The organism is Sphingomonas sp. Leaf25, assembly GCF_001421635.1.
GTDB lineage: Bacteria > Pseudomonadota > Alphaproteobacteria > Sphingomonadales > Sphingomonadaceae > Sphingomonas.
The window spans coordinates 201-54,397 of the sequence record NZ_LMKU01000028.1; the positions used below are offsets into that span (position 1 = coordinate 201).

Here is a 54,197-nt window from a genome sequence, read left to right on the forward strand (position 1 = left end):
AAAACTGGGCTGGGGGTGGGTTGGCCCGAGAGGAAACAGTAAGCGCTCCACAACCGGCCTACCCACCCCCAACCCCTCCCTTCCAGGGAGGGGAGCAGATTGGGAAGCCATTTCGTTGAATGTCGATCCGCCCTTGGGGGCGGGTCGATGCCCGCCGCGTCGCCGGACGGTGCTACCCGCCCCGCTGGCCCCGCGCGCCCTGTTCGGCTGCAAGCAGCGTCGCCACGGCGCGCGCCACAACCGCCTCCGCCGCCCAGCCGATCACCGCGCCGACCACGACGTCGATCGGGAAATGCTTGCCCCGCGGAATCTGGATCGCGGCGATCGCCCCCGCCCCGGCATAGGCGGGACCGGCAGCCTGCGGATATTCGCGCGCCACCGCCCGCGCGACCGCGACCGCGCCGGCGGTATGGCCCGAGGGAAAGGAATTATGCGGCCCCTCGTCGCGCTCGCCTGGCGTCGGTCGATGCGCCTCGCGGCTGGCGAACAGATACGGCCGCGCCCGGTCGATATTGTGCTTCATCACCGCCTTCACCGCCGTCGCCAGCCCATGCCCCGCCAGCATCCGCGCACCGGTCCGCGTCAGCCGGCCATTGCCCGACAACAACCCGGCGGTGATGACTGACAGGTTGATTGCGACGGTCGGCGGCTGGTCGGCCACCTCGCTCAGCCAGCCGGCGACCTTTACCACCGGATGGTCGGACAGTTCGCGCGCCACCGCCTGCCCCGCCTCGGTATCGGCATCGACCAGCGCTTTCGCTTGGTCCTTCGCCTGCTGCTTCCTGCCCACGACCATGTTCCTCTCGCCCCCTCGAACCCCTCACAACGGCCATGGGTCCGTGGCAAAGTGTTGCCGTTTGGCCGGACCCCGCCTACGTGCCCGCCCCATGAACGATCCCACCACCATCCGCCGCCTCTATGGCCGTCGTCAGGGGCACAAGCTGCGCACCGGCCAGGCCGCGCTGGTCGAGGAACTGCTGCCCCGCGTCTCGGTCCCCGAAACCGGCGCGCTGGATGCCGCCACGCTGTTCGGCGACGACCGCCCGCTCGAAATCGAGATCGGCTTCGGCGCGGGCGAACATCTGGCCGGACAGGCGGCGATGCGGCCGACCCACGGCTTCATCGGCTGCGAACCGTTCCTGAACGGCGTGGTCGGCGCGCTCAACCACATCCGCGACGACGATCTCGCCAACGTCCGGCTGCACATGGGCGACGCGCTGGAGGTGATCGAACGCTTCGCCGACGCCTCGCTGGAACGGGCCTATCTGCTCCACCCCGATCCATGGCCCAAGGCGCGCCATGCCAAGCGGCGGATGATGAACCACGGGCCGATGGACCTGATCGCGCGCAAGCTGCGCCCCGGCGGCGAATTCCGCCTCGGCACCGACGATCCGACCTATTGCCGCTGGGCAATGATGGTGATGGACCAGCGCCCGGACTTCGCATGGCAGGCCGCGACCGCCGCCGACTTCCTCACCCGCCCCGCCGACTGGCCGGAAACCCGCTACGAACGCAAGGCCCGCCGGCAGGGGCATGAAGTCTGGTATTTCAGGTATATTCGACAGTAAGCCGCCATTTCTCCCGCATATCCCGCCCTTTACCTCTGTAGCGCCATCACGTAGCATCATCGTTAGCAATCACGGATCACGCGAGCGTGATTGCTAGGTGATTGCCAGCGGAGGCGCGGAGTATGGCGACAGGCAAGGTCAACAAGCGGAGTGTGGACGCTCTCAAGCCGGGGACCGGGGTCTCGTTCCTATGGGACGACGACCTAAAGGGGTTCGGCGTGAAGGTGACGCCAGCCGGCGCGCTGTCCTATGTCCTGCAATACCGGATGGGCGGGCGCGAGGCGAAGACGCAGCGCTATTCGATCGGCGCACACGGTTCGCCATGGACGCCCGCCACAGCGCGCACAGAGGCCGAACGCCTGCTGATGCTCGTGGCGCAGGGGATCGACCCTAGCGAGGCCGACAGGAAGCGTCGCGACGATGCGGTCAACCTTGCCTTCTCTGCCTATGCCGATCGCTTCCATGCCGCCTGCAAGGGCGACGGCTGGCGAGCGCTGGTCGCGCGCTGCTTGCGCCTCCACGTCAAGCCAGTGCTTGCCAGCAAGGCCCTGCCAGCAATCACCAAAGCCGATGTGGTCGCGGTGTTCGACGCCATGCCAGCCGACCAGCAGGCGAACCGGCGCAACGTGTTCGCTGTCCTACGCAGGCTGTTCCGTTGGGCGATCGGTCGCGGCGATATTGAGCGAACCCCGATGGAAGGCATGGAGACGCCTCCAGCCGTTCGCGCGCGGGATCGGTGGTTGTCCGACGACGAGCTGGTGCGCGTCTGGAACGCTGCCCCGGCCTGCCACCGCTGCTTTGGCCCCATCGTCCGCCTGTTGATCGCGACCGGCCAGCGACGCGAGGAAGTCAGTGGGCTGGACTGGTCCGAACTGAACCGCGCCGATCGCCTGTGGCGCATTCCTGGCACCCGCACGAAGAACGGAGAGCCGACGACCGTTCCGCTCAACGACTTGGCGGTTGCTGAACTGGACGCGGTGGCACGGGGCGACAAGTGGCCGAAGCGCGGGCGCACGTTCACCACGTCCAGCGGCGAAGGCTTCACCGCCTATTCCAAGGGCAAGGACAAGCTGGACGCAACGGTAGCGGCGGCTGGTGATCCCCTGCCCGCTTGGCGGCTTCACGATCTGCGGCGCACGCTTGCCACCGGCCTGCAACGGCTGGGGGTGCGGTTCGAGGTGACAGAGGCGGTCCTAAACCACGTTGGCGGATCGCGGGCGGGTGTGGCCGGCGTCTATCAACGTCACGACTGGAAACAGGAGAAGCGCGACGCCCTCGACGCCTGGGGGCGGCACGTTGCGGCCTGCCTGACGGGTGTCGATGATGAGACGAACGTGGTCGCCTTACGCGTCAGAACGCCCGCTTAGGAACACGCCGTTCGCGAGATATTCTCGCAAAGGCCTACTATTGGTCGTCTTACGCCCCGGCCATGTTCACCCCACACCACGCTCAATCATGGGCTGGTGTGGAGGAACATCATGGAAAACCTTCTCACCACAAACCAAGCTGCGCCGCGCGTCGGCGTGTCTCCCGGAACGCTGGCGAATTGGCGCGTTCAGGGCGTCGGCCCGAAGTTCATCCGCGCAGGCGCGCGCATCGCTTACGATCCCGCCGATATTGAGGCTTGGAAGGCAACTCGCCGTGTTGGCTCGACTTCCGAGAGGGTCGCGTGACGCATGGCGGTTGCAACGTCGCGGGTAACGCAGCCCGCTAAGCGAAAGGGCCGCGCGGTGGCAGCCGCACGACCCTTCCTGAACATTCCTAGCAACAGCACTAACACAGATAGCATCACCGCCCTTCGTCGGCAACGGCTCGCGTTGTTTGGCCTGTCGAGTATCCGTGCCGATTTGGTCGCATCTCTGGCATGGGGGTGCGGTCGATGATGACGCCACGACAGGCCGCGCTCGCGCTGCTGAATGACCATGCCGCAACACTGACGCCGAAGGCCGGGCAGTTCCTCGGTCAACTCGCCGTGAGCGGCAATCCCATGACCGATAGGCAAGCCGGATGGCTTGCCAAGCTGCTGGAGCGTGCAGGCTTGCCTGCACTCTCGCAGGGAGACGAAGCATGACCTACCCAAATGAAGCCGGATCGAAGGGGCTGGCAGAAACCGGCGCGGATGCCGCCGCGGACATCGACTGCGGCCGGCTACAGCGCATGGTGTTGCGATCGATCCGCCACGCTAAGAAGGCTGGCCGGACAGCGGAGGAATGCGCCATTGCGCTGCGCCTGCCCCGCGTTTCCGCTCAACCAAGAACCTCGGAATTGAAGGCCAAGGGCCTCATCCTCGATAACGGCCAGCGTTGCACGAACCGGAGTAGCGGCAAGCGCGCGGTGGTCTGGGTCGCTTGCGAGTTTGCGAAGCCGGTTCCCCAGCCTGACGCCTTGGCGAACGTGGGAGGCTGGGCATGACGGACCTTCAGAAAGTGTCCGCGTCCGACTTCCTTGGACTGTTCGCCGGCCAAGCTGACACCATGCCCGCGGCTCTGAAAACCGCCCAAGGGTGGAGAGAACACGCGGAGGACTTGGCAGCCTTCATGGACGGGCACGAAGGCTGCTTGCCGAACAACGATGCTTTCATGCTCATGCTGCGCATCGGGGGCATGTTGCTCGAAATGTCAGAAGCCCTCGCACATGCGGAGGCGCAGCCATGAACGCCACAACCGAACTGCGTATGACCAGCGAAAAAATGCCGGTGGGCAAGGGCTTCGCGGTCGTGTTCACCATGGCCGGCGGGCAACTGGACGTGGAGTGGCTCCCCCGGATGCCGGGGCCGCGTCGTGGGCGGCAATGCCTCCCCTCCTACCGGCTGGCGCGCAACGAGTTCTTGCGCCGCGTCGCCCTGAAAACCGGCCTCAACGTCATGGTGGTGGAAGCATGACCGCCAACATCATCAATCTGGCCGATCGCCAGACGCCAGCCGTTCGTCGGCGTGCGTGCGATGCTGCCACCGCGCAGCGTGCGGAGCAATCACGGCGGCTCAGCCTCGGCGAAGTCATGAACGATCCGCCTGCCTGCGGGTATCGCGGAACCGTCCATGTCATGCCAGCCGAACACGGCGGGTTCACCGTCAGCCACGAAAGCGAAAACGGCAATAGCTGGGGCGAGATGCTTGGCCCGTTCGATCAGGCTGCGAACGCCGTTGGTATCGCTCACCGCCTGAACGCTGTGCAGTACGCTGGCCAATGCGCCGTCGTCGTCTGCGCTGGCGCGCTTGCTGAAATTGAATGGGAACGGCCATGACCCGCTACAACAGCGGTACGTCGCTGCCGCCTGAACTGCGGACGGCTATCGACCGCATCCGCGCCGAATTTTCCCTGTCCACGATCGCCGATCGAATGGGCGTGAAGCTCCACCGGGCTGGGAACGAGCTAAAGGGGTGCTGCCCGTTTCACACGGAAAAGACGCCCTCGTTCTATATCTTCAACAACCGGTTCATCTGCTTTGGCTGCGGCGCGCAAGGCGACGTTCTCGACTTCGTGCGGCTGGCAAGCGGCGGGACCGTCGTTGACGCAATCCGCGCGCTAGACGCGGGCGCGCTGGGGCCGATCGCGCCACCGGCACCGATGAAGCCTAAGCGTGACCTGTCGCGGCTGGTGGCCCGTATTTGGAGCGATGCGGCACCGATCGCGGGCACCCCAGCCGAACGCTACTTGCGCGGGCGCGGCATCGACATGGACTTGCCCGACTGCCTGCGGTTCGCGCGGCTGGCACCGCCCACGATCGAGGGTAACGGGTTGCTGGCGGCGAATGGACCCGGCCCCCTGCCGGTGATGCTGGCGCTCGTAACTGGGCCGGACGGCGGGCACCCGGCGTTGCAGCGGACCTATCTCACGGAGGATGGGCGCAAGGCGGCGGTGGTCGCCACCGAACAGGACCGCAAGCCCAAGGTCAAATACAGCCTGGGGAACGTCCGTGGCGGTGCGATCCGGCTGGGGCCGGCATCGGGCAGTATCGTTGTGACAGAGGGCTTGGAGGATGGCGCCACGATCGCGCAGGCGCTCGGGCGTTCGGTATGGGTCGCGGCTGGAACGTCGATGTTGCCGCACATGCTGTTCCCCGATGACGTGCGTGCGGTCGTGATCGGCGCGGATGGCGACGCACCTGGGCGGGTGGCGGCTGAGAAGGCCGCAACCGCCTATGTCGAACGCGGGTTGTCCGTTCGGATCACGCCGCCGCCGCCGCCGCACAAGGACTGGAACGAGTGGTTGCAGACGCAGCGTAGCGGGGTGGCAGCATGAGCGCCGCCGCTGACATGCAGGCGCGTTTTGATGATACGCCGCCTTTCGAGGCTCCGCCGTTCGCTGGTCGGGATATGGGGCGGGCCACCGATGTCGAATGGCCCCAGCCGGATATGTCGATGGTATCGGCCGGGCGCTACACCGCCCCCACGATGCCGGCAGCTATGTTCGGCGATCTGTGGCCGCTGGTCGCCGATCTGGCGGAAGGTGCGGGCGCTCCGGTCGATTATGTCGCCATCGGCGTTCTTGCGACTGCCGCATCCTTGATCGGTGCAAAGCGGCGCATCCAGCCGTTTGAATCCTCGCCGCAATGGCAGGAACCGTGCGTACTGTGGGTCGCCCCGGTCGGTGATCCATCGTCCAACAAGTCGCCCGCGCTCGACGCCGCGACCGAGCCGTTGCGCGGTATTGAGCAGGACAAGGCGGAAGCGCACAAGAACCAGTTGATCTACTGGCAGACCCAAACAGAGCGCGCCAAGGCCGAACGTGCGCAATGGCAGGCGCAGGTGAAGGAGGCGACGAAGGTAGGGGAGGCAACGCCTGCCATGCCTCTAGCCGCCGTTGAGCCGGAAAAGCCGCAGCGCCCACGCCTGATAGTACAGGACGGCACCCCGGAGGCGGTGGTTGAGATACTATCGGGCAACCCGAACGGCGTCCTGCATCTGCGCGACGAGCTGGCCGGATGGCTGACAAGTTTCGATCGCTATTCGCCGGGCGGGCGGGAGTTCTGGTTAGAGGCGTATGGCGGCCGTCGCCACCGATCCGACCGCAAGAGCAACCCCAATGGGCCGGTTTCAGTGTCCTTTACTGGTGTATCGGTGCTTGGAGGCATCCAGCCGGAAAAGCTGTCGGATTGCCTGTTAGGGACTGTCGATGACGGCTTGGTCGCCCGCTTCCTGTGGGCATGGCCCGAACCCCGACGGTATCAACGTCCGCAGAACATCGCGGACATGGGGTTGCTCGAAACCGTCTATCGTCGCCTTTCCGACCTGAGAGCGGAAATGGATGAAAGCGGCGCGATTGTGCCGGACGTGCTGTTGCTGGATGATGCAGCCGGACAGATTTTCGAGGAATGGATACGAAGCAACGACGAAGCCGGCACGGAGGCGGCGGGGCTGTTCAAGGGTTTCCTCGGCAAGCTGCGCGGTATGGTGCTGCGCCTCGCGCTGGTCGCCGAGTTGCTGGCATGGGCAAAGTGCGGGGGACGGGAGCCGGAAGCCGTTTCGGCTCGGACGTTGGTAGCGGTGATCCAGTTCATCGACCTGTACGCCAAGCCTTCCGCCCTCCGCGTGTTCGGCGATGCGGCGTTACCGGTCGATCGGCGCAACGCGGCGCAGTTGGCGAAGCTGATCGTCAAGAACGGCTGGGAGCGGGTCAACGCACGTGACCTGTTGAAAGGCGGGAAGATCGCGAAGGCAAAGACGGCGGCGGACGTCGAAGCCGCTACCGATCTGCTGATTGATGCCGACTGGCTGCGCCCCGCTCCGGCAAAGATCGGTCCCGCGAACGGCCGGCCCCGGAAGGACTTTCTTGTCAATCCTTCGGTCCACGGGGGTAGCAATGCCTAGTTGGCAAGAGGTCGCGGCATCGCTGCTAGAACCAGACGTAGCAGCTTCGTTGCTGGGGCCGGGGTGGGATGGCGCCCAACCCGGTCCAGCGCCGGCCCAGCCGCCGCGCCGGTACAGTGATCTACCGTCTGACATAGCGGCAGGGCTGGTACGGCTACAGCGCACGCCTACGGGCCGTTTTCGGGGCGATGCGGCAGCATGGGCGCGGGTTGTCGATGATGCGCACGCGCTGGCGATTGGCGGATGGGCGGGAAAAGCGCTGGCGCTCGGCTGGACCCCGCATGACGTGTTCGGGATCGGGAAGCGCGATAGCCTCGACTTTGCCGGGCTGGCGGTATGGTTAGGCGGTCGGGAGGTCGTGGTGATGAACGCGGACCGGGCCTTGGCGCGATCGGTGGACGGCATGGCGTGCTTCGAGCGTGGCGGCTGGGGGCATGGTCGGGACGCCAGCGCCGAAACGGTAATGTTGTGGCAGTTCGGGCGATGATGGGGGGTTTCGTCGGTTTTGTCCCTTTTGTCCGAGCGTCCGCGTGTCTCTCTGCCCCTGCCTTCGCGCGGCGTAGGCTAGAAAAGAACCTATCTATCTATCTACCTGCATGGAGGCGGGTAGCGGGTGGGAGGAAGCCCGCCGGACAAAAGGGACAAAAGGGACAAAAGGTATGGGAGGCACGGTGATGGCGTTTGATCCAGACTTCGGAAAGGTGGGTTTCGCCCGCGATCTGTTCCGGCTTCGCTTCCGCCGGCTGCGGATCGATCAACCGACGTTCGCCGAACGGTTCGGGCTGTCCTTCGGGTCGGTGAAGGATCAGGAGCAGGCGCGGCACAAACCGAGCAAGGCAATGCGGGTGCTGGTGGCTGCGATCGATCTGGACCCGGAGTTCATGGCGAAGGCCGCAAAGGTGGCGGCAGAGCGGTGGCCAGACTGACGATCCTGCCCGGTCTATTTCTAAAGTAGATGCCAAGTAGACAGCCCGAACCGGACGCATCGCGCACATGCGCGCGTATATGCGGCGGGTCGTCAGCGTCGCCGGACTGGGAATGTCGCCGCTACCGCGCGAGCGCGTGAAGTCTATGCGGCGGGGCGTCCGCAGTTTCGGGACAAATTCGCGCCCGCGTGTGTGCAGGCGCGTATATATATGCGGCGGAGACTCCGTATCGTCAGCCGGTGCCGGCAACGGTTGTACCCGTTAGCGGGGTACGCACACCGCGGTCGTCGAAGGTTGACCATAAATTACCCCAGGTCGGTTTGGCGGAGGCGCGACCTGCCTTCGCACCGAGTCTCGCGCCCTTTGGCAACCCGGTCCGCTCGTATAATCCATGCGGGTCATCCCAGTGCTGGATGATATAACCAGCGTATGCGGTCCCGGCCCTAGCCGTTCGGGTGGTATCAGATCGTCGAAGGCATCAAACGGGTTCGCTGGGTGTTTGCCCGACGGCGCAGCTTGCAAAGGAGCCGAGCGACCGCCACGCAGGATCACACGCTCCGCCGTCGTAGGGTTGGTCGCCGTTTGCCCACCCGTCGCAGTCGGCGCCTGTAGTGCTAATATCAACGCCAACGCTATCATCCCAACCTCTCCCGTCCTGGTGCTCTCACCGACGGTACTAGCTGCGGACAATATCCGATAGACTCGCCTCGGATCGAGCGAGACTATACGAGGTCACATGGGGTGCAGGATTTGCGGCGATGACCGGACGGTGCGCAGTGCCGGAATCTCCTCATGGTATGATGGTGCATCACGCGCCACGCTAGAGCAATGTCCTGCCCTATGCCCCAGCGCCCATTCCGCCAAAACGACATAACGAAAGCCATCAAGGGCATGCAGGCGGCTGGCATCCGCGTCCACAGCGTCATCATCGAAGCGGACGGGCGGATCATCGTATCGACCGACAAAGCGGACGTGTCGGTCGTTAGGAAGCCAAGTTCTTGGGACCGGGTTTTGGACCAGCCGCTGTAGGCTCCGTGCAGCTACCACGGAGCCGCAGCCGAAAACGCGGCGACCTACTCAGTTCTTCATTGCAGTCGTGACGTTGTTAAAGGTCGTCTTGAGCTGACCACCCAAGCCCTTCATCGCCGTGATGGCGGCAACGGCGATCAGCGCAGCGATCAAGCCGTACTCGATTGCGGTCGCGCCCTTGCTGTTCTGGGCCAAGTTACGAATTTTCTGCATATCGTCCCCGCAGTTTACCGCGCTTGCGCGTTCCGGCACGCCGCCAGAATAGTTATGCGTATCGCGCGTTACCGGATTACCGTTGACGATATACTAAGAGGCTAACCGCCGGCGGCTGATACAGGGAGGCTGCAAGCCCACCGCCGGCGGACGGACAAAGCCCGCGCAGGCGATATAGACCGAAGCTATGCGTGTTGAAATAACCGCCGGCCGAGCAGAAAGGGGCAAGGGCTGGCGGACATCGTTGGCCGAACTGAAAGCCCTTTCTCGCGCTTGGTCGATTAGCGCGGCGGATGTACGCTATATCGACATGGCGCCACCGGTCGTGCAGCCATTGGAGAACGCGACAATGTGGGACCGAGCGAAGCAGGCGATAGGCATCATCACCGCCATCCCCATGATGCTGCTGATTCCAGTCCTTCTCCTGCTGATGTGGGCCTCATCCGACAAGGATACGTCACGAGCCTACGACCGGTAACGACTCGCCCTCAGTGCGGGATCAGGCCCCAGAGGCCGGATAGCAGCGAGGCGGCCAGGAGCAGCCCAAGGACGCCCGCCTCCACATAGAACAGCCAGCGTCGCCACGGCTTCACTGCCGGGTTCCGTCCCGCAGCGCGTCCAGCCGCGTTGCCATACCCATGAACCGGACGACCCCGCGCTCGTCACCAGCCATGGCCAGCGCGGCGATTCGCTCCGCGATCCAGTCGGGTGCGCGGTCGCCGTGGATGCGGAGCGCGAGTAGAGCCTCGGCCCATCGTTCCTCTTCCGCCGTCATATCATCTGCCGCTGAACACTACTGCCGACCAAGTCGTAGTGGCAGCCGGCAAGATTTAGAACCGAATCATTGCTGGATCTCTGCGGGCAGCCATACTGTCGAACGCCCATACGGGCTGTGGAGGGTTGCCATGCTCAAGTCAGTATTGCTCGCGTTCTCGCTCGCTTCGCTTGCCGCTGTTCCTGCCAACGCCGCCCCGTGCCAGGACGCCAAAGGCAAGTTCATCAAATGCCCAGCCGCGCCTACCAAGCCGGTGAAGTGCAAAGACGCAAAGGGCAAATTCGCGAAATGCGGCACGCCGGGCGCAACGCCGGTCAAGTGATCGCAGGCGGTGCCGTCGCTGAGGCGGCACCGCTACTATGGGCCTAGCGCCTATACGGTTCGCAAGCGATTCCGTCACCGTCACCATCCATATGCGCGCCATAGCCCGGCTGACCGCGACGGAGCGGCGCTGCACCAGCACGGCGCGCTTCTGCACAGTTCCGATAGCTCCAACTGTTAGCCGGTACGCGTGGCGCAGGCCGTTGAACCGCTCGACCGGTTGTCCGGTTCACGGGCTTAGCGGCCGATGATGGAACGGCCCCACATTCCGAACCGACCAACATGAACTGATCCCAATCGGGTCGATAAATCGCATGGCCCTTGCTGAGTTGCAGGCACGACAGATCGACGCCGTTCACGCGGACGCGGGCAAGGGTCCGAGCGTATAAATCTTGGCCGATGCGCTCGATCGTTGCGCTTCCTTGAACGGCCTTCTCCAACGCCGCTTTCGCCGCGATGGGATCGCCGGGCGCGCATTCACGGCCCTCGCGGCAGTGACCCGGCATCTCTGGCGCATCGATGCCTAGCAGCCGTATTCGTTCCTCGCCGCAGCGGAGGGTATCGCCATCAACGGCCATAAGAGCGCAAGCTAGAACGATAAACGACATACCCATCGCCATCGCTACTGGGGGTGAAGAAGTTCTTACCGAGGAATAGGGCGCTCGGTTCGGAGCCCCTTGCGGATGAACGGCGTTCCGCGAAACCGGGTGGACAAAAGCGCGACGAGGGATTGGGGCTCGATGGCCATATTGACTTACCACATCAACCAATACGAACAGAATGTTTGTGATGGCATAGCGCCAAACCATCAGCTATTCCCCCGATCTAACATTGGAAATTGCCGCGATGGTACTAGACGAACCACGTCCGCTCACCGAGCGTGGACCGATCATGCCCGAGCGTTTCAACCAAGACGTCTTTGATCGATATGAGCCAGTCGTACTGCGCGGACAGGTTAGAGAATGGCCTGCCGTAGCTGCTGCCAATGCCGGTCGCGACGCGATGGCACACTACATCGCAGGCTTCGATACCGGTCAGCAGGTGGACCTGATGGTGGGCCAAGCCGCGATCGAAGGCCGCTTTTTCTACAGCGACGACCTGAGGGGCTTTAACTTTCGTCGCCTGCCGGCCGCAATCACCGTGCTGCTGGGCGAACTTCTCCGGCTTGCTGCTGAGACGCGCCCTCCTGCCTTATACGCGGGTGCCGCCGCTGCTGCTGAATGCCTTCCCGGTTGGACGGATGCCAATCCTATAGGCCTTCCGCTGGGTGGCACGACGCCGCGCGTCTGGATCGGCAACGCGACGCATATCTCGACCCACTTCGACACCTCACCCAATCTTGCGTGTGTGGTGGCGGGAGAACGCCGTTTCCTGTTGTTCCCGCCGGACCAGATCGCCAATCTCTATGTCGGTCCGATTGACGCGACGATGGCGGGTCAGCCCACGAGCATGGTCGATCCGTATGCGCCCGACCTTGATCGCTTTCCGCGCTTTGCTGAGGCGATGCGCCACGCGCGTGTTGCAGTACTGCGACCCGGTGATGCGATATTCATGCCTGCATTGTGGTGGCACAATATCCGGTCGTTCAGCCCGCTCAACGTCCTGGTCAATTACTGGTGGGATACGGAAACCAAGGCTTCACCGATGGGCGCGTTGGCGTACGCTCTGCTCGCAATCCGCGATCTGCCGCCGGGCGAGCGTGCGGCATGGCGCGGCTGGTTCGACCATTACATTTTCGCGGACGATGCCGCTCACGTTGCGGATCATCTGCCAGATACATTCCGAGGTGTGTTGGGCTCGCCCACGCCGGCGCGAGATGGCCGGTTGCGCGGCTTCCTCAAGAATGCGCTGTCCGGGTAACGCTGGGCCGCGTTGGAAAGACCGGCCCCCGTATCGTCATCTGCGACGCATCGTACGGGCGTTGCAGCGCCACGACATCGTCATAGCTGCCCAGCAACCATGTATCGACGTCCTCCGGCCGCAGGATCGTAATCATCGCCTTGGGGTGGATCGGCGCGACCAACTCGTTCGGATCGCACGTCACCATCGTGAACCCGCTGCCCTCGACGGTCTGTTGCCAGAATCCGGCAACGGCGAACGTCGGCTGGTCGGTCACGCTGAACCACATTTCGCCTTTCAGCGCGGGCTTACCATCTCCCAGTTCGTGCTTGTCCGGCGTCCATTCGCAAAACTCGGTCAGCGGGATCAGGCAGCGGTTCGCCGGGTCCGCCGCCAGCTTGCGCCACTGGGGCAGCTTCAGGTTGCGGACGTTCGTCATCGGCCATCCTGCCTGACCGCCCAGCACGTCCCAGCTCATGATGTCCCAGCCGCGTTCGCCGCTCTGTTCGCGGATGATATAGGCGCGCCCCTTCGGTCGCAGCTCTTGCGGATTGAACCGGTTGTCCCGTGGGCGTTCCGGAAACAACTTCTTGGCTGATCCGAACAGATCGGCTGGTTCGCCAGAGAATCGAGCGCGGTTGCACATTGGGTTTGAACTCAGCAGTCGAAGAGGCGCAGATTGGCAATCACTACCAATTTGGATCGAGTTCGATCCGGTATTGTCGCATTCGGAACGCTTGCGTAACTTACGTATTTTTCGATGGTCGGTAGCCGACCTGTAGATTTGATATGGGGTGCCCGGGGGTCATCGGAAGGGAATACGTCGACCTCTATCTGCCGTCGCATGTACCTGGAATTACGTGCCACTCTACGCCCAAGATTGCGGCCCGAAAGTCCTCAGCGCTGAGGAGTCCAGGCATACCGATTGCGCTGGGGCATTCGGCCGCAATCAATGAACCGGCGTTAGACCGCAAAGCGCGCAGACACGCCAACCGGAAAGTCGGCAGCGGCTTTATCCGTGACCGTTTGCACAAATCGGACACACGAAATTTGGTTTCGCTTCCGTTCTTGACGGAAACACTAGCTCGTAGATGATCCGCGCTTCGGTCCGGGGGGACCGACTCGAAGGGGGTTCCAATTATGAAGGCAATTCTGTTCGCACTTTCTTGTGCGTCCATTTCGCTCGTCTCTGCCGCATCAGCTCAAACCGCGCCTACTGCCGGACCGGCAACGACCGCATCTGCAACGCTGCGCCCGGCTGGTAGTGAAAACGTCCTGCGCAGTGGAACGCGTGTATCCCTCAAGATGTCAGAAATGCTGACGACCAAGGGCAAGAAGCTGAAGGTCGGGCAGCGTTTCAACATGGAGGTTGCAGAAGCGGTTGAAGTGAACGGCGTGGTTGTTATCCCGGTTGGTAGCCCGGCGATCGGCGAAGTGACCGATGTCCGTAACAAGGGCATGTGGGGCAAGTCGGGTTACATTCAGGCCCGCCCGCTATCGGTTCGTGCTAACGGCCGGCTGATCCGGTTGACGGGCTCGGTCGACGATAAGGGTGTGGCGGCCGGCGGCGGCGCTGCTGCCGTTTCCGCTGTTGTGTTCCTACCCGCAGGGTTCTTCATGACCGGGACAAGCGCCGTAATCCCAGTAGGAGCGCCGGTTAGCGGGTTTATCGATGAGGACGTGCCGTTCGTACCGGGCGAAGCTCCCGCACCGATGTCGGTGACGCCAACCGCATCTAAGTAACGATTTAGAGAGGGGGCAAGCCCCCTCTCGCTTTCGCATGCTATTAACGCCAGTTCGAATATGGTTACGACGCTACCTTGGCTCGCCGAACACGAGAATGTCGAGCGGGTTCACCCGGCTACGATCCTCCATCGGCTCCATTCCCGCATCGATGACGATGTTGCCGAGCGGATCAATGCTGATCCGTATCCGAGTGAAGCCAGCCTTGCGCACGCCCTTCGCAGCGCGGGTCACCTCACCTTCGGTGAAGCGTGCCGGAGTACCCATGACCGTATGTTACGTGGCCAAGCCTCGACATGGAAAGGGCGACACTACCAAGTAACGCCGCCCTAGATTATCAGTTGATCCGCGGCGGCGGTGGCGGCGGCGGTGGCGGTGGCGGGGTAGGCCCGAACGCGGTTCCTCCTTCACTACCGCCTTCTTCCGGATCGCCGACAACGTCACAGTTGTCCTCAGGCAAAGGTGCGTCGGGGTTGGATACTTCCTCCATACACTCTTGCCCTGCCCGTGCTGGCTGAGTTCCGATTATGGACACCCCGGCTAAAGTGATTGCCGCTACGGCAGCACCAATGGAAAGCTTACGCATATGCTCTTCCCCGTCTTATCTCGATGATTCGAGACGCCAACAGACTGGTACGACTAGCAATTTATATATACAGTACTTTTGTAACTTTTAGTTTCTATGCTTTTAAATATGTTTATATTAATATTGCGCACGGATTCCAATATTTTACCGGTATATTGACAAAAATAACTCCATTACTTTAGCTTATATGCAATATGAAGATAGCTTGATTGATCCACAAAGGACAATTCTGCGAAGTAACTCCGACCCGTCACGACGATCATCCAGCCGGTTGCGCCTATGCCGCGCGAGAACATGCCTAGGAGGTCGCCGAGGGCATGGGACGCGCCCAAGCCCCCGACGATCAGCGACAGCGCCTTAAGGGTGGCGGCGGCGCGGGTCATGCCCGGCCCGCCATGGTCGTATAGACCGAACCCCCGAGCGACAGCACCGGGCCGTCAGCCGCTAGGGCGTCCTGATAGTCGCGGTAGGCCATCTGCAAGCCGGAGAGGATGACAGCGCATTCCAGCCGGCAGTTAGCGCAGCGTTCGGTACAGGCGGGGTTGCACAGGACCGTTCCGACTGGCGGGTCTGCTCGGGCGCGATCGAACGCCGCCCATGCGATCCCCAGCAGTTCGTGCGCCCATTCGAGGGGAACGGTGTGGTTGATGTGGCGCGCTGCCCCGTCGAGGCTGTCAGGCGGTACGCGGCTGGGATCGAACGGCGGGGTCATGCCTTGCCCCCGATCCGAGCGGCGTCCGCCTTGACATGCGCCATCCATTCAACGGTAGCGGCGAGGAATGCGTCGCGGCTGGTGGATAGCGCGATTACGCCGCGCGCCGCGCGGATCATAACGCGGCGTTCCTTTGCGTCGCTCTTGCCCATGAGAGGCGACGCCATGAACCGCGCGAAGGCCGCAAGCATGGTCCGACAGGCCGCGTCGTGCGTGGTCTGTAGGGCGTGTCGCTCGGGCATATCGATTGCGCGGGCCATCATGGCGCGTAGTTCGGCTGCGGCGGCATCGTGGTATGCCGCCCTTGCTCCCATCCATAGCGAGTAGCGCTCAATCTTCGCCTTCGACTTGGCGGATCGTCGGGCATCCTCGGCCAGCCGTTGCCGTTCGGCTGGGGGCATCTGGTCGGTTGCGGTGAGAGCGGCAAGGAAGGCGGCGCGCTGTTTCGTGTTCGCCATGTCAGCGCGCCTCCCCGGCCATGCGGTCGATAAACGATGCGGTACGCAGGATGCCGACGACGCGGCCAACCAGCTTCTCGGCAAGCTTGGTCGGATCGGTGTAGGGTCCGTCACTGGCGACGAACGCCCCCGACTTGCCGGATCGCAGCCCTCCCACATACCAACCGCGCGGCGTTTCCCGCGTTTGCACGATGCGAACATGCCGCTTCTCAAAGTCGTGGACCGTCGCGGGGGCAGACACGTACTCGACAAGGAACAGCCCGCCATCGACCGGCATCCAGCCGCGCCCGCGTTCGGCAACGACGACTTCGCCGGATCGGATCAACGGGGCGTTGTGTTCGTCGGCGGCGGCGTGGACGATCGCCCAGCCGGGCACGCTGTCGAACGTCTGCAACGCGATCGGCTGGGGCTGTTGGGCCTCCTGCCGCTCCTGCGGCGACAGCGCGTTGTTACCGGCCAACAGGGCCATAAGGCTCGGCTTCGGATTGGTAGCCATGTCAGAAGCCCTCCGCATGAAGCCGGCGCGCATCGGCTGCAATGGCGGCGCCCCAGCCGGGCGCGAGCGGAATGTCGTCGGACGTGGCCAGCTCAACCTTGATCGCCAGCGCCTTGCCGTTCGGCGCGGGCGTGTCCTCGATCAGCCGCGCGGTTGCGGACAACCACGCCTCCAACACCGCAACCTCGTCGGGATGATCGAACGGCAGGGCGTCTAGACAGGCGCGGGCGTCCGTCTGCGCCTTATGCGCTACCTTCCACGCCTCGCGCCGCTGTTCGCGCTCTACGGCCCGTTCTGCGGCTTCCCGTCGATACTGCGCGCGGCTGGCGATCTGTGCCGGTGTTGCCTTGGGCGGCTGGCGTCCGACCTGAACCGACAGGTGTAGCCCGAACCATTGCAGGTCGAAGAACCGCACGTCGCTTTCGCTGCCATGGTCCTCGCTCACGGCGTCCAGCCGCTCGACGCTGACAGCGCCCCAATTGTACCACGGGTTCAGCGCCGATAGGGCGCGCTTGATGATGGCAGGCATGATTCAGCCCTCCACGTTCGGGCGGACAGTCAGCGCGCCCAACAGGGCGTTACCGCCGCGCTGGCGCAGCATCTGACCGCGAAGGAAGTTGAGGCGGGAGTGTGCCGCGCGGTCGATGGTCGCCAGCCGCGAGACGATCAGCCGATCGCCCGCGATGATGACGACGCCGCCGTTATCCGACCAGTCCGCCAGCCATGCAGGCGCGTCGAACGAGGGGAGCGCCGAAGCGCCCCCGGTGGTGTTCGCGAGGGCCATGGTTCAAGCCCCCTGCCAGACGATGAACCGGCCCTGCGGCTGGCCGTATTCGCGGACCAGCGTTGCGAGCGCGGCAGGGTCCGCCGCCTTGGCGGTGAAGAACGCGCGGCTGGTGGCTTCGCACTCCGCGTCGCCCTCCGCATCCACGATCGCCCCCAGCCGATTGGCCGGATCGATCCAGACCCGCCCGCCGATCGCGACGAACGCCCGTGCGGTTTCGATTAGGCTCGCCATGGTCAAGCCTCCCCGCCAACGGCGGCTAGCGCGGGGGCCAGCCGACGTGTGAGTAGCGCGGCGACGCGCCTGTCACAGTCGTTGCGCGGCTGGTGATCGCGGGCAAGCAGAACGGCAACGTTGGAAACGGCATCGTCCAGCAGTTCCGCTAGTTTCAGGATTTGCGCGCCGTCCGTCGTGTCGCCGCACGCATAGTCCTGTATCGCGTCGGTTGCTTCGGTCGCGGCCAGCATCAGCGACAGCACGTCGGCAAGGTCGGACGGCGGCTGCGCCAGCATCAGGCGGGCGGTATCGACCGAACTTCGCAACGCGCGATCCATCGCCTGTTGCGCGGCGATCACGTCGGGGCCTTGCTTGGGCAAGCCAGCCGCTTTCAGCGCCGCGCCGCGCACGTCCGCCGCGTGGGTTTCGTCCAGCAGGTCGCTGCGCATTTGTGCCAGCATGGCGATGCGTGAGGGGTTCGACATGTTCACGCCTCCCCAGCCGCAAGGCGGCGAATGTCGGCGATCAGCGTCTTGGCGTCGTCGCCATCCACCGTGTCGCCGTAGCGAGTCAGGATCAGCTCGGCCTTTTCAGCCAGTGCCGACAGCGTAGCGACGGGGTGCCCCATCAATGCCGTGACAGCCGCGCTACAGGCATCGCAGGCCGCTTCGTAACGGTCGCCGGTATCTCCGACGTGCGCGGCATAGGCGGCGTCGTCGCGGGCCTTCCATGCTGCCTTGTCTGCCTCATAGGCTTCCCACCGCGCCTCCCAATCCGGGCCAGCCGCTACAGCGATGGCTTCGCCAATCGGCAGCGACATGTCGTAGGGGGCGATCGTCGGGCGCGTCGGCTCCGGTTCGCACAACGCGCTGCCCGGCCCCCATGCATCGTCCAGCGGGGCGAACACTGCCAGCCGCTCGACTTCCTCGACTTGGGCCGCGCGGTAGGCGGCATAGAGCCGGTCCCATTCGGGGTCCGACACCGCCGGGGCAGCGCCAGCCGCTGGCACCGGAGCGGGACAGGCAGCGAGCGGAAGCGCCACCATGCCCATCAGCAATGCGCGGCGGCTGGTCGGCATCTGGGCCGGGGGCGCCGGTTCGATAGCGCTGAACGCCATCGAACCGGGCAAGATGGATTTGCGCTCAGCTTCGGTCGGGTGGCCGTTGCGGATCGTTGCACGATCAGAATAGCTATAATTATGACTGTTATTCGCCATTGCGGCGTGAGCAATCGTGGCGCGAAGGGGCGCGCCAATGCTATTGGCATTCATAGTCGTGGTCCCTGTCAACGAGGGGTTGCGATCAGACCGGGCGGGGGAGGTTCCAGCTTCCCCGTTCGGTCGCTACCTCCGGTGGGGGGGGGTAACGAAAAGCGTTATGGTGCCGTCTATATTTGAGTGTCAACGCTAAACGTTATGGTTGGCACAAAATAGTTATGCTGGTACGGGTTCGTACATGCTTACCCCCGCCACATGCCGCGCTGCCCGCGCATTGCTCGACATTGACCAAGGCTCGCTTGCGAAGGCGGCAAATGTTGGCCTTTCGACGGTTCGGAACTTCGAGGCCGGGCGATCGGTGCCGTTGCAGAACAACCTAGCGGCAATCATTACGGCATTGGAGGCGCAGGGCGTGGTGTTGCTTGGGGATAGGTCGCGCGAAGATGGCGGGCCGGGCGTGCGCCTTCGCGTTGGATAGGAGCGGGGCTGGCACTCGTCGCCCAGCCGTCATATCCTGCCGGCCATGGACGATCCGACCCATATTGAACATCCGTTCCTAGTCCTCGCGTGGATCGGCGCGGGAGCGCTCCTGTTTGCCGGGGTTGAGTGGGTCAGCCTCTACAAGCGAATGTCGCGCCGTATGGCACGGGGCGGTGGTGATGGCCTCGACCTTGAAACGCTGCGACTGGCTGCGCTGTTTACGGGCGTCGGGCTGATTGCTGTAGTTGTCGGGTTCGCACTAGAGTTTGGCCTGTAGGTCTGGGCTGAGGGGATAGCGCCTACTATTCGTCGTAGGCTCCTGACCCGATACCGGGGGCATGCCATTGCCTGCCGGTCAAATTGAGCGCTACCGCCAAGTTGCGGACTATTGCGCAAAGGTCGTCGCGAGCGGCGGCCTTGTTCCCAGCTACAGTCAGATTGGGGCGGCGCTTGGTATCGGCGATCGTGGCACGGTCCGCCGCTATGTAGTTGAGGCCGAAAGCAAGGGCCTCCTAAGCCGGTCGGGCGAAGTTTACGGCGGTATGGGCAGCTTGCATCGTCGTATCCGGCTGGGAACACCCGACGAGGCAGAGCGCAAGACAATCCGACGCGGCGGGCCGGACGATCAGGTCGCGCGCGAAAAGCCTACTATTCGGTTTCAGCCACGCGCCTACGACTAACGGCATGCTTTTGCCGCCGGATGGCGCTTCACACAATGTGCCGGTGGTCATCCATGCAACATCCCTGCGATTGGGGGGCGGTCCTTGCCTTCCTCGGCGTTCCGAAACCCGGAACCACACGAAACGAGCCATCTGAAACCGACAAGCGCGCCGCGGCCCGTGCATGGGCCAGCCGCCCAATGACGGCCGATCGCATCGTCAACGACTGCGGGATAGCGACGTCTGCGGCGCACCTCGGCGCGCATCAGATTGGCATCGGTGAGTTGGGATCAGCCGCCCGGTTCTTCGGCATGGCGCTAGCCCACATTGAAGCGCTGGTTGCCGCTGGTTGCGATGCTGTCGAAGGCGCGGAGGCGGTGCCGATCTTGTCCCATCAACTGACAGAGACGTGCCAAGCGCATGGCATTCTCGATGCAGCGGTAGCGCACGCCAAGCAGCAACTACACCGTTGGGAGAACGCATGATGGCGCAAATTGACTGGTCGATCCTTAGCCGGATGCCGGACGCCGGCGCGACATTCCAACAGGCGTTTGCGAGCGGACAGGAGCGAGGGCGCATCGCCGCGCGCGATAACGTCCTTTCGACATATGCGGCGAACCCGTCGGCGGACGCGCTGGCCGGACTCGCTGCGGTCGATCCGCAGGCGTTTGTTCAGCTTTCGCGGCATGAGCGGGATCGCAGCGACTTTGCCCGTGAAGGGCGAGGGCGAGCAGCCTACGCCGGGTATCTGCGACAGCATGACGCCCGCTGGCAACAGCGTGGCAGCGGGCGGTTCGGCGGCGGTGTGGTTGGCGGAAACCCATCGACGGTTCTAGGCGGTGGTGTGCAGCGACCTAGTCTCGAAATGAGCATGGGCCGTCTTGCCGACGCTCTCGCAATGCCGCCAACGCAGGACGCTCTCTCGCCTGCTCAGCCGCAACCTCCTGCCAGTGCGGTAGATGAGGGTGGCGAGATTGTCGTTACTGGCCGGAAGCGGGTTGGTACGATCCCCCCGGAAGAACGTTACTCGCTGGCTGACGTGGCGTTTGAAAGCCCGGAAATGGCGGACCGGCTTTCCAGCCAAATTGCCAACATTGATAAGGCGCATTACGCTGAACTCGATCAGTATTTTGGGGCTATCGGCGCAGTCGCCACCCGCGCGCGTGAATTGCCGGCACAGGAGCGGCCAGCCTTCATTGATGCGCAGCGCGATTACCTGCGGCTGTACGGTATCACCGACGCAGAGATTGATGGGTTTGACGATGGCGACGCTTCGCTTGACGGCCTTATTCGCCTGTCGATAGGGGTAAAGGACAGCCTCGCCAACAGCCGGGCCGATCGCAACACCGACTCCATGATTGAAGATCGAAACGGGCGACGGGCGCTGGTTTCGCGTGGGCAAGACATGACGGACGCGCGGGGGCGGTACGGCATCGGCGTAGCTTCGTCGGATCGGCGTCGCGGACAGGATATGTCGTCTGGCGATCGGCGTCGGGGTCAGGACATTTCCGCCACAACGGCGCGGCGCGGGCAGGACATGACGGACAAGCGTGTTCGCGAAACTGGCGGGCGTCGTGGTCGGACTGGTTCCGGTGGCGCTGCCGCCGCCCCGAAGGTTGGCGAGATTAGGCAAGGCTACCGCTTCAAGGGCGGCAACCCGTCCGTGCAGACTAGTTGGGAGAAGGTGCGTTGAGCGGGCCGTGGGACGACTTCGCGCCGACCAAGGCCGCGCCGCGTCGACAGCGAAGGGCGCGCAAGCCGGACGCCGCCAGCCGGTCGGGAAGTGGCGCGCCTACCGGTTCGGCATACGATGGCGATACGCTCCGGCTCAACACTGACGTGAACGCCCGGATGCTGGGCTATGATGCGTTCGAGCGCAGGCAGACGGCGCGGGATGCGCTGGGCGGCGTCGTATCGATCGGCGAACAGGCGCGGGATGCGTTGTTGCCGTATCTTGATGGCGGCTCGTTTCAACCGTCAGGCGGGCAGTCTTACGGCCGGCCTGTCGGCGTGCTGGAAAGCAGCGGCGGCGCTGACGTCGGCGCTTTGCTGCTGCGGCAAGGTGTCGGTTTGGCCGCGCCGGATTATCTGCGTGACGATCCCGCCCGGCTGGGGTCGTACATGGAGGCCGAGCGGCTGGCCCGGCTCAATCGGCTTGGTGTCCACGGCGATAGCTATGTGTCGCCGGAAGCATATCGGCGCGGCGCTACCGAAACACCGCCGGCCGCCCGGCCGAAAGGTGATGGCCCTTGGGCTGCTCCTGAATGGAGCGACACGGCCGGCGCGGCGGCGGTGTTCGCGGACGATCCCACGCCGTTCCAAGGGCTGCGGAGGGACATTGAGGCGGGCTATCTCGCCGTAACGGAGAACCCGAACAGCACGGTTGACGATATTGTCGGATACGGTGCCGCCAACGGGTTCAAGGTTGATCGGAAGGACGCGGAGCGCTTCGTCGCCAACCGCGCCAAGGGCATTAAGTCGTCGGGGCAGGTGGAATACAAGCGCGCGCCCCGCGTGCTGACCGATCCGGGCGACGGCACGTTCGGCGCAACCATGCGCGGCGTCGGCGATCCGCTCAACGTGCTGGACGAGCTGGGCGCGGTCGTGGACTCGCTCGGTGGCACGGAAGGCCGTGAGAACCTGTCGAACAGCGATCGTCGGTGGGCGGACATTTGGGCCAACAACCTCGACCAGAACCGCTCTATCCTCGCCAACGACGACGCCGAACACCCCTACGCACGGTTTGGCGGACAGCTTGCGAGCGGTCTGGCGATCCCCACGGTATCGCTTGAGGGCGTCGGGCTGAACGCGGCGCGCTCTGTCTTGCGGGCTGGCGGCACGCGCATGGCAGCGGTTGAAGCTGCGGAAGCTGCGGTTCGTCGTCGGCTGGCCGCTGCTGGTGGCGCTGAGGGGGCCGTGATCGGTGCCGGCGGTGCTGAGGGCGGATGGGCTGAGCGCGCCAAGGGTGCGGCGATCGGCGCTCCTATCGGCGCAGCGCTAGGCTTCGGTACGGCTGGTCTGGCACAGCGCGTTGGCGGTCTTGTCCGTGGTGCCCGTGCTGGCCGCGCTGCTGTCGCTGGTGAAGGATCGGACACCGCGTCTGTCGTGTCGCGTGAAGCTGATCCGGTAGAGGCGGTTTCGCCTGCCGCCGCTGCGGATACGAACGTCGCATCGCCTGTCACGGGTACGACGATCGATACCGCAGCACTGCGGGCGGCGGCAGACAACGGGGCTGGCGTCGACATGGCGCGTGCTGGTGAAGTCTTGCGCCAGTCTGCCGACGATGCGCTGTCACGGGGCGACGACGTAGTTCTGCACGTTGGCGGCAAGGCTATCCCTATCACCTCGCCGGGGCTGGTGGATGATGCAGGGCAGCGCTGGGGGGCCATGTCGATCCTCTCGCCAGCGCGTGGCGACAACGCACGGCTTGAGATTGTCCCGAAGGCCGGACGCGATGGCGACACCGCTGGTCCGTGGCAGGACTTCACGCCTGCGCCTGCTGCCTCGACGCGCACCGCTGACCCTCTCGCCGATCCGACAGCGTTCCCGGTGCAGCCGCGTGAGATGCCAGCCGAGACGTTCCGTGGCCCGCTGTCGGATCATACGCCGATCATCTGGCGGGAAATGGGCTTCGATACGGACGGCTTCGGGCGGGCAACCATCCCGTCGCAATACGCTCCCCGGTGGCGCAATGAGGGCGGCACGGATGCGCTCATGTTCGCTGACAATCCGGCAATGGCGACCGGACAGGGCGCGAACAAGGGCATCCTGTTCGAGTACGACGCGGCCCCGTTCGTCGGTCGCCCGCAGTTCGACAAGCCGGGTGGCGCGCTCGCATGGCGCAATGGTGCTGGTGAGTATTCGACCAACGGCGTGACGCAGGACACGTTGCAGTCGGCGTTGCGCGGGTTCCGGGTGAAGCCCGGCGCGCTGGACGCCATGCCCGAGCGGGACCGTTCGTTGTTCGACATGATGGCGCGCGATCTGGAGGCGAAGGGCTGGCAGCGCACCGATCTGGACGACGGGAGCATGATCTATCGCCGCCCGGATGCGAACCCGTCACCCGCTAGCACGTCGCCGTCTTCGCCAACCGGCCGCCCCGGCGCGTTGACCGGCGCGCAGTATGTCGAGACATACGCAGCTCCATCTACCGTCAAGGACTATGTGGCCCAACCTCCGGGCGGGCTGGGGTCCGCTGTCATTGGGCCGGACGGCAAGTTGCACATGTTCCGCACGAACGGTTCGCAGATGGGCCACGCCGATGAGGTTGGGCACTATGACTTCGGCTATGCGACAGGACCGGACGAGGCCGCCGGCTTTGCCGAGTTGACCCGCTACCGGGGCGAGATTGCCGTTACCCGTTCTGCCAACGAAACGCCCCAACAGGCTCGTGCGCTGAATGAGCTTGTTGCCCGTGCCCGGCGTGAAGGGCTGAACATCATTGACGAGCAACCTAAGCCGGCCCCTTCCGCTGCGGCGCGCGCCGAATGGGACGATATACTGCGGGCCTATGATGAGCGGCACGGTGCGTCCGGGCCATGGAACGACTTTGCGCCGGTCGCCGATGACGTGGCGGGCATGGCGAACGAAACGCCGCGCCCGACGCTGGATGGCCCGCGCGTGCCCGATCGCATTGAACTGCGCCAGCCGCGCCAGTTGCTTGCCGATGCACCGGATGGGGAGCGCATTGCTGCTGCTGCCCGGCTCAATTCGGGTGACGTGTTGCCGCTGCCGGCGAACACGGTCCGCGATATTGACGAGGCGGCGGGTATCGAAGCCGGGCGCTATCAGACTGTGCGCGCGCCGAACGAAGCTGCCGCGCTTGAGCGACGCAACGTGCCGTCGCCAACCGATGCAACGCGGACGATCCCAAAGCGTGGCCCGCTCGATCTGGTGACGTGGCTGCGCACGCAAGGCGGTGTCCGTGAGGATGGCGGCGAACTGACCTATGCCGGCATCACGAACGCGCCGCGCAACGGTATGGACTTCGCCAGTGGCGAACAGCGCTTCGGCAAGCTGGTGGCCGATGACGGTCTGCCGCTCGATACGGCCGCGCAACGGGCATGGGAAGCTGGCTATTTCCCCGATCATGCCGAGCCACCGACGCCGGCCGAGTTTCTGGACGCGCTGACGAACACGCATCGCGGCTGGAACCGATCGTTCCACCCCGACGACCTCGCCGAAGTGGACGCCTTCGATGCGGCACGGGCGCAACGCCTCGATGTGGAGGCCGCGCAGGCCGATGGCGCGCCGCTGACGCTCGATCGCGGCCAGCCGGTCGGCCCCGACGATTTGGACGCCATGACGCCGCCTGTACGGGCCTATGAGGAATGGGGCGAGAACGCGCCGAACCTTGCGGGCAATATCCGGCTGGATCGCCTCGACAGCCCGCAGGCTATCAAGCAAGCGCTGGTGCGGACCGAACAGGCCACCGGTGGGTTCGACGCAGCGAAGCGCGGGCGCATCACACAGGCCGAAACCAAGGCGCTCGCAGAGGATCTAGGCATGACTGCCGACGACCTGTTGCAGCGTCGCAAGGGGCAGGCGTTCAACGCAGAGGAAGCGTTGGCCGCTCGCCAGCTTCTCGCCCGGTCGGCAGCCGATCTCGTCAACATGGCGAAGCGGATTGCGCGCACTCGGAACCCCGGCGATGAAGCGGAAGCCGCGTTCCGCGAGGCATGGTTGCGTCATGCTGCCATTCAGGAACAGGTGGCAGGCATGACAGCGGAGGCCGGCCGGCTGCTGCAACAGTTCCGCATGACGGCGGACAGCCGCGATGCCGAGCAGGCGCTTTCCTCGATCGGCGATATTCTCGGCGGCTCGACCCGGATCAAGGACGTTGCCGAGCGGATCATTGATCTGGAACAGGTTGGCACGTCGCCGGCTGGCATCAATCAGTTCGCGTTGAAGTCGCTGCTACCTAAGTGGAAGGACATGGCGACAGAGCTGTATATCAACAGCTTGTTGAGCGGGCCACAGACGCACGCGGTCAACATCCTGTCGAACACCCTCACGTCGTTGGCGCAGTTGCCGGAACACTTGGTAGCGGCCGGTGTCGGTGCCGTCCGCAAAGCGTTGCCGGGACAGGACGAAACGGACCGGGTGCTGTTCTCCGAGTTTGGAGCGCGTGCCGCAGGGATGATCGCCGGAGCGCGTGAAGGTGTGAAGGCCGCGGCGCGGTCCTTGCTGACCGGTGAGTCGTCGGACGCGATCACCAAGATTGAAACCCAGCAAATGCAGGCAATCCCCGGCCCTATCGGTTCGGTAATTCGCACGCCTTCGCGCTTCCTGACGGCAGAGGATGAGTTGTTCAAGGGCATCGCCCGCAGGATGGAGTTGAACGGGCTGGCGATCCGGCAGGCGGCAAAGGAGGGCCTTACCGGCGCAGAAGCACGCGAGCGCGCCGCCGATCTGGTCCTGAACCCAACCGACGACATGCTGCGCAAATCATTCGAGTATGCGCGATACCTGACGTTCCAGACGCCGCTAGATCATGGGAGCATGGCGGCTGGGCTGTCGGCTGGATTGCAGCACCGGCCTGAATTTAAACTGCTGATCCCGTTTGTTCGCACGCCGGTAAATCTGTTGAAGTTCGCTGCTGAACGATCGCCTATCGCGCCGGTCATGAAGTCGTGGCGCAAGGAGTTCGCCGCAGGCGGTGCGCGTCGTGACATGGCTATCACGCGAATGGCTCTTGGAACCGGCCTTGGCGCAATGATGTACGAAATGGCGGCGGCTGGCCACATTACCGGGAGCGGTCCCGCCGATGCTGACGCGCGCAGGTTGATGCAGGCCAATGGCTGGCAACCGTATTCGCTAAAGGTTGGCGACAATTACTATAGCTATCAGCGGTTCGACCCGTTCTCGACGACAATCGGGACGGTTGCCGACATGGTAGATTTGCAAGCCGACCTGACGGACAAGGAAAAAGAGAAAAGTTCGATGCTCATGGTCGCGGCGATCGTGAACAACCTATCGAACAAGACGTGGCTGTCGGGTCTGAGTTCGGGGCTTGAGGCAGTTAACGATCCTGATCGCTACCTAGAGCCGTTCCTCGCGCGCATGGCTGGCGCCGTAGCCGTCCCGTCGGTCGTGGCGCAGGTCGCGAAGATGAACGATCCCATTTTGCGTGAAGCCCGCAGCCCTATTGATCGTATCCGGTCGCGCATCCCCGGCATGTCGTCGCGTCTCTATCCGCGTCGCAACGTCTTTGGGGAACCGATGCGCATCCAAAACGCCCTTGGCCCGGACATTGTATCGCCGCTGTGGACGTCTACCGGTCGCAATGATCCGACCATCGATGCGCTATTGTCGGCTGGGGTTTCGATCAGTCCGCCCCAGCGTTCGTACACTTCGGAAGGCAAGCGGGTGGAATGGACGCCCGGCCAGTACGATGCGCTGCAAGAGGTGGCGGGCCGTCTGGCAAAGCCGGCGCTCGATGATCTGACGCAAACGGGCGACTGGCTGATGATGGATCAGGACGAGCAGAAGGACTCGGTTCGCGACGTCCTTCGTGACGCCCGCAAGGAAGCGAAAGAATCAATTTTAGGGGAGTTTCAATTCGTCGCGCCCGGAACTGCGATCGGTCCATGGAAGCAATTCGCTGATACTGAAGTGCCGAACACATTGAACGGAAGAGCGCAGAGATGACGGTGTCACTGTTCAGTTAGGGCCACTACCGTTCGTCAAAACGCTATGCCACCCTGCCCCGCATGTACTGGATGTCGAATCAGCGGGTGATGATGGACGACCTGATCGCGTTCGCGTGGTCGGCGCCCATGCGCGAGCTGGCCGTGAGCGTCGGCGTATCAGACGTTGGGTTAAAGAAGCTGCTGACCGGCCTAGGTGTCGTTTGCCCGCCTCAAGGGCATTGGAACCGTGTGCTGGCGGGCAGGCCGGTTGAGAAGCCACCGAAGGCACCCCCTCGCCTGCCGGGCCAGCACCCTGCCCTGTTGCTAGATGGCCGGCTAAGCAAACTCCTGCCGATAGCACCCGAACCATCGGCACAAGGACCATTCGCGTCGCCTAACGTACCCGAAGACCTAGAGGGCCTTCGGCAAAAGGAACTGGCAGCGATCGGGCGGGCCGTCTCCGCTGCAAAACTGGCTGATTTGCACTCATCAGTGAAAGCCGCGTTGGAACGCGACGAATACGAACGCCAACGAGCTATCAACAAGGACTGGCACGTTCCGAAGGTTCAGTTTGAAAGCCCATTCGAACGAAGGCGACTTCGGATCCTGAACGCAATCTTTCGAACGCTACAGAAGCGTGGGCATCGGGGGACGCTGCGCTCGGACGAGTACCACACGGATATACACGTTACGATCGGCGACACGTATGTGCCGATCATGTTGTTCGAGGGGCGGAAGGCCAAAGACTACAGCCGGTACAGCGCGCCCAAGCCCGATCCGAAGCGCTCAGCCAATTGCGTGCTGACGCTAACTGCTGGGGAGGAACGCTGGACGGACGATGCGAGCGGCACGCTCGAAACCAAAATCGCCGCAATTAGCGCAGGCCTCATCGTTGAAGGTGAGCGCATCTTTAGAATGCAAATGCGGGAACTCGCTGAGCAACGCGAACGAGCGTTTATAGAGGCTGAGAAGAAGCGAGAACGCGAGCGGGTCGAAGCGGAGAAGCGCCGGATTGCGGCGATCGAGAAGGCCAGTGCAGATCGGTTGGACGCACTGCGCGAAAGCGGCCGCCTGATTGCGGAAGCGGACGACCTACGCCGCTTGATCGCAGCAGTAGCCGTTGCGGTGCAGGCCGGGTCCGTGGATCTGCCAGCGGAAGCGTTCGGCGTCTGGCGAGCATGGGCTGAGGCTGAAGCCGATCGTATCGACCCGGTGAAGTCTGGGCAGATATGGAAGCACCTGAAGCCTCCAGTGGTGGACTGAGTGCGCGTCCACAATAGACATTCTCCCTTGGCGAAAAGAAGGTTCGGACGCATTATGGCTAGATGAGCGATTCCCTCCCTAATGACCCGGCAGCAGCCGTAGCCCGTGTTCAGGAAATGGTGTCAGCGATCGTGCCGACCGCGCGATGCGAGTTACAGGATTATGACCACAAGATCGGCTGTGGCGACATGGACCAATGGGGCAACATCCAAGACGTAGTGTTCGTCCGCCATGGAACGTCCGAAGATAAGGTTCGGCACTTTGCGCAGGTGCTTGAAACGAAGCTCAGGACGGGCGGATCAACAGCGGGGTAGAGATAGGTATGCAGGTACACATGGAAAGATGCTTTAGCTGCGGCAGCTCGTTCCAGTTTGGACCGCATCGATATGCAGGCACTTACATCAACGCTTACGACATCAGCGTTTGTGAAACCTGCTATAGCGCTAATCGGGACGGCTGGGGACCTTTCGTAGAGCCTCGGCTTCTTGCTCATCTTGAAGAGAACGGGCTAAATATTCCCGCTCGTAATGCCCAAGGGTGGCTACCCCGACACCCTGAGCGGGCATAAAAGCCTCAGCTTTATACGGCATGGTAGAATGTCGGCTCGACCTGCTTCGAACCGAAGAATAATGTTTTTGCCCCGCCGCTACCTACGTTCTGCTTTCCGTCCCCCCCCGCTACAGCGCGCTTGGCGGCCACACGGCCGGCAGTGGATCGCACTGTACGGTCAGCGCCGCGCCGGCAACGCTGGCTACACATCAGTTAGCGTGCCGGTGCCGCGTGAGGTGCTGATGCAGCCGATCGTCGAGGCCATGTTTGTGCTTTAGCTATTTCAACAATGTCCAAAACTAACACAACTGGACTCGACTCAACGAACCATTCCTCTCATTCTCGCCGAATTAGAGGAGATTCGGATGCCAGTTACTGAAGAAGAGATGGCGAAGCTTGCGATGGTTATTGCGGTGGGTCAGACTGGTGGGATTGTATCCTATGATGATCTACGAGCGCGCGTTCCTGGAATGGTAACTCTTGATGCAGCAGATTTGTCGCCCTCGTTGGTCAGAGTAGGTGAACCAATGTGGCACCAGATATTCCGCAATATAAAATCGCATTCGACCACATCCGGGAACGCGATCTTCGACGGCCGGCTAGAGCATGTGCCAGACGTCGGTTACCGCATCACGCCGCACGGGCAGGCATGGCTAGCTGCAAATCCTTAACCAGACCTCATTAGGCGGCGCTGCTCGTCTTATTAGTGATCACTTGGGAGCGTACCGTTCGATCCGGCGCGCTACGATGCTAACGACTTTGATAGTCAACGAGCGCTGGCGTTGGCGCAGCGATGGAAAGTGAAGGGGCTTCTTGCGTGGCGAGTCGCTGACCGGCTATGTCCTCTCGATGGACGCAACTTACAATCTAAATGGCGGATTAAAGCCAACCCTGAAGCGGTTTGCCGATCTGGCAGGTCCCGATTTTTATCCGACTCCAGGCTGGGCCACGCGAGCGCTAGTCGACAACGAGCCGTTCGAGGGAGAAATTTGGGAGCCGGCGTGCGGCGATGGTGCAATGGCCGAGATCCTTGCCGAAGCAGGCAATCCGGTATTTGCCTCCGATCTCTACGACAGAGGCTTCGGAGAGGTCGGTGTCGACTTTCTTTCGTCTCAGCGTAGCGCAGAAAATATTGTCACGAACCCGCCATACAATTCTGCAGAAGGATTTGTGACCGTAGCGCACCGCTTAGCAACAAAGAAATTTGCGCTACTCTTGCGTCTGGCTTTTCTTGAGGGCGCGAACCGACAAAGGACTATTTTTTCAGAGAATCCACCAGCTCGTGTTTGGGTTTTTAGTGAGCGGATCACATTTTACCCTGCTGGTGCGGTACAGAAAGGGTCTGGGACTACCGCATATGCGTGGTTCGTTTGGGACAAGGCCCATGTCGGACCTACCCAACTGAGATGGCTCCCGCTAGGCTATAAGTCATCAGCGACCGATCACGATAAAAACCCGATGCTATTTAAGTAATTAATACCCTGCTCGGTGACTTTCAGCCCATTAACCGTACGTTCCGCCAGCCCTTGCGTGAAAATGCTACGATTGCCCGGCTTATGTGATATGACGTTACCAACGATCTGCTGCCATAGCTTTTCGCGAGGGCGACTCGCGGATTGCTCCAAATCCTTAGCAGTCAGGGGCACAAGTTCCGGGACTCTCCTCTTTATATATTCGGTAGTCGCAACATAGTTATCACATTCTGCTGCGATCTTCAGCGCTAGAACGCGCGCTTCGGCCTCACGCAACCGGTCGTTGCTGTTTCGTGGTAAATAGCCAAACTCGTAGTTTTGCCCTCGTCGCCAAGCGATACCGCTTTCCGGCACCCTTAAGCCTTCAATGACTTGCCGAAGGGCTTCCTCTATTTCAACCGGCTCTGAAGTAGCTGACGGCAGATACACTGTTGCCGTTGCTTTCGGGTGACCGTCGTAATGGCGAATATCGAACGTCACGGCGTTGCCGATTATGAACGATGCTACAAGATATGTATCTAAATCGTCTTCGGCAGCATCAGGTCGTAGCGCAAAACTTCCGATGTCTCGCCAAAAAATAGCCTGCGGGGTTACGTCGGCAAGCGCCGGCTGGGACAACCTGCGAACCGATGGTGGCGTTGCCGTCATGGCTGCAAGTTCACAACTTCTGCCGAAATGCAGGCGTATTGATTGCCATGTTCGTCCTTACGCTCTTCGACCCCCGGGGTGTGCCCCAGATACCAACGGGCCTCGATCGGGCTCGATCCTTTTGCATTTTCGACGTCGGTGCTGAACTCGATTCCGCGACGCCCATCCGCTAGATGGCCGGGGTACGCCTGAACGGTTGGGCACATCCCACCGTTTTTGGGCGTGCTGCCCCATATCTCACCGGACGCAACCTGCTTTAGAGCGTCCTCCCTTGTCTGCGTTCTCAGTTCTCGACGATTGAACGGGCCAAAAGTCCGCATGGAGCAGGTCGCCTCATTTTTTTTCGTTGATGCAGTAATGTTCCCAGGTTTGTCTACAGCGCACAGCGTTACCTTAGCGGCCATTCCGTTTTTCGAGCGCAAGCCGCCTCTGCGTTCGGGACCGAAACCGCATGTCGTGCTTACCCGGTGATTGCCAGCATTAAAAACCGCCCTATCCCATCAGCCAAAACCCCAGCATTTTCAGCCTTCACAGCTCGAACGATACCTAAAATCTGGTATTTCAGGTATATTCGCGCCTGAGATACCGGTCAGCCGGCAGTTCCGTTGGCACGGATACCGGCGGCACCGGTCGCGCGGCGGCGGCGGCGATCCATGCGTCCCCGCCATCGCGCCGGCGCGTTGATCCGTCGCCGCGCGTCGCCACCCGACCATAGATCGGCCGCTCGGTGTCGCCCGGTGCGCCGCCGAACATCGCGGCGATATTGCCATAGGTCGACGGATCGCGCCCATCGAGGCTCAGCCGGTCGTTGAGGTAGCACGCCGTCGCCCATGCGGTTGCGGGGTCGGGGGTCATCGCGATGATCCGCTTGGCCCAGTACATCCGCAGGTTGTTGTGCATCCATCCAAACCGCAGGAACTGCCGCTGGCAGGCGTTCCACGTCTCGTCGCGCGTCTCTCCGCGTAGCATCGCCGCAAGGGTTTCGATCTCGGGCCGGGGATCGCCTTCATGCTCGGCCAGCGTCGCCCGCGCCCAGCCGGCGACCCGGTCGTAGCACTCGGGCGCCGCAAGGCCACGCGCCTGATAGTGGAACCACTCGCGCCATCCGAGCAGTTCGTCGGCGAACTTGGTCTTGTGCTTCGCCCCCGCCGCCGCCGCATCGACCGCGCGCATCACCTCGCGCGGTCCCAGCACCCCGAAGTGGAGATAGGGCGACAGGCCGCTCGCCCCCTCGCGCCGGGTCGCGTCGTTGCGGGTCACGGCATAGCCCGGCAGTACCTTGCCGATCAGCCGCTGCAGCCGGTCCCCGGCCGCCGCCCGACCTGCGGGAAACGCAGCGCTGGCGGGCAGGCTGTGGTCGATGTCCAGCCCGGCGATCAGCATGTCGAGATCGTCGTCCAGCACATCCGGCACGAACGGCAGCGCTCCGGCATAGGGCGCGACCTCGGCCGGCTCGTCCACCGCCTCCAGCCATGCCGCCCGTTCAGGTTCGTAACGCCGCAGAAAGCCCGAACGGCCGCCGATGCCGTCGCCCAGCACCGCCGGCGGCACCAGACAGGCGGCGTTGACCGCATGGACCGCGATTCCAACCCGCGCGGCGACCCGCTCGCCCTGCCAGCGCGCGACGAAGGTCGGCTGATCCTCCATCACCAGCGCGGCGGCATCGGCGGCAAGCCGGTACACCAGCCCCTTCTCGCGGTGCCCGGCGCGATCGACATGGCGGACGCAGGCGATCCCGCGCGCCGCGCATCCGGCGGCAAGATCGCGGCTCGCCCCCAGAATGAAATGATGCAGCCGGTCCGACGCATAGGGATAATCCTCGCGCACCCCATGATAGACCAGCACCGGCAGCCCCAGCGCATTGCCCAGCCGGATGGCGGCATCGATCACCGGATTGTCGGTGGCGCGCAACGCCTGTTGCAGCCAGCACAGGACATAGCGCGCGTCGCCGGCGATCGGCCGGTCGTTGGCCACGCGGACACGCGGTGCCTCACGCCAGTCGGCAAGCCCGGGCAGTAACGGCACGCTCACCATCCCATGCTGCCGGGAATGCCCTTGAATGGTCCGGCGAGGTCGTCGGTGATCCAGCCGCCATAAAAGCCGCCGGGCTGCGGCCGCACCCGCTCGCCATTGATGGTGCAGGCATCGAACGGCGCGGCATAGAAAGCGACATGATCGCGCAGCATGGCAAAGGCGGGCGTCGGGTTCGGATAGCTCCACGCCACGTCGTTGAACCGCTGCCCGCCGACCTCGACATGCCAGTAGCGCGCCTCCCCCTTCCATTCGCAGAACGACCTTCGCGTCGACGGGCGGAGCAGGCCCGGCGCGATCGCGTCGGGCGGGATGTACCAGCTCGGCGGATGGCTCGTTTCCAGCGTGCGGACGGCCGCGACGGTATCGGCGACGACGATACCGGCATGGACGATGCGGACATGCCGGTCGCTGGCTTGCGCGATCGCGGGACGCGGATAGTCCCAGACGCTCTCCTGTCCCGGCGCGGGCGCATCAGGACGCGGCCTCATACGCTTGCCTCCCGTCGCCCGAGCCAGCGTTGCAGGCGCGGGCGCACGATCAGGAACCGGCGATAGCCATATTCCAGCGCGGCCAGAACCGGCCGATAGCGCGCCAGCAGCCCCAACGGCCGCAGCAGCGGGATCGCGCGCCACATCGCCGCGAACGCCGCCGCGCCGGAAAGCATCCGCCCATCCTCGCGCGCATGGAACCGGGCAAGCAGCTCGGCACGGTCGACCGGGCAGTCCGCCGGGCCGGTCGCATCGACGAACTCGATCCGCCCGCGCCGGTCGAGCCGCCGCATCAGCGCGATCTCGCGCCGGCACAGCGGGCAATTGCCGTCGTGCCACACGGTGACGCGGCTCATCGCCTCTCCCCCGGATTATCACCCCAGATCCGCGTCGCCAATAGCGTCGCGAAGCCGAGCCATGCGACGAATGGCACGCCGGTCGCCGCCGCCGGCCGGTCGACCCGCGCCGCGGCGGCGACATAGGCGGCTCCGGAGGCGACGATCGCCCCCGACGTCGCCGCACTCGCTCCCAGCCGCTTCTCGCGAAAGAACAACTGTGTCCAGCCGCCGACCATCGCGGTGTTCAGCAGCCACAGGGCGACGGCGGTGTTGCGCGCCGCGCTCGACGGCTCGCGCAGCAACCGGTAGCCGCCGACGGCAAGGCCGGTTTCGAGTACCGGCCACACCGCCCCGAACACCGCGTCGGGCGGGGTGAAACCGGGCTTGTCGAGCCGGCGATACCAGCGGCGGATGCGGGGATGCGACGGATCGGGGGCATTCCGCCGCCCGACGACCGCACTCGCCCCCAGCACGAGGCCGACCGCGCCCAGCGCCAGCAGCGGCGACAGCCCGCCCTTCGACAGAGCGGCAGCGCCTTGAATGACGGTCGCGTCGGGATGTCGGGACATGGCAACGATCTCCTTTGCGTCGCACAACGATCGAAACGACATTCGGGCGCCTCGACAGGCTGTCCCACCAGCGCCTTTCGGGTAAGAGGCCGGCTGTCAGAGTAGGAAAGCGGATGAACGACACGTCGAAACCATGGGATGCCGATCTCGTCCGCACCTGGCTCGACCGGCGGATCGATGCCGCCCGGCTCGATCAGGCGGCGGCGGACCGGCGCGGCTATACGGCGCAGGACGACTATGACAAGGCGGCGGGCGAGGAATGGGCCTGTCGGGCGCTGCGGACCAGAGACCATGCCGATGACCGGACGGCGTTCGCCGCGCAGGTGAAGGCGCTGCTCGCGCAGGAGGAATATCGCACCACCGGCATCTACGACGATCGCCGGTTCGACCGGAACGTGCGCGCGACCCTGCGCAAGATCGCGAAGATGACCAAGGCGAACGACGGGTTCGCGAACACATTGCGCTATCAGGGCTGACGCGGACCGACCGCGGTACGGCACGACTTCAGGTGGATAATTTCAAGGCATGGCCCGCAAACACCCCAAACATGGTCCCTATCCAGCAGAAGCGGAGAACGAGGACGAGGCGCCGCCCCCGGTCGCGTGCTGGCTGTGCGGCCGGCCGACCGGCAAGACAATCGTCTGGCACCATCCCGTGCCCAAGAGCCGGGGCGGGCGCGACGTCGTGCCGATGCACCCGATCTGCCAGCAGACGCTGATGGCCAATTTCACCAATTCGGAATTGCAACGCCACGGCACCGATGTCGCGATGCTGCTGGCGCATCCCGACGTGCGCAAGTTCGTCGACTGGGTCGCCAACAAGGATCCCGACTTCACCGCGACCACGGCGAAGAAGCGGAAATAGCAGCCAGGGCGCGCGGGCTACAGCCCGGCAACCGGCGGCGCGAGCGTGCCGAGCCACGCGACCAGCGCGAGGATGGCGATACCGCAGCCGGTTTCCACCGCGACGCTCGCCCGCAACCCGCGCCACGCCGATGCCGGATCACCGGTCGGCAGGGCGAGCGCCGGGGTCAGCCGGAACCGGTTAAGGGCGGCGAGGCACAACATCGCGGCGAACAGCATCAGCTTGACGAGCAGCAACCGGCCATAAAGCGTACCGGTCAGTCCGCCAAAGCCGCCGACGAGCAGCCAGGCGTTGACGATCCCGCTCGCGACGATCGCCACGACCAGCACCGTGCCCAGCCCCGCGAACCCCGACGCCAGCCGGTGGGTGCGGGCGAGGCGCGACGGGTCGGGCACGCGGACGAGCAGCGCGCACAGTAGCGCCAGCACGCCGATCCACAATGCGGCGGCGAGCAGGTGGACAATATCGGCGACGAGATGCACCCGGCCGATCACCCCCTCATCCATCGCGCCATGCCCGCTCCACGCCAGCGTCGCGAGCGCCACCGCGCCGGCAAGCGCGGCAAGGCGCGGACGGGCAGCGAGCGCCACCGCCACGCACAGCGCGACGATCCGCACGACCCATGACCGGCCGACCGCCGTCGCCGTCACCACCATCTCCAGCGTCGTGCGGTCGACGTCGCCGATTGCGGTGCCCGCCATGCCCGCCGCCAGCACGACCAGTCCGGCGGCCGACAGCAGCATGCCGACGATCGCCAGCATCGCGACGATCCACGGCAGCCGCGCGACAGGATGGCGCCACCCGGCATAGCCCGCGATCCCGACCAGCAGCAGCAGGTCGACGAACAGTGCGAAGCGCAGCGCGATGCCGGGCAGGTCCATCACTTGACCTTGAAGGCGTAGCTGCCGTTGACACGGTGGGTATCGCCCGACACGACATGCCAGTCGAGCCGGTAGCTGCCGCGCGGCAGCGGCCGGGCCAGCGTCGCCACCAGCGTCTTGCCATCGGCGGCGACGCTGGTCTGCAGCGGCATCCGCATCGGCGATTTCATCTTCATGCCGGGCATGTCGGTCATCTCGATCGTGATGCCGGAAAAGGCGGCGACGAGCGGTTCGGAAAATCCAAGCTGCACCACCTTGGTCGCGGGCACCGTCGCCTCGGCGGCAGGGGTGGCGGCAAGCAGCTTCGGATGGGCCAACGCCGGTGCGGCAGCGAGCAGGGCGGGCACGGCAAGAGCGATCAGATGGCGCATTGCGATCCTTCGTCAGACAGGAAGCAGGACCGGACTGTCCGGCCCCATGCCAAGCGATACGCAGCGGGCGACACCGTCCCTCGCCCGGACGAAATGATTTTCGGGCTTGAGGGAAAGCGGCGGGGCGTGCGTATTGGATAGGCCCGTTACCGATGTAGAGATGCCCGATGCCGACCGACCTCGACCGATCGCTGGCCCTGCTGGGCGACACCGACGAACCGCCCGCGCTGGCGCGGCTGGAGGGGGTGCTGTTGTCGCGGGTCGCGGCCGATCGCGCGGCGCGGGGAACGGGATTATCGATGGCGTGCGGCGCGGCGGTCGGCGCGGTCCTTCTTGGGCTGGGCGCGGCGGGGCCGACGGGCAGCCCGGCGGCGGCGGCACCGCTGGGCATCGACATGGCGCTGGCCCCCTCCACCTTGCTGGCCGGGCGATGAGCCGCACGCGCTGGACGCTGCTGGTCGCGCTGGTCGCCTTCGTCGCGGCGCTCGCCGGCGTGGTCGCCGGGCGGAAGCTGACCACGCCGCCGCATCACGACGGTGGCGAACTGCACGCGCTGCTGCACGACGGACTGACGCTGACCCCGGCGCAGCGTGGCGCGATCGACACGCTGGAGGCACGCTTCGCCATACGGCGCGCGGCGCTGGAGGCACGGATGCGCGCCGACAACGCACGCCTCGCCACGGCGATGGCCGCCGAACATGCGGCGGGGCCGCGCGTGACGGCGGCGGTCGATGCCTGCCACCACACGATGGGCACGCTGCAAAAGGAAACGCTGGCGCATGTCTTTGCGATGCGCGCGCTGCTGCGCCCCGATCAGGCCCCGGTGTTCGACCGCGCCGTGGCGCGGGCGCTGACCGCCGGCCAGCGGTGAGCGATGCGCTGGCGGCGGTGTCGGACGCCGATCTGGCGGTACTGGCGCGCAGCGGGCACGAGGTGGCGTTCGCCGCGCTGTTCGCCCGGCACCGCGCGCGGGTCTATCGACTGATCCTGAACAACGTCGCCGACGCGGACGAGGCGCTCGATCTGGTGCAGGAGACGTTCCTGTCGGCGCATCGCGCGCTCGGCCGCTACGATCCGGCCCGGCCGATGGCGGGGTGGCTGGCGACGATCGCGCTCAACAAGTGCCGCGACTGGAGCCGGCGGCGGACGGTGCGCCGCTGGCTGTGGCGCGCCCGCCCGATCGAGGAGGTCGCCGACACGCTCGGCGACGGTGCGCCGGGGCAGGATGTCGCCGCGGCGGACCGTGACCGGCTGACCCGGCTGCGCGCGGCGATCGCCGATCTGCCCGCCACGCTGCGCGAACCGCTGGTGCTGTGTGCGATCGAGGGGGCGAGCCATGGCGAGGCGGCGACGATCCTCGGCGTCAGTGCCAAGGCGGTCGAAACCCGGCTGCGTCGCGCGCGGCTGCGATTGGGCGAGATGCTGCCCGAATGACGGGCCGGGATGAGGGATGCGTCCAGCGGCTGCGTATCACAGGGACGGACGGCGCGGGTCGCGTTGGCAAAAGGATATGGGCATGACGACGATCGACCGGCGCACGCTGCTGCGCGGCGCCACGATGGCGGGCGGCGCGCTGGCGCTGGAACGCTGGACCCCGGCATGGGCGCAAGGGGCCGGCCTGCTCCCGACCGTATCGGGCGAATCGATCGAACTGCGCATCGCGCGGCTGACCCGCACGGTCGACGGGGTGACGACACGCGGCGTCGGCATCAACGGCACGTCGCCCGCCCCGCTCGTCCGCCTGCGCGAAGGGCAGCGCGCGCGCATCCGCGTGGTCAACACGCTCGACGTCGACAGTTCGGTCCATTGGCACGGGTTGCTCGTGCCGTTCCAGCATGACGGCGTGCCCGGCATCTCGTTTCCCGGCATCGCGCCGGGCGGTCATTTCGACTATGACTTTCCGGTGCGCCAGAACGGCAGCTATTGGTATCACAGCCATTCGGGTGGGCAGGAACAGGAAGGGCTGTACGGCCCGATCGTCATCGACCCCGCCGACCGCGATCCCGTCGCCTATGACCGCGAGCATGTGATCGTGCTGTCCGACCATAGCCGGTCGGATGCCGCCACGATCTTTCGCCGGATGAAGCTGCAACCGGGCTATTACAACTTCCAGCGGCAGACGCTGGGCGGGCTGTTGAGCGGCGCCGACCAGCGCGCCAAGGACCGCCGCGCCTGGGGCGCGATGCGGATGGACCCGGCCGACATCGCCGACGCGACCGGAGCGACCTATACTTATCTGGTGAACGGGCGGGGGCCACGCGACAACTGGACCGGGCTGTTCGTGGCAGGGGAGCGGGTGCGGCTGCGGATCGTCAATGCATCGGCGATGACGACCTTCAACGTGCGCATTCCCGGACTGCCGCTGACGATCGTGCAGGCCGACGGGCTGAACGTCGAGCCGGTCGAGGTCGACGAATTTCAGATCGGCGTGGCCGAAACCTATGACGCGGTCGTCACGCCCGCCGAAGCCCGCGCCTATACGCTGGTGGCCGAGAGCATCGACCGGTCGGGCATGGCGCGCGCGACGCTGGCGCCGCGTATCGGCATGACCGCGCCGGTGCCGCCGCTGCGACCGCGCCCGCTGGCCAACATGACCGACATGGGAATGGGCGGCATGGCGATGGAAGAAGCCCCCACTGGCCCGCCCGACCCGAGCGCCGAACAAAACGCATCGCGGCGGCTGGCGACGCCGGGCGCGGCGAGCGCGACGGCTGCTGCGACCGCGCCGGCTGCCACGGGCAAGGCCGGAATGGACCATGCGGCGATGGGGCATGCCGCCGCCGACCCGTCGGACCCGATGGCCGGGATGGATCATGGCGCGATGAAGATGCGCGACTTCGACGTGGCGCCACAGGTCGCGAAGACGCCGGGCGTGCAGACGCTGTCGCCGATGCCGGTCGACCGGACCGGCTATCCGGGACAGGGGCTTGGCGATGTCGGCCATCGCGTGCTGACCTATCGCCTGCTCCGCGCGCTGGAACCGAACCCCGACGTGCGTGCCCCGGGACGCGAACTGGAAATCCACCTGACCGGCAATATGGAGCGGTTCATGTGGGGGTTCGACGGCAAGCGCATGGTCGACACCCACGAACCCTTCGCCTTCACGCTGGGCGAGCGGGTGCGGGTAAAGCTGGTCAACGACACGATGATGGGCCACCCGATCCACCTGCACGGCCATTTCTTCGACCTTGTGACCGGTCAGGGCGATCATGCCCCGCGCAAGCATACCGTGCTGGTGCAGCCCGGTGGCATCGTCAGCTTCGATCTGACCGCCGATGCGCCCGGCGACTGGGCGTTCCATTGCCATATGCTCTATCACATGCTGGCGGGGATGATGCGGGTCGTCACCGTCCGTCCGGCGGGAGCGGCGGCATGAACGGCACGATCGCCGCGCTGCTGGCCAGCGTCTTCGCCCTGCCCGCCGCCGCGCAGGACCACAGCGGCCACACCATGCCCGGCATGACGATGCCCGCCGCCCCGCCGGCCAAGGCGAAGGTGCGGACAAAACCCGCCGCGCAGGCCCGTCCGGCCGAACCCGCCGCGGCGGGCACCGACCCCCATGCGGGTCATGTCATGCCGCCCGCGCAGGCGGCCGATCCGCATGCCGGTCACGATATGTCCGACATGCCCGACATGCCGGCCGCCGATCCGCACGCCGGGCATGCCATGCCCGCGACGCCAGCGGTCGCGACCGGCACCGATCTGCCGCCCGGCGATGCGCCCGCTCCGCCCGTGCCGATGCCGCACGCCGCCGATGCGCTCTGGGGGACGGCCGCGATGGCGCGCGCGCGCGACCGGATGATGGTGGACGAGGGCGGCGGACAACGGTTCACGCAATTGCTGGTCGACTTGGCCGAAGTTCGCTCCGGTGGCGGCTATCGCTGGGAGGGCGAAGGCTGGTGGGGCGGCGATCTCCACCGACTGGTCGTCAAGTCCGAGGGCGAGGGCGACGACCGGGTCGAAACGGCCGAGGTGCAGGCACTGTATTCACGGGCGATCGGTCCGTATTTCAACCTGCAGGCCGGCATCCGCCACGACATCCGCCCGACCCCGACCCGCACCTTCGGGGTGGTGGGGATCGAGGGACTCGCGCCCTATTGGTTCGAGATCGACGCCGCCGCCTTTCTCTCGACGCGCGGCGAGTTGCTGGCCCGGATCGAGGGCTATTACGACCAGCGGCTGACCCAGCGGCTGATCCTCCAGCCGCGCGTCGAACTGAACCTGTCGGCGCAGGACATCCGCGCGACCGGCACCGGCACGGGGCTGACCGGGGCCGAGCTGGGTCTACGCCTGCGTTACGAAATCGCGCGCGAATTCGCTCCCTATGTCGGCATTCAGTGGGAACGCCGCTTCGGCGACACCCGTCGTTTCGCGCGCGAAGCCGGAGGCGACAGCGGGGGGGTGGCGGTCGTCGCCGGGGTCCGCGCATGGTTCTGACCCTTATAGCGGGGCAGCATCGTACGGCACATCCTGCCGCACCGGACGGCGATAGCGCATAGCGACGGTGTCCGGTCCGCCAAGTTTGGCAATTCCCCCGCTACTCGTCCGCTATGCTCTGGGCGAACGACAAGGGGGACGACATTGCGACGCCATGCTGCCCCGACGACCGCGCCGTTCATCGCACCGGGCGGCAAGGACGCCGGGATCGGCCGGAGCACGGGATATTGATTTGCCGCCCGGCCCCGCGCGCTATAAAGCTGCGTATCGTGACGCTCGCGCTGCTCCGCTCCTGGCTGTTTGCCGCCGTGCCGGCGTTGCTGGCGCTGTGCGCGATCGTGTCGGTCGCGACCTGGCACGCGGCCGACCTCCACGACGACCGCCCGGTCGCCACTGTGGCGCTGGAGCGCGGCACGCCGCCCGCCGATGACGCCGCGACGATGGTCCATGTCGCCGCCCATGCGATCGGGCACGGCATGGCGGTGCCCCGCGCCACCCTCGCCCTGCCGCTGGTCGCCGAACCGCGCCAGCCGTGGCTGCGTGTGATCGCGACGCTGCCGCCCGGCCTCGCCCCCCTTTCGCCGATTCGTCCCCCGCGCGCCTGAACGTCCGCGCGTGTTCCTTGAACACGCCTCCGACGCTCACTCTGTCGTGCAGGATGTTCCATGTCCGTTTCCCCTTGCTGGCGGCGCGTGCTCGCGCTGGCCGCAGTGCTTGCGGCGGCACCGCCCGCCGCCGCGCAACTCGCCCCGCCCTTCCCCCAACTGCTCGCCGAGCGCGGCACCGCGCCGCGCATCGCCGCGCTCGACGCGCGTACCCAGGCCGCACAGGGCCTTGCCGACCAGGCACGCGCCCGCCCCAACCCGACGATCAGCGGCTATGTCGAGAACATCGGCGGCTCCGACCCCTATGGCGGCTTCGCCCGTGCTGAAACGACGATCCAGCTCAACCATGTCCTTGAACTGGGCGGCAAGCGCGCCGCGCGGATCGCGGCGGGGATCGCCGGGGTCGATGCCGCCCGCGCCCGCGCCCACGCTGGGCGTGTCGCCTATGCCCATGATCTTGCCCGCGCCTATGCCATGGCGGAGATCGCCGGACGGCGGATCGATCTTGCCGAGGAAGAAGTGGCGGAGGCGACCACCGACCTGAAGGTCGCCCGCGCGATGGTGGCGGCGGGCAAGGAAGCGCGGCTGCGCGAACTGCGCGCCGACAGCGAAGTGGCGGCGCTTACCGCCGACCTTGCCGTCACCCGCGCCGCCTATCAGACCGCGCTTGCCCAACTGGCGGTGCTGGCGGGCACCGAAACGCCCTATACCGGGCTGTCCGCCTCGCTGCTCGACACGCTGCCGCCGGTCGTACCGGTCGGGCCGCCAGCCTCGCCGGAAATGCGCGTCGCGCTGGCCGAACGCGATGCCGCCACCGCGCGCATCGCCGCCGAACGCAAACGCGCATTGCCCGACGTCAGCGCGCAGATCGGCATCCGCCGTCTCGAAGCGGACCGGGCGACGGCGCTGGTCGCCGGCATCTCGTTGCCGCTCACCCTGTTCGATCGCAACCGTGGCAACATCGCCGCCGCCGAAGCCGAACGCACTGCCGCCGAAATCGAACTGAACGCCCAGCGACAGGCGGCGCGCACCATGGCCGCCGCCGCCGCCACACAGGTCGCCGCCGCCGACCAGCGCGCCGCCGCCGCCGTGCGATCGGTCGCGACCGCCACCGAAACCTATCGGCTGACCCGGATCGCCTATGAATCGGGCAAGGCGCCCTTGAGCGAAGTCCTGATCGCCCGTCACGACCTTGGCGTCGTGCGCGGCACCGCGCTCGACGCCGCCGCCGCGCGGATCGACGCGCGCGCAGCACTGGCCCGGCTGCACGGCCAGGCCCTTACCGGAGCAATCGTCGAATGACCTCGCAACGCCTTTACGCCGGTGCCGCGATCGGCATCGTCCTCGCCGCCGCCGCAGGCTTCGGTGCCGCGCGCCTGACCTCGCCGGTGCCCACCGCCGCCCCCGCGCCACCGGCGGAGGCCGAGCATGACGAGGCCCCGACCGATACCGTCGCGATCGACGCCGCCGGCATCGCCGCATCGCAGATCACGGTCGTCGCCGCCGCCGCCGGGTCGATCGACGCAATCCTCTCCGCCGCCGCGACCGTCGCCTCGCCACCCGATGCGCAGGCCGTGCTGGCCGCCGGCGCCGATGGCACCGTCACCCGCATCTTCAAGCGCGTCGGCGATCCCGTCGCGCGTAGCGAGACGATCGCGCTGATCGAAAGCCGTGACGCCTCCTCGGTCGTCGCCGATCGTGCCGGCGCCGCCGCGCGCGTGACGCTGGCCGAGCGGCAACTGGCCCGCGAGCGCAGCCTGTTGTCGCAAGGGGTGTCGCCACGCGCCGACCTCGAAACGGCGCAGGCCGCGCTCGCCGTCGCGCGGGCCGATGCCGCGCGGGCGGTGGCCGCCGCCGGGGCGTTGCGGATCGCGCGCGACGGTCGTTCGGTTGCGCTGGTCAGCCCGATCGCCGGACGGATCACCGCCGCCCCCGCGACACTCGGCCAATATGTCGCCGCCGCGACCGAATTGTTCCGCGTCGCCGATGCCACCCGCCTGACCGTCACCGCCGCGCTGCCGCCGGCCGATGCCGCGCGCGTCCGCCCCGGCGACCGGGTGGAACTGACCATCGATCCGGGTCGGATCGTGCCCGGCACGGTCCGGTCGGCGACCGGCGTGGTCGATCCCGAAACCCGCGCCGCGACCGTCGTGGTCGATCCGGGGGCCGGGGCCTCCACCCTGTCGCCCGGCCAGTTGGTGCAGGCGCGCATCTTCACCCGTGGCGGCACCGTTGCCGGCGGTGTCACCGTTCCCGCCGAAGCGGTGCAGACGCTGGGCGAACGTACCGTCGTGTTCGTCGCCACCCCCACCGGCTTTCGCGCGCAGGACGTGATCGTCGGCACCCGCAGCGGCGAGCGGGTCCAGATATTGCGCGGTCTGGCGGCGGCCACCCGCATCGCCGCCGCCAATGCCTTTCTGCTGAAGGCCGAACTCGGCAAGAGCGAAGGGGACCATCATTGATCGCGCGCATCCTGACCGCATCGGTGCGCGGACGCTGGGCGGTCGCGTTCCTGACGCTGATCGTCATCGCGATCGGCGCGTGGCAGATCGCCCGCCTGCCGATCGACGCCGTGCCCGACGTGACGAACCGGCAGGTGCAGATCAGCACCTTCGTCCCCGCACTCGGCCCCACCGACGTGGAAAAGCAGATCACCTTCCCGGTCGAAACCGCGCTGGCCGGAATCCCCGGACTGGAGATGACCCGATCGGTCACACGCAATGGCTTCAGTCAGGTCACGGCGGTCTTCGCCGATTCGACCGACATCTATTTCGCCCGTGCCCAAGTGACCGAAAGACTGGCGCAGGCGCAGGGCAGCCTGCCCGCCGGGGTCCAGCCACGGCTCAGCCCGCTGGCGACGGGTCTGGGCGAAATCTTCATGTATTCGGTCGCCTTCGCCCATCCCGACGGACGCGGCGCGAAGGCGACGCCGGGCCGGCCGGGCTGGCAGGGCGACGGCAGCTATGTCACCCCCGAGGGTGAGCGGCTGACGACCCCGCTCGCCAAGGCCGCCTATCTGCGCACCGTGCAGGACTGGATCATCCGTCCGCAGATGCGCGGCGTGGACGGGGTGGCGGGGGTCGATTCCAACGGCGGCTATGTGAAGCAATATGTCGTCGAGCCCAAGCTCGGCGCGCTGACCGCCTATGGCCTGTCGCTCACCGACCTTGCCGACGCGCTGGAGCGGGCCAATGTCTCGACCGGCTCCAACTATGTCCGTCGCGCCGGGGAAAGCTTCCTCGTGCGCGCCGATGCCCGGCTGAAATCGATCGGCGACATCGAAGCGGCGATCGTCGCGAGCCGTGGCGGCACGCCGGTGCGGGTCGCCGACGTGGCGCAGGTGGTGATCGGTGGCGGGGTCCGCACCGGCTCCGGCAGCCTGATGGGGGCCGAAGCGGTCATCTCGACCGTGCTGATGCTGACCGGCGAGAACAGCCGCATCGTCGCCGACGCGCTCGCCGACCGGCTGATCGAGGTGAACCGCACCCTGCCCGCCGACATCGTCGCCACGCCGGTCTACAACCGTGCGTCGCTGGTCCGCGCGACCATCGCCACGGTCGAGAAGAATCTGGTCGAGGGCGCGCTGCTCGTCATCGTCGTGCTGTTCGCGCTGCTCGGCAACGTCCGCGCCGCACTCATCACCGCCGCCGTCATTCCGATCGCGATGCTGATGACCGCCACGGGCATGAACGCGCTCGGCGTCTCGGGCAATCTGATGAGCTTGGGCGCGCTCGATTTCGGGCTGATCGTCGATGGCGCGGTGATCGTGGTGGAAAACGCGCTGCGCCGCCTCGCCGAACGGCAGGAACATCTGGGCAGGCTGTTGACGAAGGAGGAACGGCTGGAGGAAACCGGCGAGGCCGCGCGCGAGATGATCCGCCCGACCGTGTTCGGGCAGGCGATCATCTTCCTCGTGTTCCTGCCGCTGCTGACGTTTCAGGGGGTGGAGGGCAAGACCTTTGCGCCGATGGCGGTCACGCTGATGCTGGCGCTCGCCTCGGCGCTGGTGCTGTCGCTTACCTTCGTTCCCGCGATGATCGCGATCCTCGTGACCGGGCGGGTGAGCGAGACCGAGGTGAAGCCGATCCGCTGGTTCAAGGCGCGCTATGCGCCGTGGCTGGCCAGGGCGGTGGCGCGGCCCCTCCCCTTCGTCGCCACCGGAGCCGGGGTGTTCGTCGCGGCGATCGTCGGGTTCGGGGCGCTGGGCGAGGAGTTCATGCCGCAGCTCGACGAGCGCGACATCACCGTCACCAACTTCCGCATTCCCTCCACCTCGATCGACCAGTCGACCGCGATGCAGCTCCGCATCGAGGATGCGATCAAGACGCTGCCCGAAGTCGCGCTGGTGTTTTCCAAGAACGGCAACGCCGATCTCGGCACCGATCCGATGCCGCCCAACGCATCGGACACCTATGTCATCCCCAAACCCCGCGACCAATGGCCCGCCGGGGTGACGAGCAAGGCCGACATCCTCGCGCGGATCGAGGCGAAGATGAAGCCGCTGATCGGCAGCCGGTCCGAAATCCAGCAGCCGATCCAGATGCGCTTCAACGAACTGATCGCCGGGGTGCGATCCGACGTGGCGGTCAAGCTGTACGGCGACGATCTGGAGGCGATGCAGGCCACCGCCGGACGCATCGCCGCGTCGCTGCGCACCATCGCCGGTGCCGCCGACGTGCAGGCCGAACAGACCGACGGCGCGCCGACCTTCGACGTGGTGGTCGATCGGCAGGCGGCGGCACGCTATGGCCTGTCGGTCGATGCGGTGGCGAACACCGTCGCCGCCGCGCTGTCGGGTCGCGAGGCTGGCGTCGTCTACGAAGGCGACCGCAGCTTCGACATCGTCGTCCGCCTGCCCGACGTGGCGCGCGACGATGTGACGGCGCTCGGATCGGTGCCGGTGATGCTGCCGCCCGACGCGACCGGCCATACCGATTCGGTGCCGTTGGCGCAGGTCGCCCGCTTCCGCTACACCGAAGGCTTGAACCAGATCAGCCGTGAGAACGGCAAGCGCATGGTCGTGGTGCAGGCCAATGTGCGCGGGCGCGACCTCGGCGGGTTCGTCGGCGAGGCGCAGGCAAAGGTGGCGGCGCTCGCGCTGCCGCCGGGCATGTATATCGACTGGGGCGGCACCTTCGAAAACCTGCGGTCTGCGCGCAACCGGTTGCTGATCGTCGTGCCGCTGTGCTTCGCGGGCGTGTTCGCGCTGCTGTATCTGGCGCTCGGTGGCTGGGTGCGGGCCGCCGTGGTGTTCAGCGCGGTGCCGATGGCGCTGGCCGGCGGGGTCTTTGCGCTGCTGTTGCGCGGCATCCCCTTCTCGATCACCGCGGCGGTCGGCTTTATCGCGCTGTCGGGGGTCGCGGTGCTGAACGGCCTCGTCATGATGAGCGCGATCGGCCGGCGGCAAGCGACCGGCGTGGACGCCGCCACCGCGATCGTCGACGGGGCGATGGAGCGGGTCCGCCCGGTGCTGATGACCGCGCTGGTCGCCAGCCTCGGCTTCGTGCCGATGGCGCTGGCGGCCGGCACCGGCGCGGAGGTCCAGCGCCCGCTGGCCACGGTCGTGATCGGCGGGTTGATGACCGCAACTGCGCTCACATTGCTGGTGCTGCCCGCAATCGTCGCGCTCATCGCCCGGCGTGGCAGCACGGCGGTCGCGGCGTAGCGACGGCTACACCGCGACCGGCTGCGCCACGCGCCCGCCTTCGCCGAAGATGCGCAGGTAACGGGCGATGTCCTCCGGCCGCCCGGTCGCCTTGGCCGGGTTGTCGGACAGCTTGACCGCGTGGCGTCCGTTCGCCTCGACCACCTTGCACACCAGCGAGATCGGCTCCAGCCCGCCGGCGCCCAGCGGATCGCAGCCGCGAAAGTCGTTGGTCAGGTTGGTGCCCCAGCCGAAGCTCATCCGCACCCGGCCATGGAAGTGGTGGTAGGTCGCAGTGATGCTGTCGACATCCATCCCGTCGGAAAAGATCAGCAACCTGCTGCGCGGATCGACGCCCTGGGCGTGCCACCATGCGATGATCTGCTCGCCGCCCTCGATCGGCGGCATGCTGTCGGGGCGGAAGCCGGTCCACTGCGCCAGCCACGCCGGCGCATCGCGGAGGAACGCGGTGGTGCCGAACGCATCAGGCAGCGCGATCAACAGGTTGCCGCCATAATGCCGCCGCCACTCCTCCAGCACGCGATAGGGTGCGGCGGCGATGCCGGCATCGTCGTCGGCCAGCGCCGCCTCGACCATCGGCAGTTCATGCGCGTTGGTGCCGACTGCCTCCAGCCCGGCTTGCATCGCCAGCAGCACGTTCGACGTGCCGATGAAGCGGTCGCCCAGTCCCTCCTGCAACGCCTCGACGCACCAGCGCTGCCACAGAAAGCCGTGCCGCCGCCGCGTGCCGAAGTCGGACAGGACCAGATCGGGCAGGTCGCGCAACCGCTCGACCTTGTCCCACAATCGCGCCTTCGCCCGCGCATAGGTGACGTCGAGCGCGAAGCGGCCGTGATCGGCCAGCGCCGCGCGGGCACGCAGTTCGTTGAGGATGGTGAGCGCCGGGATTTCCCATAGCGACGTCTCCGCCCACGGACCCGCGAAACGCAGCTCATATTGGCCGTCGCGCACCGACAGCTCGTATTCGGGCAGGCGAACGTCGGCCAGCCAGTCGATGAACCCCGGCGCGAACATCCGTTCGACCCCATAGAAGCTGTTGCCCGCCAGCCAGATCAGCTCCTGCTTCGAGAAGCGCAGCGTCCGCGCATGGTCGAGTTGGGCGCGCAATTCGCTTTCGTCGATCACCTCGGCCAGCCGTACCGATTTCGTCCGGTTCAGCACCGCGAAAGTCGCTTGTACGTCGGGGCGGACCTCGCGGATCATCTGCACCATCAGCAGCTTGTAGAAATCGGTATCGAGCAGGCTGCGCACCACCGGGTCGAGCCGCCAGCCATGGTTCCAGACACGGGTGGCAATATCCGTCATCACCATCGATCAATCCTTTATGGTGCGGGTATAGAAGGCGGCGGGGCGAAAGGCGGTTCCTGCCTCGCGGTCGCCGGTGGGCGTGATCCGCCCGCTGTCGAGCATCCGGCGGCGAAAGGCGGGCTTGTTGAGCGCGCGGCCCAGCACCGCTTCCTGCACGCCCTGAAGATCGCGCAGCGTGAAGCGATCGGGCAACAGCGCGAAGGCAGCATCGTCGATCCCGCCACGCAACCGGTCGAGCGTCAACGCGACGATCGCGGCATGATCGAAGCCGAGCGCAATCGTATCGCCATCGATGCGGACCGCGCCGGTCACATCGATCGTCGCCAGCCGCTGCCCCGCGTCCAGCGTCAGCGCGGCCAGTTCCGCCGGGGTCAGCAACACGCGATGCGCGATGCTGACGATCCGCATCCGGGGATCGCGATCGACCGCGCCGAAGCAATGGACCTGCTCGGGCACCGGGCCGACCAGCCCGCCCTTGTCCGCCAGCACCCGTCGGGCCGCCGCCTCCAGCGCCTCGTCGATGCCGACGAACCCGCCGGGTAGCGTCCATCGACCGGCGAACGGCGACTGCCGACGCCGGGTCAGCAGCACGACCGGACGGCCATCCATGATTCCCAGCACGACAATATCGACCGTCACCGACGGGCGATCATAGCGCCCGGGGTCATATGCTTCGGAGGATGCCATATCTTCCATGCACTTTACATATATCCTTATAGCATATATGTCCAGTATCGGACGACAGGAGCTGGAAGATGCGCGATCTGATCGTGGTGGTGGATACCCAGGCGGATTTCATGCTGGCGGACGGGGCTTTGCCGGTGCCCGGTGCCGACCGGCTGGCCGCGCCGATCCGCGCATGGCTCGGCCGGCGACAGGCGGCGGATACGGCGGCGGTGGTGTTCACCTTCGACACCCATTTCGCCGATACCTATCCGACCAGTGCCGAGGCGACGCTGTTTCCGATCCACTGCGTCCATGGCACGCCGGGCTGGCGCAATCTGGTCGGGGCCGATGTCGTGGCGGCGGACATTCCCTGTCTCGGGCTGGAAAAAGGCGTGTTCGACATGTGGGCCGAACCGGGGCTGACGCTCCACGACCTGCGACAGCCGGCATCCGTGGCGGTGGCGCGCGACGGTTTCTTCGCCGGGTTGCGCGCGGCGGGCATCGACCGCGCGATCGTGGTGGGAGTCGCCGCCGACTATTGTGTCCGCTGGGCGATCGACGGGCTGGTCGCGCGCGGCTTCGTGGTCGAGGTGCCGGCCGACCTGACCCGCGGGATCGAACGGTCGATCGACCAGGTGATCGAAACCGACTTCGCCGGTGCCCCGGTCGTGCTGTCCCGCGACAAGACGGTCGCATCTTCAATCACTTCGCCCTTCAACTGACCCGCCTTTGTGATATGGCCTGTCAAACCGGTTCGCGGTATCGCTACGGTGCCGAAACGGAATGGAGGCCCTCGATGTCGCAAATCCTCGTCGCCGACGACCATCCGATGTGTGCGACCGCGCTGGCGATGGCGGCGCGGGTCGTCGATCCGGCGGTGACGATCGATAGCGCGACGACGCTGGCCGAGGCGGAGGATTTCGCCCGCATCCGTCCGCACGACCTGATCCTGCTCGACCTGATGCTGCCCGATGTGCAGGGGTTCGCCGGTCTGGCGGTATTGCGCGCGGTGCGGCCGGCCGCGCGGATCGCGATCGTGTCCGGTAGGGACGATCCGAGCGTGATCCGTCAGGCGGTGGCGCTGGGCGCCAGCGGCTTCATCCCCAAATCCTCGCCGATCGACGAGATGGTGGCGGCGATCCGCAGCCTGCTCGCCGGCGAACGCTGGATTCCCGCAGGAATCGACATCGGCGCGAGCGACGACCGGCGCGCAGACCTCGCGCAGCGGATGGGCACCTTGTCGATCGCGCAACTGCGCGTGCTCCGCGCGATTGCCAACGGGCATCAGAACAAGCAGATCGCCTATGACCTGCAACTCGCCGAACCGACGGTGAAGTCGCACCTGTCGGCGATCTTCCGCAAGCTGGGCGTCAGCAACCGGACGCAGGCGGTGCTGGCGCTTCAGGCATTCGACGCCGAGGACTGACCTTCCCGTATCACGCCGGGTCGCTCACCGCGCGCGCGGCGGCCACCACCGCCTGCGCCGCGCGATCGATCGTGTCGAGCCATGCCGGATCGATCGGCGCGTCCTCCCGCGCGTCTTCCACCACGCGGAGCGCGGCCACCAGCGCCTGCGCACCGACACTCGCCGCCGCACCGCGCAGGGCATGCGCCTCGCGCCGGGCGAGATCGCCCCGCCCGCCGCCGACCAATGCGCGGAGACGCCCCGGAATACGCTGGGCATCCTCGACCAGCAGGCCGAGCAGCGTGTCGCGCGCCGCCGGCCCCAGCGTCTCGCCGAGCGCGCGGACCCGTCCGGGATCGATCGCCGCCACGTCCGGTGCGGTATCGTGTTCCTCGTCCTGCTCCACGGTCACGCCCGCGATCGCATGACGCAACGCCGCGATGTCGACCGGCTTGGCAAGGACCCCGTTCATGCCCGCCGCAACGACTTCGGCACGGCGTTCGGCCGACAGATCGGCGGTCAGCGCAAAGATCGGCACGCGCGCGCCGGCGCCGCTCCACGCCCGGATCGCCCGGGTCGCGGCGATCCCGTCCATGACCGGCATCTGCACGTCCATCAGCACCAGATCGATCGGATGCCCCGCCCGGTCGGTGACATATTCCACCGCGCGCGCGCCATGTTCGACCGCGACGACATGGTGGCCCAGCCGGCGGACGATCTCGGCGATCAGATAGCGGTTGGTGTCGTTGTCCTCGGCGACGAGGATGCTGCGCGGGCGGACCGGCGCGGTGGGCGGCGGCGGGGCGATCTCGCTGGTCGCGGCGACGGTGGCCGGCAGCGGAAGGGTGAACCAGAAGCGCGATCCCTCGCCCGCGCGGCTGTCGACGCCGATCGCGCCGCCCATCGATTCGACCAGCATCCGGCTGATGCTGAGGCCCAGGCCCGTGCCGCCATAGCTGCGCGTGGTCGATGCGTCGGCCTGCACGAACGGCTCGAAGATCGCCTCCAGCCGGTCGTCGCGGATGCCGACGCCGGTGTCGGCGACATCGAAACACCATAGATCGCCACCGCTCGCGGTCGCGGTGATGCGGACCGATCCGGCACGGGTGAACTTGATCGCATTGCCGACGAGGTTGGTCAGCACCCGCTGCAACCGCGCCGGATCGCCGATCACCCGGCCGGGGGCAATATCGGCCTCCAGCGCGATGCCATGCGCCGCCGCGTCGGTCGCGAACATGCCGGCGATGCCGGCGATCAGCGCGTCGGGCTCGAACGCGATCGCCTCCGCCTCGCCCTGCCCTGCCTCCAGCTTGGAAAAGGTCAGCACGTCGTCGACGATATGCGACAGCGTCCGTCCGGCCTGTTCGAGCGAGTCGAGATGCCGCATCCGCTCGACCCGCTCGGGCGTGTCGCGCAGCAACTGCGCGGCGGCGAGGATCGCGGTCAGCGGGGTGCGGATCTCGTGGCTGATCGTCGCGACGAAGGTGGCGCGCGCCGCCAGCGCGCGTTCGGCCGCTTCGCGCGCGGCACGCAGTTCGGCCATCGCCGTGACCTGTTCGGTAATGTCCTGGAACACGCCGAACAGCCCGACGGTCGTGCCGTCCGGCCCCTGTTCCGCCTGTCCGCGTGTCGATACCCAGCGCAGCGCGCCGTCGTTGCGGTGCAGCCGCGCCTCGAACGCGAACGGTCCCTCGCCCGCGAACGTCTGCGCGATCCGCGAGCGGACCATCGCGCGGTCGTCGGGATGATAACAGTCGACCGCATCGCCCAGCGGCGGGGCGTCGCCGACCGGCAGGCCGTGGATGCGGAACACCTCGGGCGACCAGAACAAGCGCTGTCCGTCGTGATCGATGCGCCAATGGCCGATCTGCGCCGCCGCCTCGGCCATCGCCAGCAGGCGCTGCCGCTCCTCCAGTTGCGCGATCGCCGCGGTCGCGGCCTGCTCGGCGGCCTGACGCAAGCCGATGTCGCGCACCGTCGCAACGATTTCCCCCACCGGCCCGTCGCCCGGCGTCAGGCGGAACGCGCCTTCCAGCCACACATACTGGCCGTCGCGATGCCGCTGGCGATAGCGACGCACCACGCCGACGCCGTTTTCGGTCAGCGTCAGGCAGGCCCGGCGCATCCGTTCCTTATCGTCGGGGTGCATCCGTTCGAACGAACTGCGCCCGACCAACTCCTCGGGCGCATAGCCGAGCAGTTGCTGCGATGCGGGCGAGGCATAGCGGCGGATGCCGTCCATGCCGATGCGCAGGATCAGGTCGGTCGAATGGTCGGTCAGCAGGCGCAACTCACGCTCGGCGGCGCGGGTCTGTTCCAGCGCGCGGTCGCGGTGGTGGAGCAGCGTCGCCATCGGAAAGGCGGTCAGCGTGATCGCCGACAGGAACAGTTGCAGGAACAGGAAGCGATCGATGGTTTCGGGAAAGCTCGCCGCGATCGGCCCGTCGCCGTGGACGGTGAAGATCGTGGCGACTATCGCGATCGTCAGCGTGGTCAGCGCCGCGCCGCCGAAACCGTGGTGGAAGGCGGCGAACACCCCGCACGGCATCAGCAGGAACAGCAGCGGATAATTGCCGATGCCGAACACCAACGTCGCGACGAGTGCCGCGATCGACGGCAGCAGGACGAGTGCGACCGGCCCGATCGTGCCTTCGCCGGGCAGGTCGCGGCGGCTGGCGCCGAGTGCCGGCACCACGATCACCATGCCCATCACGCTGGCGGCGAACCAGCGGGCCATGGCCAGCACCGACACCGGCCCGCCGACCGCCGCCGACAGTCCGGCGGCCAGCGGCGTGCTGACCGCCGCGCCGGCCATCGCCGCAAGGATCGTCAGCGCATAGCCGCGCAGCCGCATCGGATCGGCGCCCGAGCGCCGCAGCAGCGTGGCAACGACGGTGATCTCGATCAGGTTGATCGCGCTGAACCCCAGCGCCAACCGCGTCTCGATGCCGAGCACGACATGCGACAGCAGCATGGCCACGGCGGTGACGGCCAGCCACTGCGGCAGCCGGGCGACCGGCTGTCGGGTCAGCATCGAAACCGCGACCGCATTGACCGGCCAGATCAGCACCGCCCCCGCCATCGCCGACGCGAACGACAGCGTCGCCGTCGCCAGCAACAGGATCACCGCGCCATAGGCCGCCATAGCGATCGGCAATCGGGTGAAGGCAGGC

The 54,197-nt window shown here is 65.9% G+C and carries 63 protein-coding genes (1 of these 63 only partly in view); 38 read left to right on the forward strand and 25 right to left on the reverse strand.

The features are described 5' to 3' along the window. Positions 1–172 precede the first annotated feature (172 nt). Positions 173–790, reverse strand: coding sequence for a phosphatase PAP2 family protein (locus ASE78_RS10660; protein ID WP_235515013.1), 618 nt, complete (start codon positions 788–790; stop codon positions 173–175). A gap of 97 nt (positions 791–887) precedes the next feature. On the opposite strand from ASE78_RS10660, the gene trmB reads away from it, so the two are divergent. From trmB to ASE78_RS10710, 12 genes are all read left to right on the forward strand, one after another. Continuing rightward, positions 888–1,568: a tRNA (guanosine(46)-N7)-methyltransferase TrmB gene (gene trmB / locus ASE78_RS10665; protein WP_056496818.1), complete on the forward strand. Its 681-nt coding sequence runs from the start codon at positions 888–890 to the stop codon at positions 1,566–1,568. 122 nt (positions 1,569–1,690) lie between these two features. Next, positions 1,691–2,935, forward strand: a complete 1,245-nt coding sequence (locus ASE78_RS10670) for a tyrosine-type recombinase/integrase (protein WP_056496821.1) — start codon at positions 1,691–1,693, stop codon at positions 2,933–2,935. 111 nt (positions 2,936–3,046) lie between these two features. Continuing rightward, a complete protein-coding gene (locus ASE78_RS18325; protein WP_082467177.1) occupies positions 3,047–3,241 on the forward strand; it encodes a helix-turn-helix transcriptional regulator in 195 nt (64 codons plus the stop codon). A gap of 206 nt (positions 3,242–3,447) precedes the next feature. After that, positions 3,448–3,639, forward strand: coding sequence for a hypothetical protein (locus ASE78_RS10675; protein WP_235515014.1), 192 nt, complete (start codon positions 3,448–3,450; stop codon positions 3,637–3,639). After that, a complete protein-coding gene (locus tag ASE78_RS18330) occupies positions 3,636–3,980 on the forward strand; it encodes a hypothetical protein (protein ID WP_200911039.1) in 345 nt (114 codons plus the stop codon). The genes ASE78_RS10675 and ASE78_RS18330 overlap by 4 nt, the downstream gene beginning before the upstream one ends. After that, positions 3,977–4,222 (forward strand): hypothetical protein, encoded by a 246-nt coding sequence (locus ASE78_RS10680; protein WP_056496828.1) that lies wholly within the window; start codon positions 3,977–3,979, stop codon positions 4,220–4,222. Before ASE78_RS18330 ends, ASE78_RS10680 begins: the two co-directional genes overlap by 4 nt. Further along, positions 4,219–4,449, forward strand: coding sequence for a hypothetical protein (locus ASE78_RS10685; RefSeq protein ID WP_156351457.1), 231 nt, complete (start codon positions 4,219–4,221; stop codon positions 4,447–4,449). The genes ASE78_RS10680 and ASE78_RS10685 overlap by 4 nt, the downstream gene beginning before the upstream one ends. Beyond that, positions 4,446–4,811, forward strand: coding sequence for a hypothetical protein (locus ASE78_RS10690; RefSeq protein WP_056496833.1), 366 nt, complete (start codon positions 4,446–4,448; stop codon positions 4,809–4,811). Before ASE78_RS10685 ends, ASE78_RS10690 begins: the two co-directional genes overlap by 4 nt. After that, complete coding sequence (locus ASE78_RS10695; RefSeq protein ID WP_082467153.1) at positions 4,808–5,809, forward strand: CHC2 zinc finger domain-containing protein; 1,002 nt, start codon at positions 4,808–4,810, stop codon at positions 5,807–5,809. The genes ASE78_RS10690 and ASE78_RS10695 overlap by 4 nt, the downstream gene beginning before the upstream one ends. Then, positions 5,806–7,377, forward strand: coding sequence for a YfjI family protein (locus tag ASE78_RS10700; protein ID WP_235515016.1), 1,572 nt, complete (start codon positions 5,806–5,808; stop codon positions 7,375–7,377). Before ASE78_RS10695 ends, ASE78_RS10700 begins: the two co-directional genes overlap by 4 nt. A gap of 364 nt (positions 7,378–7,741) precedes the next feature. After that, the gene (locus ASE78_RS19775; RefSeq protein ID WP_268795712.1) at positions 7,742–7,864 is read left to right on the forward strand and encodes a hypothetical protein; all 123 of its coding nucleotides are present in this window, start codon (positions 7,742–7,744) and stop codon (positions 7,862–7,864) included. A 184-nt stretch (positions 7,865–8,048) separates the two neighbouring features. Beyond that, positions 8,049–8,303: a helix-turn-helix domain-containing protein gene (locus tag ASE78_RS10710; protein WP_156351458.1), complete on the forward strand. Its 255-nt coding sequence runs from the start codon at positions 8,049–8,051 to the stop codon at positions 8,301–8,303. A gap of 1,077 nt (positions 8,304–9,380) precedes the next feature. Here ASE78_RS10710 and ASE78_RS10720 read toward each other — a convergent pair. Beyond that, a complete protein-coding gene (locus tag ASE78_RS10720; RefSeq protein ID WP_056496846.1) occupies positions 9,381–9,545 on the reverse strand; it encodes a Flp family type IVb pilin in 165 nt (54 codons plus the stop codon). Between the two features lie 244 nt (positions 9,546–9,789). Here ASE78_RS10720 and ASE78_RS18710 point away from each other — a divergent pair, with 244 nt between their 5' ends. After that, positions 9,790–10,023 (forward strand): hypothetical protein, encoded by a 234-nt coding sequence (locus tag ASE78_RS18710; protein WP_156351459.1) that lies wholly within the window; start codon positions 9,790–9,792, stop codon positions 10,021–10,023. A gap of 111 nt (positions 10,024–10,134) precedes the next feature. On the opposite strand, the gene ASE78_RS10725 is transcribed toward ASE78_RS18710, so the two are convergent. Next, on the reverse strand, positions 10,135–10,320 hold the full coding sequence (locus ASE78_RS10725) for a DUF6961 family protein (RefSeq protein ID WP_056496849.1): 186 nt from the start codon (positions 10,318–10,320) through the stop codon (positions 10,135–10,137). A 130-nt stretch (positions 10,321–10,450) separates the two neighbouring features. On the opposite strand from ASE78_RS10725, the gene ASE78_RS18335 reads away from it, so the two are divergent. Beyond that, positions 10,451–10,642, forward strand: a complete 192-nt coding sequence (locus tag ASE78_RS18335) for a hypothetical protein (protein ID WP_082467154.1) — start codon at positions 10,451–10,453, stop codon at positions 10,640–10,642. Positions 10,643–10,685: 43 nt separating this feature from the next. On the opposite strand, the gene ASE78_RS19845 is transcribed toward ASE78_RS18335, so the two are convergent. Continuing rightward, positions 10,686–11,450, reverse strand: a complete 765-nt coding sequence (locus ASE78_RS19845) for a thermonuclease family protein (RefSeq protein WP_321163093.1) — start codon at positions 11,448–11,450, stop codon at positions 10,686–10,688. 82 nt (positions 11,451–11,532) lie between these two features. Here ASE78_RS19845 and ASE78_RS10730 point away from each other — a divergent pair, with 82 nt between their 5' ends. Beyond that, a complete protein-coding gene (locus ASE78_RS10730; RefSeq protein WP_056496852.1) occupies positions 11,533–12,501 on the forward strand; it encodes a cupin-like domain-containing protein in 969 nt (322 codons plus the stop codon). Here the strand turns inward: ASE78_RS10730 and ASE78_RS10735 are convergent. Continuing rightward, positions 12,479–13,126 (reverse strand): SOS response-associated peptidase family protein, encoded by a 648-nt coding sequence (locus tag ASE78_RS10735; protein ID WP_056496854.1) that lies wholly within the window; start codon positions 13,124–13,126, stop codon positions 12,479–12,481. The genes ASE78_RS10730 and ASE78_RS10735 overlap by 23 nt on opposite strands. Before the next feature lie 494 nt (positions 13,127–13,620). Here ASE78_RS10735 and ASE78_RS10740 point away from each other — a divergent pair, with 494 nt between their 5' ends. Beyond that, on the forward strand, positions 13,621–14,223 hold the full coding sequence (locus tag ASE78_RS10740; RefSeq protein ID WP_056496857.1) for a hypothetical protein: 603 nt from the start codon (positions 13,621–13,623) through the stop codon (positions 14,221–14,223). 72 nt (positions 14,224–14,295) lie between these two features. Here the strand turns inward: ASE78_RS10740 and ASE78_RS10745 are convergent, their stop codons facing one another. The 10 genes from ASE78_RS10745 to ASE78_RS10790 all read right to left on the reverse strand — a co-directional run bounded on the left by ASE78_RS10745 (position 14,296) and on the right by ASE78_RS10790 (position 18,592). Further along, the gene (locus ASE78_RS10745; RefSeq protein WP_056496860.1) at positions 14,296–14,490 is read right to left on the reverse strand and encodes a hypothetical protein; all 195 of its coding nucleotides are present in this window, start codon (positions 14,488–14,490) and stop codon (positions 14,296–14,298) included. A gap of 492 nt (positions 14,491–14,982) precedes the next feature. Then, positions 14,983–15,192, reverse strand: coding sequence for a hypothetical protein (locus ASE78_RS10750; RefSeq protein WP_056496865.1), 210 nt, complete (start codon positions 15,190–15,192; stop codon positions 14,983–14,985). Further along, entirely contained in the window at positions 15,189–15,521 is a 333-nt protein-coding gene (locus ASE78_RS10755) for a hypothetical protein (protein WP_056496868.1), read from the reverse strand. The genes ASE78_RS10750 and ASE78_RS10755 overlap by 4 nt, the downstream gene beginning before the upstream one ends. Continuing rightward, positions 15,518–15,979, reverse strand: coding sequence for a hypothetical protein (locus ASE78_RS10760; protein ID WP_056496871.1), 462 nt, complete (start codon positions 15,977–15,979; stop codon positions 15,518–15,520). The genes ASE78_RS10755 and ASE78_RS10760 overlap by 4 nt, the downstream gene beginning before the upstream one ends. Before the next feature lies 1 nt (position 15,980). Next, the gene (locus ASE78_RS10765; protein WP_156351460.1) at positions 15,981–16,508 is read right to left on the reverse strand and encodes a hypothetical protein; all 528 of its coding nucleotides are present in this window, start codon (positions 16,506–16,508) and stop codon (positions 15,981–15,983) included. Beyond that, complete coding sequence (locus ASE78_RS10770) at positions 16,477–17,004, reverse strand: hypothetical protein (protein WP_056496877.1); 528 nt, start codon at positions 17,002–17,004, stop codon at positions 16,477–16,479. Before ASE78_RS10770 ends, ASE78_RS10765 begins: the two co-directional genes overlap by 32 nt. Before the next feature lie 3 nt (positions 17,005–17,007). After that, positions 17,008–17,259 carry a hypothetical protein gene (locus tag ASE78_RS10775; protein WP_056496881.1) on the reverse strand — a complete coding sequence of 84 codons (252 nt, stop codon included), beginning with the start codon at positions 17,257–17,259 and terminating at the stop codon, positions 17,008–17,010. A 3-nt stretch (positions 17,260–17,262) separates the two neighbouring features. After that, positions 17,263–17,493: a hypothetical protein gene (locus ASE78_RS10780; RefSeq protein ID WP_056496884.1), complete on the reverse strand. Its 231-nt coding sequence runs from the start codon at positions 17,491–17,493 to the stop codon at positions 17,263–17,265. A 2-nt stretch (positions 17,494–17,495) separates the two neighbouring features. Beyond that, the gene (locus ASE78_RS10785; protein WP_156351461.1) at positions 17,496–17,966 is read right to left on the reverse strand and encodes a hypothetical protein; all 471 of its coding nucleotides are present in this window, start codon (positions 17,964–17,966) and stop codon (positions 17,496–17,498) included. Further along, positions 17,963–18,592, reverse strand: coding sequence for a hypothetical protein (locus tag ASE78_RS10790; protein WP_156351462.1), 630 nt, complete (start codon positions 18,590–18,592; stop codon positions 17,963–17,965). Before ASE78_RS10790 ends, ASE78_RS10785 begins: the two co-directional genes overlap by 4 nt. 337 nt (positions 18,593–18,929) lie before the next feature. On the opposite strand from ASE78_RS10790, the gene ASE78_RS19900 reads away from it, so the two are divergent. From ASE78_RS19900 to ASE78_RS18355, 9 genes are all read left to right on the forward strand, one after another. Then, a complete protein-coding gene (locus tag ASE78_RS19900; protein ID WP_082467155.1) occupies positions 18,930–19,169 on the forward strand; it encodes a helix-turn-helix domain-containing protein in 240 nt (79 codons plus the stop codon). Between the two features lie 45 nt (positions 19,170–19,214). Further along, complete coding sequence (locus ASE78_RS10795) at positions 19,215–19,448, forward strand: hypothetical protein (RefSeq protein ID WP_056496892.1); 234 nt, start codon at positions 19,215–19,217, stop codon at positions 19,446–19,448. A gap of 61 nt (positions 19,449–19,509) precedes the next feature. Continuing rightward, the gene (locus ASE78_RS18715; protein WP_156351463.1) at positions 19,510–19,851 is read left to right on the forward strand and encodes a hypothetical protein; all 342 of its coding nucleotides are present in this window, start codon (positions 19,510–19,512) and stop codon (positions 19,849–19,851) included. Positions 19,852–20,030: 179 nt separating this feature from the next. Continuing rightward, complete coding sequence (locus ASE78_RS10800; RefSeq protein ID WP_056496896.1) at positions 20,031–20,315, forward strand: hypothetical protein; 285 nt, start codon at positions 20,031–20,033, stop codon at positions 20,313–20,315. Next, positions 20,312–21,523 (forward strand): hypothetical protein, encoded by a 1,212-nt coding sequence (locus tag ASE78_RS18720; protein WP_156351464.1) that lies wholly within the window; start codon positions 20,312–20,314, stop codon positions 21,521–21,523. Before ASE78_RS10800 ends, ASE78_RS18720 begins: the two co-directional genes overlap by 4 nt. After that, positions 21,520–27,480: a thermonuclease family protein gene (locus tag ASE78_RS10810; RefSeq protein ID WP_156351465.1), complete on the forward strand. Its 5,961-nt coding sequence runs from the start codon at positions 21,520–21,522 to the stop codon at positions 27,478–27,480. The genes ASE78_RS18720 and ASE78_RS10810 overlap by 4 nt, the downstream gene beginning before the upstream one ends. A gap of 92 nt (positions 27,481–27,572) precedes the next feature. Further along, entirely contained in the window at positions 27,573–28,724 is a 1,152-nt protein-coding gene (locus tag ASE78_RS10815; protein WP_235515017.1) for a hypothetical protein, read from the forward strand. A 62-nt stretch (positions 28,725–28,786) separates the two neighbouring features. Continuing rightward, positions 28,787–29,038: a hypothetical protein gene (locus ASE78_RS18725; protein ID WP_156351467.1), complete on the forward strand. Its 252-nt coding sequence runs from the start codon at positions 28,787–28,789 to the stop codon at positions 29,036–29,038. Positions 29,039–30,086: 1,048 nt separating this feature from the next. Beyond that, positions 30,087–30,746 carry a hypothetical protein gene (locus tag ASE78_RS18355; protein WP_200911041.1) on the forward strand — a complete coding sequence of 220 codons (660 nt, stop codon included), beginning with the start codon at positions 30,087–30,089 and terminating at the stop codon, positions 30,744–30,746. Here the strand turns inward: ASE78_RS18355 and ASE78_RS18730 are convergent. The 5 genes from ASE78_RS18730 to ASE78_RS10835 form a co-directional block, all read right to left on the reverse strand. After that, positions 30,716–31,363: a hypothetical protein gene (locus ASE78_RS18730; protein WP_156351468.1), complete on the reverse strand. Its 648-nt coding sequence runs from the start codon at positions 31,361–31,363 to the stop codon at positions 30,716–30,718. The genes ASE78_RS18355 and ASE78_RS18730 overlap by 31 nt on opposite strands. Positions 31,364–31,954: 591 nt before the next feature. After that, the gene (locus tag ASE78_RS10820; protein ID WP_235515019.1) at positions 31,955–33,418 is read right to left on the reverse strand and encodes a deoxyribodipyrimidine photo-lyase; all 1,464 of its coding nucleotides are present in this window, start codon (positions 33,416–33,418) and stop codon (positions 31,955–31,957) included. A 2-nt stretch (positions 33,419–33,420) separates the two neighbouring features. Beyond that, complete coding sequence (locus tag ASE78_RS10825; RefSeq protein ID WP_056496911.1) at positions 33,421–33,915, reverse strand: DUF427 domain-containing protein; 495 nt, start codon at positions 33,913–33,915, stop codon at positions 33,421–33,423. Beyond that, entirely contained in the window at positions 33,912–34,271 is a 360-nt protein-coding gene (locus ASE78_RS10830) for a thiol-disulfide oxidoreductase DCC family protein (protein ID WP_056496913.1), read from the reverse strand. The genes ASE78_RS10825 and ASE78_RS10830 overlap by 4 nt, the downstream gene beginning before the upstream one ends. Further along, positions 34,268–34,822, reverse strand: a complete 555-nt coding sequence (locus ASE78_RS10835; RefSeq protein WP_082467157.1) for a TspO/MBR family protein — start codon at positions 34,820–34,822, stop codon at positions 34,268–34,270. The genes ASE78_RS10830 and ASE78_RS10835 overlap by 4 nt, the downstream gene beginning before the upstream one ends. 113 nt (positions 34,823–34,935) lie before the next feature. Between ASE78_RS10835 and ASE78_RS10840 the strand changes: the two genes are divergently transcribed. Beyond that, positions 34,936–35,298 carry a hypothetical protein gene (locus tag ASE78_RS10840; protein ID WP_056496916.1) on the forward strand — a complete coding sequence of 121 codons (363 nt, stop codon included), beginning with the start codon at positions 34,936–34,938 and terminating at the stop codon, positions 35,296–35,298. A gap of 49 nt (positions 35,299–35,347) precedes the next feature. After that, on the forward strand, positions 35,348–35,686 hold the full coding sequence (locus ASE78_RS10845; RefSeq protein ID WP_055755572.1) for a hypothetical protein: 339 nt from the start codon (positions 35,348–35,350) through the stop codon (positions 35,684–35,686). A gap of 17 nt (positions 35,687–35,703) precedes the next feature. Here the strand turns inward: ASE78_RS10845 and copD are convergent, their stop codons facing one another. Continuing rightward, the gene (copD, locus tag ASE78_RS10850) at positions 35,704–36,567 is read right to left on the reverse strand and encodes a copper homeostasis membrane protein CopD (protein WP_056496919.1); all 864 of its coding nucleotides are present in this window, start codon (positions 36,565–36,567) and stop codon (positions 35,704–35,706) included. Next, positions 36,567–36,938, reverse strand: coding sequence for a copper homeostasis periplasmic binding protein CopC (gene copC / locus ASE78_RS10855; RefSeq protein WP_056496922.1), 372 nt, complete (start codon positions 36,936–36,938; stop codon positions 36,567–36,569). Before copC ends, copD begins: the two co-directional genes overlap by 1 nt. 167 nt (positions 36,939–37,105) lie before the next feature. Here copC and ASE78_RS10860 point away from each other — a divergent pair, with 167 nt between their 5' ends. From ASE78_RS10860 to ASE78_RS10900, 9 genes are all read left to right on the forward strand, one after another. After that, positions 37,106–37,372 (forward strand): hypothetical protein, encoded by a 267-nt coding sequence (locus tag ASE78_RS10860; protein ID WP_055755569.1) that lies wholly within the window; start codon positions 37,106–37,108, stop codon positions 37,370–37,372. Then, the gene (locus ASE78_RS10865) at positions 37,369–37,809 is read left to right on the forward strand and encodes a periplasmic heavy metal sensor (RefSeq protein WP_056496925.1); all 441 of its coding nucleotides are present in this window, start codon (positions 37,369–37,371) and stop codon (positions 37,807–37,809) included. Before ASE78_RS10860 ends, ASE78_RS10865 begins: the two co-directional genes overlap by 4 nt. Beyond that, the gene (locus ASE78_RS10870) at positions 37,806–38,372 is read left to right on the forward strand and encodes an RNA polymerase sigma factor (RefSeq protein ID WP_056496929.1); all 567 of its coding nucleotides are present in this window, start codon (positions 37,806–37,808) and stop codon (positions 38,370–38,372) included. Before ASE78_RS10865 ends, ASE78_RS10870 begins: the two co-directional genes overlap by 4 nt. Positions 38,373–38,454: 82 nt before the next feature. Continuing rightward, the gene (locus tag ASE78_RS10875) at positions 38,455–40,314 is read left to right on the forward strand and encodes a copper resistance system multicopper oxidase (protein WP_056497284.1); all 1,860 of its coding nucleotides are present in this window, start codon (positions 38,455–38,457) and stop codon (positions 40,312–40,314) included. Continuing rightward, the gene (locus ASE78_RS10880) at positions 40,311–41,375 is read left to right on the forward strand and encodes a copper resistance protein B (RefSeq protein ID WP_056496933.1); all 1,065 of its coding nucleotides are present in this window, start codon (positions 40,311–40,313) and stop codon (positions 41,373–41,375) included. The genes ASE78_RS10875 and ASE78_RS10880 overlap by 4 nt, the downstream gene beginning before the upstream one ends. A 269-nt stretch (positions 41,376–41,644) precedes the next feature. Next, positions 41,645–41,980, forward strand: coding sequence for a hypothetical protein (locus ASE78_RS10885; RefSeq protein WP_056496937.1), 336 nt, complete (start codon positions 41,645–41,647; stop codon positions 41,978–41,980). Between the two features lie 60 nt (positions 41,981–42,040). After that, positions 42,041–43,282: a TolC family protein gene (locus ASE78_RS10890; protein ID WP_056496940.1), complete on the forward strand. Its 1,242-nt coding sequence runs from the start codon at positions 42,041–42,043 to the stop codon at positions 43,280–43,282. Next, complete coding sequence (locus tag ASE78_RS10895) at positions 43,279–44,442, forward strand: efflux RND transporter periplasmic adaptor subunit (protein WP_056496944.1); 1,164 nt, start codon at positions 43,279–43,281, stop codon at positions 44,440–44,442. The genes ASE78_RS10890 and ASE78_RS10895 overlap by 4 nt, the downstream gene beginning before the upstream one ends. Beyond that, entirely contained in the window at positions 44,439–47,645 is a 3,207-nt protein-coding gene (locus ASE78_RS10900; RefSeq protein ID WP_056496946.1) for an efflux RND transporter permease subunit, read from the forward strand. The genes ASE78_RS10895 and ASE78_RS10900 overlap by 4 nt, the downstream gene beginning before the upstream one ends. A 6-nt stretch (positions 47,646–47,651) precedes the next feature. Here the strand turns inward: ASE78_RS10900 and pncB are convergent, their stop codons facing one another. Both pncB and ASE78_RS10910 read right to left on the reverse strand, forming a co-directional pair. Further along, a complete protein-coding gene (gene pncB / locus ASE78_RS10905) occupies positions 47,652–48,956 on the reverse strand; it encodes a nicotinate phosphoribosyltransferase (protein ID WP_056496949.1) in 1,305 nt (434 codons plus the stop codon). Positions 48,957–48,959: 3 nt separating this feature from the next. Beyond that, positions 48,960–49,640, reverse strand: coding sequence for an NUDIX hydrolase (locus ASE78_RS10910; protein WP_235515021.1), 681 nt, complete (start codon positions 49,638–49,640; stop codon positions 48,960–48,962). Positions 49,641–49,708: 68 nt separating this feature from the next. Between ASE78_RS10910 and ASE78_RS10915 the strand changes: the two genes are divergently transcribed. Both ASE78_RS10915 and ASE78_RS10920 read left to right on the forward strand, forming a co-directional pair. Continuing rightward, the gene (locus ASE78_RS10915; protein WP_056496954.1) at positions 49,709–50,341 is read left to right on the forward strand and encodes an isochorismatase family protein; all 633 of its coding nucleotides are present in this window, start codon (positions 49,709–49,711) and stop codon (positions 50,339–50,341) included. A 74-nt stretch (positions 50,342–50,415) separates the two neighbouring features. Further along, a complete protein-coding gene (locus ASE78_RS10920) occupies positions 50,416–51,045 on the forward strand; it encodes a response regulator (RefSeq protein ID WP_082467180.1) in 630 nt (209 codons plus the stop codon). Between the two features lie 10 nt (positions 51,046–51,055). Here ASE78_RS10920 and ASE78_RS10925 read toward each other — a convergent pair whose 3' ends face one another. Further along, a protein-coding gene (locus ASE78_RS10925; protein WP_162236496.1) for an ATP-binding protein crosses the window boundary here: on the reverse strand, positions 51,056–54,197 show its 3' portion. It continues 14 nt past the right edge of the window; 3,142 of the gene's 3,156 nt are visible here — the last part of the coding sequence; its start codon lies off the right edge, out of view; its stop codon occupies positions 51,056–51,058.

What these genes read in the sequence shown, in the direction of transcription:
- ASE78_RS10670 (WP_056496821.1), top strand. Translation starts at nt 1,691, where the DNA reads ATGGCGACAGGCAAGGTCAACAAGCGGAGTGTGGACGCTCTCAAGCCG.
- ASE78_RS10690 (WP_056496833.1), top strand. Translation starts at nt 4,446, where the DNA reads ATGACCGCCAACATCATCAATCTGGCCGATCGCCAGACGCCAGCCGTT.
- copC (WP_056496922.1), bottom strand. Translation starts at nt 36,938, where the DNA reads ATGCGCCATCTGATCGCTCTTGCCGTGCCCGCCCTGCTCGCTGCCGCA.
- ASE78_RS10865 (WP_056496925.1), top strand. Translation starts at nt 37,369, where the DNA reads ATGAGCCGCACGCGCTGGACGCTGCTGGTCGCGCTGGTCGCCTTCGTC.
- ASE78_RS10725 (WP_056496849.1), bottom strand. Translation starts at nt 10,320, where the DNA reads ATGACGGCGGAAGAGGAACGATGGGCCGAGGCTCTACTCGCGCTCCGC.
- ASE78_RS19845 (WP_321163093.1), bottom strand. Translation starts at nt 11,450, where the DNA reads ATGGTTTGGCGCTATGCCATCACAAACATTCTGTTCGTATTGGTTGAT.
- ASE78_RS10840 (WP_056496916.1), top strand. Translation starts at nt 34,936, where the DNA reads ATGAACGACACGTCGAAACCATGGGATGCCGATCTCGTCCGCACCTGG.
- ASE78_RS10765 (WP_156351460.1), bottom strand. Translation starts at nt 16,508, where the DNA reads ATGCGCGCCGGCTTCATGCGGAGGGCTTCTGACATGGCTACCAATCCG.
- ASE78_RS10775 (WP_056496881.1), bottom strand. Translation starts at nt 17,259, where the DNA reads ATGGCCCTCGCGAACACCACCGGGGGCGCTTCGGCGCTCCCCTCGTTC.
- ASE78_RS10695 (WP_082467153.1), top strand. Translation starts at nt 4,808, where the DNA reads ATGACCCGCTACAACAGCGGTACGTCGCTGCCGCCTGAACTGCGGACG.
- ASE78_RS10730 (WP_056496852.1), top strand. Translation starts at nt 11,533, where the DNA reads ATGCCCGAGCGTTTCAACCAAGACGTCTTTGATCGATATGAGCCAGTC.
- ASE78_RS10830 (WP_056496913.1), bottom strand. Translation starts at nt 34,271, where the DNA reads ATGAGCCGCGTCACCGTGTGGCACGACGGCAATTGCCCGCTGTGCCGG.
- ASE78_RS10860 (WP_055755569.1), top strand. Translation starts at nt 37,106, where the DNA reads ATGCCGACCGACCTCGACCGATCGCTGGCCCTGCTGGGCGACACCGAC.
- ASE78_RS10680 (WP_056496828.1), top strand. Translation starts at nt 3,977, where the DNA reads ATGACGGACCTTCAGAAAGTGTCCGCGTCCGACTTCCTTGGACTGTTC.
- ASE78_RS10780 (WP_056496884.1), bottom strand. Translation starts at nt 17,493, where the DNA reads ATGGCGAGCCTAATCGAAACCGCACGGGCGTTCGTCGCGATCGGCGGG.
- ASE78_RS10920 (WP_082467180.1), top strand. Translation starts at nt 50,416, where the DNA reads ATGTCGCAAATCCTCGTCGCCGACGACCATCCGATGTGTGCGACCGCG.
- ASE78_RS18720 (WP_156351464.1), top strand. Translation starts at nt 20,312, where the DNA reads ATGATGGCGCAAATTGACTGGTCGATCCTTAGCCGGATGCCGGACGCC.
- ASE78_RS10755 (WP_056496868.1), bottom strand. Translation starts at nt 15,521, where the DNA reads ATGACCCCGCCGTTCGATCCCAGCCGCGTACCGCCTGACAGCCTCGAC.
- ASE78_RS10675 (WP_235515014.1), top strand. Translation starts at nt 3,448, where the DNA reads ATGATGACGCCACGACAGGCCGCGCTCGCGCTGCTGAATGACCATGCC.
- ASE78_RS10800 (WP_056496896.1), top strand. Translation starts at nt 20,031, where the DNA reads ATGACGGCCGATCGCATCGTCAACGACTGCGGGATAGCGACGTCTGCG.
- ASE78_RS18330 (WP_200911039.1), top strand. Translation starts at nt 3,636, where the DNA reads ATGACCTACCCAAATGAAGCCGGATCGAAGGGGCTGGCAGAAACCGGC.
- ASE78_RS10875 (WP_056497284.1), top strand. Translation starts at nt 38,455, where the DNA reads ATGACGACGATCGACCGGCGCACGCTGCTGCGCGGCGCCACGATGGCG.
- ASE78_RS10685 (WP_156351457.1), top strand. Translation starts at nt 4,219, where the DNA reads ATGAACGCCACAACCGAACTGCGTATGACCAGCGAAAAAATGCCGGTG.
- ASE78_RS10745 (WP_056496860.1), bottom strand. Translation starts at nt 14,490, where the DNA reads ATGGGTACTCCGGCACGCTTCACCGAAGGTGAGGTGACCCGCGCTGCG.
- ASE78_RS18725 (WP_156351467.1), top strand. Translation starts at nt 28,787, where the DNA reads ATGAGCGATTCCCTCCCTAATGACCCGGCAGCAGCCGTAGCCCGTGTT.
- ASE78_RS10795 (WP_056496892.1), top strand. Translation starts at nt 19,215, where the DNA reads ATGGACGATCCGACCCATATTGAACATCCGTTCCTAGTCCTCGCGTGG.
- ASE78_RS19900 (WP_082467155.1), top strand. Translation starts at nt 18,930, where the DNA reads ATGCTTACCCCCGCCACATGCCGCGCTGCCCGCGCATTGCTCGACATT.
- ASE78_RS10770 (WP_056496877.1), bottom strand. Translation starts at nt 17,004, where the DNA reads ATGCCTGCCATCATCAAGCGCGCCCTATCGGCGCTGAACCCGTGGTAC.
- ASE78_RS10835 (WP_082467157.1), bottom strand. Translation starts at nt 34,822, where the DNA reads ATGTCCCGACATCCCGACGCGACCGTCATTCAAGGCGCTGCCGCTCTG.
- ASE78_RS18715 (WP_156351463.1), top strand. Translation starts at nt 19,510, where the DNA reads ATGCCATTGCCTGCCGGTCAAATTGAGCGCTACCGCCAAGTTGCGGAC.
- ASE78_RS10890 (WP_056496940.1), top strand. Translation starts at nt 42,041, where the DNA reads ATGTCCGTTTCCCCTTGCTGGCGGCGCGTGCTCGCGCTGGCCGCAGTG.
- ASE78_RS18325 (WP_082467177.1), top strand. Translation starts at nt 3,047, where the DNA reads ATGGAAAACCTTCTCACCACAAACCAAGCTGCGCCGCGCGTCGGCGTG.
- ASE78_RS10915 (WP_056496954.1), top strand. Translation starts at nt 49,709, where the DNA reads ATGCGCGATCTGATCGTGGTGGTGGATACCCAGGCGGATTTCATGCTG.
- ASE78_RS10845 (WP_055755572.1), top strand. Translation starts at nt 35,348, where the DNA reads ATGGCCCGCAAACACCCCAAACATGGTCCCTATCCAGCAGAAGCGGAG.
- ASE78_RS10760 (WP_056496871.1), bottom strand. Translation starts at nt 15,979, where the DNA reads ATGGCGAACACGAAACAGCGCGCCGCCTTCCTTGCCGCTCTCACCGCA.
- ASE78_RS10815 (WP_235515017.1), top strand. Translation starts at nt 27,573, where the DNA reads ATGGACGACCTGATCGCGTTCGCGTGGTCGGCGCCCATGCGCGAGCTG.
- ASE78_RS10740 (WP_056496857.1), top strand. Translation starts at nt 13,621, where the DNA reads ATGAAGGCAATTCTGTTCGCACTTTCTTGTGCGTCCATTTCGCTCGTC.
- ASE78_RS10735 (WP_056496854.1), bottom strand. Translation starts at nt 13,126, where the DNA reads ATGTGCAACCGCGCTCGATTCTCTGGCGAACCAGCCGATCTGTTCGGA.
- ASE78_RS18335 (WP_082467154.1), top strand. Translation starts at nt 10,451, where the DNA reads ATGCTCAAGTCAGTATTGCTCGCGTTCTCGCTCGCTTCGCTTGCCGCT.
- trmB (WP_056496818.1), top strand. Translation starts at nt 888, where the DNA reads ATGAACGATCCCACCACCATCCGCCGCCTCTATGGCCGTCGTCAGGGG.
- ASE78_RS10750 (WP_056496865.1), bottom strand. Translation starts at nt 15,192, where the DNA reads ATGACCCGCGCCGCCGCCACCCTTAAGGCGCTGTCGCTGATCGTCGGG.
- pncB (WP_056496949.1), bottom strand. Translation starts at nt 48,956, where the DNA reads ATGGTGATGACGGATATTGCCACCCGTGTCTGGAACCATGGCTGGCGG.
- ASE78_RS10720 (WP_056496846.1), bottom strand. Translation starts at nt 9,545, where the DNA reads ATGCAGAAAATTCGTAACTTGGCCCAGAACAGCAAGGGCGCGACCGCA.
- ASE78_RS10825 (WP_056496911.1), bottom strand. Translation starts at nt 33,915, where the DNA reads ATGAGGCCGCGTCCTGATGCGCCCGCGCCGGGACAGGAGAGCGTCTGG.
- ASE78_RS10880 (WP_056496933.1), top strand. Translation starts at nt 40,311, where the DNA reads ATGAACGGCACGATCGCCGCGCTGCTGGCCAGCGTCTTCGCCCTGCCC.
- ASE78_RS10910 (WP_235515021.1), bottom strand. Translation starts at nt 49,640, where the DNA reads ATGGCATCCTCCGAAGCATATGACCCCGGGCGCTATGATCGCCCGTCG.
- ASE78_RS10700 (WP_235515016.1), top strand. Translation starts at nt 5,806, where the DNA reads ATGAGCGCCGCCGCTGACATGCAGGCGCGTTTTGATGATACGCCGCCT.
- ASE78_RS10790 (WP_156351462.1), bottom strand. Translation starts at nt 18,592, where the DNA reads ATGGCGTTCAGCGCTATCGAACCGGCGCCCCCGGCCCAGATGCCGACC.
- ASE78_RS19775 (WP_268795712.1), top strand. Translation starts at nt 7,742, where the DNA reads ATGAACGCGGACCGGGCCTTGGCGCGATCGGTGGACGGCATGGCGTGC.
- copD (WP_056496919.1), bottom strand. Translation starts at nt 36,567, where the DNA reads ATGGACCTGCCCGGCATCGCGCTGCGCTTCGCACTGTTCGTCGACCTG.
- ASE78_RS10895 (WP_056496944.1), top strand. Translation starts at nt 43,279, where the DNA reads ATGACCTCGCAACGCCTTTACGCCGGTGCCGCGATCGGCATCGTCCTC.